Genomic DNA, 57,671 nt, shown 5'->3' with positions numbered 1-57,671 from the left:
GGCCAGAGCGAAAGCCGCGCGCTGCGCATCCTCAACTGCGACATCGACTACCTGCGTCCGGCGCGGACGGTAGACACCTACGCCACGGCGGAGATCGTTCGCCGCACCCGGCGCACCGTGCTGGCCAAGGTTGTTTGCTGGCAGTCCGAGGATCGCGTGCCGGTGGCGACCGGCCGCGTACAGATTCTTCTCGATACCTCCGTCGCCAGTGTGCCCCCCTCTGCGGCGGAGACCTCCGCATGATCGCGAGTGCCAACGCAGTGACTGGGGATAGCGCTCCACCAGCTGTTCGCATGGGGGTTGAACCCGCTCCGATCATTGCGCTGGATGGCCAGGAGATCACCGTCTGGCGCTGGCCGCATCGGCGCGGTCGGCCCACGCTGCACTGGGCGCACGCCACCGGCTTCCACGGTCGCACCTATCGCCCTTTGCTCGATACGCTGGCCGAAGACTTCAACGTGCTGGCCTGGGACATGCGCGGCCACGGTGCCAGCGCGGCGGCGGGCACGCTGGATCGCTTCCGCGGCTGGCGGACTTACTACGATGATCTCTGCGCCCTGGTCGAGAGTCAGGAAGGGCCGATCTGGCTGGCCGGCCATTCGATCGGCGCCACCACCAGCATCATGGCGGCTGCCCGCCTGCCAGCGCGCGTGCGAGGCCTGGTGCTGGCCGAGCCGGTGATCCTCGACCGCGTGCAGGCTTTGCAGCTGCGCGCCGCCAAGCTGCTGCGGCAATCGCACCGCTTCGGTCTGGCTGCGGGGGCGGCACGCCGCCGCCCGCATTTCGCTTCGCGTGCCGAGGCCGTCGAGAAATACCGCGGCAGAGGCGGCTTCCGCAGTTGGCCGGCACTGTGGCTGGACGCCTATGTCGAACACGGCTTCGTCGATGACGAGATGGGTGTTCGCCTGGCCTGCGCACCGGCCTGGGAGAGCGCGACCTTTACGCATACCGAGCACAACGCCTGGCCGGGCATCCGCAAATTGCGATGCCCGATTATTGCGCTGGGGGCATCTGACGCCTCGACCTTTGCACCGGCAGCGCGGCTGCGCCTGAAGGCTCTGTTGCCCGCAGCCGAAGTCATCACCGTGACCAACACGACGCACTTTCTGCCGATGGAGTATCCGCAGGTGGTGGCGGAGGCCCTCAGACGCATGTTGTTGCAACCGGTTGGGACGGTCACCCCGATCGCAGGTCGTCCGCAATGAGAAAGCACGCCGTTCATTCGTCGCGCCTCAAGCTGTCGCCGCCTTGGTCATCTCCGCAGGCCTCATCGGCTCGCAGCTTGTGGGCGAGGGCTGCGCACTGCGTATTTGCGGTGTGGCTTGCACTTGTCTGCGGAACCTTCTCAGGCTGTAAGCGCAGTGATGAACCCGTCGCCGAGCCTGCGCCATGGGTGTTGAGCGTGGCGCTGGAGCCCGTATCGGGAACAGCAGTGGTCGTGTCCGGCACAGTGCGTGCCCGTTTCGAGACGCTCCTGTCCTTTGAGGTCGGTGGGCGCATCGCGACGCGTCTCGCCGAAACCGGGGACCAGGTCGTGGCTGGCCAGCCGCTTTTCCGGTTGGATCCGAAGGACTTCGAGCAGTCGGTGCGCGCTGCCGAAGCGGATCTTGCCGCCGCGCAGGCCGCAAGAAGTCTGCGCGGTGCTGACCTGGCCCGCGCAGAAACCCTGTCGGCGCAAGGCACGATCAGTCGTCAGGCCCTTCAACGCGAGCAGATGGCGGACGAGCAGGCGCGCGCCCAGGAGCAGGCCGCGACCGCTCGTCTTCAGCAGGCGCGCAATGCGCTCGGCTACTCGCGCATCTCCGCCCGGCAAGACGGGGTGCTGATCGAGGTCAGCGGCGAGCCAGGCCAGGTGGTCGCCGCCGGAGAACCCGTTGGTCGCCTGGCCAGTGGTGCCCTGCGCGAGGTCGAAGTCTTTCTGCCCGAACGGCTGCGCCCGCCCGCGACCGGCCTGCTGCAACTGGACGACCACTCGACCCTCAAGCTGACCCTGCGCGAGGCGGCAGGTGCCGCCGATGCCATCAGCCGCACCTGGCGCGCGCGCTATCAGCTTCCGCAGGACGCCGCGCAATTTCCGCTGGGCACCTTAGTGCGTGCACGCTTCGACGTTACGCAACCGCAGCAGGCACAGAAGGTGGACCCAGGAGCCACGGCAGAGGTCTATCGCGTGCCCCTCTCCGCCCTCGACGAGCGCGGCGAAGGTCCTCGCATCTGGCGTCTGACCAATGCCGGTGTGGAGCCCGTTCCCATACAGGTGCTTGCGCTCGAAGGAGACACCGCGCGTGTGCAGACCTCACTACCACCGGAAGCACGCATCGTGGCCGTCGGTGGGAATCTGCTGCGACCCGGCATGGCGGTGCGCGAGCGGCGGCAATGAGCCTGCCCAACCTATCCGCGCTTTCGGTGCGCGAGGGCGCGGTCACACTTTTCTTCCTGCTGCTGTCTCTCGCCATCGGGGCCTACACCTTCTTCAGCATGGGGCGCGCCGAGGACCCCAGCTTCACGCTCAAGGTGATGGTCGTATCGGCCCTCTGGCCTGGGGCGGATACCGAAACGCTGCGCGATCAGGTCGCGCAACGCCTGGAAAAGCGCATCCAGGAGGTTGACGAAGTCCATCACGTGGACACCACCATCCGACCCGGTCGTGTGGACCTCATGGTCGAGTTTCAGGACTACATCAACAGCGACCGTGCCCGGCAGCTGCGTTACGAGGTGCGGCGCCGGATGGACGAGGAGGCTCGAACGCTACCGCCGGGCGCCATCGGGCCCATCGTCAATGAGGACTTCAGCGATGTCTATTTCTGCCTGTTGTCGCTGACCGCACCCGGCCTGCCGCAGCGGCTGGTGCTGCGTCAGGCTGAAGCCATCCGCGACCGGCTGCAGGCCGTTCCCGGAGTCCACAAGGCCCTGCTGCTGGGGGAACGCCCCGAACGCTACTACGTGGATATCGACAACGACCGCTTGCTCAATCTGGGCATTCCGCCGCAGCAGATTTTCGCGGCGCTCGAAGACCATAACCACCTGTTGCCGGCTGGCCTGATCGAGTCCGGCGGACCGCGAACCTATTTTCGCGTGGATGCCGATCTTTCGGACATCAAGCATCTGCTGGCGCTTCCGATCCGCATCGGCGAGCGCATCCTGCGCCTGGACGAGATTGCCACCATCCATCGCGGCTACGAAGACCCGCCGGGTTACCTCGTTCGCGCGGGCGGTGAAGACGCGGTGCTGATCGGGGCGGTCATGAAATCCGGCTTCAATGGTCTGACGCTCGGCAAGTCGATGGACAAGTTTCTGGACGCGGAACACGCCCGACTACCACTGGGCATCACCCTCACCCGGCTCACCAACCAGGCCGAGTCCATCGACCAATCGGTCAGCCTCTTCCAGCTGAAGTTCTTCATCGCCGTCGGCGTGGTGCTGCTGGTCAGCGCGCTGGCAATCGGCCTGCGCGCTGCCGTGGTCGTGGGTATTGCGGTGCCGGCGACCTTGGGCTTGACGTTCTCCCTGATGCACCTCGCCGGACACGATCTCAACCTCGTGACGCTGGGTGCGCTGATCCTGGCGCTCGGCCTGCTGGTGGATGACGCCATCATCTCCACTGAGATGATGCTGGTGAAGATGGAGGAAGGCCTTGACCGCCTGCATGCAGCGGCCTTTGCCTGGACGAGCACGGCGGCGCCAATGCTGTTTGGGACGCTGGTCACCATCGCCGGCTTCGTGCCCATCGGCTTTGCGGCGTCGAGCACGGGCGAGTATGCCGGAGGCATTTTCTGGGTTCTGGCTTTTGCCCTGCTGCTGTCCTGGATCGTGGCCGTCACCTTCACGCCCTATCTCGGCGCGCGCCTTCTGCCGCCACCGGCAGCAGCTGTCGCGCAGCATGGTGCGGCCGGCTTGTATCAAACCTCCGGATATCGCCGTCTGCGTGGCGTCATCGAATGGTGCGTCCGCCGTCGCCGCGCCGTCGTCGTCGGCACTGTGGGCCTACTGGTAGTGTCGGTGTTGGGCATGATCCTGCTGGTGGAGAAACAGTTTTTTCCACCCTCGGACCGGCCAGAGGTGTTGATCGACATCTACCTGCCGCAAGGTAGTTCCATTGCCGCCACCGATGCCGTGGCGCGCGAGGTCGAGGCACAGCTCGTCAAGATGCCCGGCGTCCGCAGCCACTCCACTTACGTCGGTGCCGGAGCGCCGCGCTTTTTCATCTCGGCGTCCCCGCAGTTGCCCAATGCGGCCTTCGCCCGTGTGCTGGTGATTAGTGAAGGCGTTGCCGCGCGCGAGACCATCATCAGCCGGCTACAAGCGCAGATCGACGACGGAGCGTTTCCTGGCGTGATGGTGCGCGTTTCCCGGCTGCGTTACGGGCCACCGGTTGACTGGCCGGTGACCATGCGTGTGCTTGGCGATGATCCTGTCGAACTGCGCCGCATCGCAGAGAAGGTGCGGGCTGCAATGGCAGCACATCCCAACACGCGCATGACCCATCTGGAGTGGGACGAACGGGTGCCCATCATCCGCCTGCGTGCTGATGCCGAACGCCTGCGCCTGATCGGTCTGACACCGCGCGACGTGGCGGAGCAAATGCAGGGCGAGTTGCACGGCAGCACCGCGACGATCATTCGCGAAGACGTTCGCAGCGTCGAGCTACGTGTGCGCGGCTCGGAGGCCTACCGTCGCGACGGCGGATCGCTGGAACTGAAGACGCGCGATGGGCGAAAGATTCCCATGGCGCAGCTCGGTGACTTCGTGGTGGACTTCGAGGACCCAGTGCTGCGGCGCTACAACCGACATCTCTACATCCCTGTGCATGCCGATATCGAGGGCGCGCAGGTCAACGATGTGACCGCAGACGTATGGCGATCACTGGAGCCGCTGCGGTTGGATTTGCCGGACGGATACAGCATCGAGATCGGCGGCTCGGTCGAACGCTCGAAGACTGCCAACGCTGCCATTCAGAAGCTGCAACCCCTGGTCATCGTGCTGATGATGAGTTTCATCATGCTGCAGATGCGCAGTTTCTCAGGCACCTTCATGGTGCTGGCCACTGCACCGCTCGGTCTGATGGGCGCAGTCGCGGCACTGCTGCTTTCGGGCATGCCCTTCGGCTTCGTGGCCACGCTGGGGATCATCGGCCTGGCGGGCATTCTGATGCGCAATACGCTGATTCTCACTCAGCAGGTGTCCGACAACCTCGCCGACGGGATGAGCACTTACGCGGCGGTCGTCGAGGCCGCTGTTCGACGCGCACGGCCAGTGGTTCTGACCGCCGCCGCTGCCGCATTCGCATTCATTCCCCTGGCCTTCAACAGCTTCTGGGGACCGCTGGCGGTGGTGCTGATCGGCGGCGTCATTGTCGGCACAGCGATCACGCTGCTTTTTGTGCCCGCGCTCTACGCGATGTGGTATCGGCTCCCCATGCAGGATGCGCACAGTGATGTGCAACGAGCTTGAGGAGCTTCGACGACAACGCCTGTGGGAGGGTATCCACAGCATTGTCCATTTCCTCGCTGCGATCAGCCAGGAATCACTGACAAACCAAACTGACGAGGACTCTCCATGCGCCACTTAATCCATGCATTGCTCGGCTTCTTCACCCGAACCGGTGCCAGAGCAAAATTGGCGGTCGTCCGGGTTGCGGCCCTGCTCATCGCGATTCCGCGTCCCACAGTGCTGCTGGGGCCGGAGTCAGCCCTCCAGCTCTGCGATTTCATCGCCCAACTGGGCCTGCGCCGCGTGTTGATCGTCACCGATTCGGTGCTGCATCAGTTGGGGGTCATTGAGCCGATCGTGGCGCGGCTCAGGGAGTTGAAGATCGAGGCACAGACATTCTCCGGGGTCACCCCCGATCCCACGGTTTCGGTCGTCGATTCGGGACTTTCGGTGCTGCGCGCCGCCCAAAGCGATGCGGTGCTGGCGGTGGGTGGTGGCTCGTCCATCGACGCCGCCAAGGTGATAGCTCTTGCTGCCACCAACAACCGTTCGCCGCGAGAACTGATCGGCCTGTTCAAGTCGCGGCGGCCCTCGCTGCCTCTGTTCGTGATCCCCACCACCGCCGGCACGGGCTCGGAAGTCACCATCGGGGCAGTCATTTCCGATGACCACAGCCATCAGAAGGGGATCGTCATTGACCCGCGCGTGGTGCCGCTGGCCACCGCGATTGACCCGGTGCTGATGCGCGGCATGCCCCGCAAGGTGACTGCCGAGACTGGCATCGACGCGCTGACCCATGCGCTGGAATCGTGGATGAGCGAATGGGCCAACGCACAAACCGACTTCTATGCCGGTGCAGCCGTGCGACTAATCTTCACTTTCCTGCCGCGAGCCTGCGCCGACGGCAAGGACATCGAGGCACGGACGGCCCTCGGCATGGCCTCCCACTACGCGGGTATCGCGCTGAACCAGGCCGGGCTCGGCTATGTGCATGCCATTGCCCATCAACTCGGCGCGTTCTACGGACTGCCGCATGGCCGATCCAACGCCATCGTGCTGCCGCATGTGCTGGCGTTCAACCGGGAGGTGTCTCATCGCCGCCTGGCGGAACTGGCGAGGAAAACAGGGCTGGTGGACGACAGTGCGAGTGACCAGCTCGCCACCGACTTCCTGATCGACCGCGTGAAGTTGCTGCTCCGGGAGGTCGGCATCGATGCCCGCGTCCCCGCCATCAATCCGGCACACGTCCCGACGATGGTGAAGGGGGCTTTCGCCGAAGCGCACGGCACCTATGCGGTGCCGCGCTATATGGGGCGAGAGGATGTCATCGCAGTAATCCAGGCTTTGGAAACTACTTGACCTTAGAGAATCCACCAGGTTGTCAGCGAATTCATTGGGGCATCGTGGCTGGCGCGTGCGACGAAATACGATGTTCGTATCGTGATCCATAAAGAAGATTTTGGTCTTTCGCGAGCGAAGCCTCGCCACGACGGGGTCGGCGGATTAGCGAACCTACTACTACTGCGTGAACAGCTTCCGATCCCGCTCCTTGACATGCCCCATGCGGTAGTAGGCCGCGAACCAGGTCTTGCCTTTCAGCTCGCTTGGTGGCTGCGCCAGGTTGATTTTCTGGGGCTGACTCTCGCTTTCCTTCAGCCGCACACGGAAGTGGAAGTGATCGAACAGCCGTAGCGCCTCGATGGCGTAGGCAATCGCCACCTTGCGGTCTTCGATCATCACGATGTGGTCGCCGTTTTCCTTCTCACCGCCAGCGGCGAGGTTTGAGGATCCGGTAAAGACTTTTGGATGCGCGCCGTTGAAGTCGGTGACGACGAACTTGTGATGCACCATGTTGCCTTCGCCCCCCGACCATTCCCGCTTAAATGGTTCTGGCGCGTTGGCGCCGATGTAGGCGAAAGGCAGCAGGCCGCGCGAGCCGTCGGGCTTTTGCACCGTGAGCGATCCGGTGCGCTGGGCCACACCGTAAGAGAACAGCGAGCGGTTGGTGAGGTCTTCGAGCGCGTCCTTCACCGTGCCAGTGAGCTGGGACAGGAACACCACCGCGTAGAGCACCGAGCTTTGCGCGTTCTCGATGGCCTCGGCGACAGGATCGAGTGAGAGCGCGGCGTCCTGATGCGGCGAGAAGCAGAACGAAAAGCGCGAGTCGGGCGCATCGCGGCCCACATGCCAGCTCTGCGATAGCGGGTGTTTGCGGAACTTCTTGGGGTCGTTCCAGTAAACCTGGAACACCTCGGAGAACAGCCGCGCGATGCTTGTGTCCTCGAACACCAGCACATTGTTGGCCTGGATGTAGAGGCCGCGCAGTGAGAAGTTGGTGGAACCGGCAAGCGCGCGGACGGGCTGGCCGTTGCGCTTCACGATCAGCACCTTGTTGTGCTGCTGGCGGCTGAAGTGGGTGCGCCGCACGCTCGCACCAGCGTCGAGCAGACGGCGCACGGATTCACTTTCCGGGCTGTCTTCCTCGCCGTGCTTGCCGTGGTCGTCCACCAGCGCGGTGAGTCGCGGGCCGAGTTTCTCCAGCCATCCCAGCACGGCGGGCTCGCGGCATTCGTAGATCATCGCCTCGACGGTCAGCTCTTCGTCCACGACGCAGGATTCGAGCAAGTTGAAGAGCAGCCGCCGCGCCTCGAAGCCCAGCCATTCGTAGTGCGGCTGGTAGTTGGCGACGGGATGCGACAGCTCAGCCACACCCTTCAGCTCTGGCGGCGGCAGGATGCCTTCTTTGTCCGGCCATTCACGCTGGGCATACGCCTGCGAGGAGGCGAAGGCGCGCGTGAAGCCGACGTTGACGAAGCCGCTGATGGTGACTGGATCGAGCGAGATCGCGCCCATGACACTGGCACCGGACGCTAGGCTGCTGTCTGGCCGCATGTAGCGCGCGGTGACGCGATAACCGTAGTCGCCGCGCTCGATGCGCAAGGGGACGTGTATCCAGCGGAACTTCTGGAACGGGGCGTCCAGCGTCGAGTAGCGATGGTTGGGATGCTCCGGCGCGCCCGCGAAACGCAGGCGGTTGGTGAGCGGATACCACTCGTGCGCACGCGGTGGCTTGAACTCCACGGCGAAGCCCACGAAATCGCGGGTCGCCAGACCCGGCTCCAGATCGAAGGCCAGCAAGGCCATGCCCTCGCCGCGATACAGCTTGAGGGTGAGGCCGTCGCGCTGGAACAGGCGCTCGAAATCCACGACTGGTGCCATCTGTGCTCTCCCGTTGGTTCATACCCCTTGCGGGGCTGGGCTTGCGGTCTGCCGCACTTGCCCTTGCCGCATCCTCGCCGGAGCAGGTGGCAAATCCGTCAACAAAACCGCGCCGCGTCCTGCGGCAGTTTCAGGTTGGCCCGAAAGGGAGTAGTCCGTAGCTTGTGGGTAGTTTCCCCCTGCATGAGGTTTCATGCCAGCCGCCCCGCCTGTTCCGGGGTCAGCAGTCCTCGCACCAGCATGGGCTGCACGGTCGCCGCAAGGCTTCCGGGGTGCTGGCGACACGAAGTTCAGCATCGCCTGCTTCAACCCGGCGTCCAGCCGGTCACACCATCCAGGAACCGCAAGGTTCTTCCACCCGCCGGGGATCGCAAGTCCCTGACGGGCTCTGCGCGCTCCGGTTTTCTTTGTTCTTACCGGAGTCTTTCCATGTCCCAGCACCTCGCTGCACCCGTCAACGACGGCTCCCGCTATTTCGATCTCCACACCACCGGCGTCGGCTATCTCAGCCGCGTCCGCGAGGTGAAGGTGAAGAAAGGCGAACCCTTCCTCTGCGTGGATGTTTCCGCCTTGCGCGGCAGCAGCGATGCAGTGGAATACACCCGCTTCGACTGCCGCGTCAGTGGCGAAGAGGCGATCAGCATCGTCCATCGCCTCAAGGCCGACATCGAAGCCAAGAAGAAGGTGCTGGTCGGTTTCAAGATCGGCGATCTCTACGCGGAGACCTTCACCTACGAGAAGGGCGAGAAGGCAGGCCAGACGGGGATTTCCCTCAAAGCCCACCTGCTGCGCCTCACGTTTGCGAAGGTGGACGGCGTGACGGTCTATCAGCCGCCGCGCGAAGCCGCTGCCGTCCAGCAAGCCGCGTAAGCATCCAGACCTTCACCACCCATGCGGGGACTCGTTCCCCGCAGGGGCAGCGCGTCTCCCGCTTCACCGGAGATGCGCCATGTCCCGTCTGTTCTCGGTTCGGATGTTCGTGATCTACCTACTCACCTCGCAGGCCATCGCGCTGGCAAGCGTGCTGTAGGGCGTTGTGGGGTCTCCAGCCGGTAGGGCTGCGGGGCCTTCACGGAGTGTCGTCCCAACGGTGCTGCGTGAAGGCCCCGTGGCCTCGAACCCGCCCAACCGGAGAACCCGCATGAACATCCTCGACCCTCGCTACTGGCTGCTGTGTTTCCTGGCCTCGCAGGCCATCGCCCTCGCCGTGGTGATGGCCTGATCCCTCATCCCGCGACGCCGCCCCCGGCGGCGTCTTTCCAGAGCAGACAGGGGCCTGCTGCGGAAAGACGGCCTCTCTCGTTTTCACCCTGACCGCGTGGGTTATCGCGGCGTCACCAGGCAGGTTGTTCGGATCGGGCAGCACCTGCCGCGTTCGCCAGAACGTGCGATCCATCGCGCTTCATCTCACCGCCTCGTCAGAGGCGTTCGTCCCACCCGGCGGGTGCCCTCCCGCAAGGGTTGGCGCTGGCCGTGTGTTTGTTTTCACACCACCGGAGTCATCCCATGTTGAAACTCAGCGGCACCCTGGCCATTCGCGCCATCAAAGGCTCACGCGGCGACTTCAATGTCGGCCGCCTTGTCACCGAGATTGGCGAGTTCGCCGTCAAAGACCCCCTCATCGAGGAATACGAGGAAGGTCGCTACGACGGCGAGTTCGGCATCACCGGCATCTTTCCTTCCACCTACTTCACCAATGGCCGCACCGTCGTCGAGATTCGCGCCCGCCTGGGCAGCATCGCGCTCAAGGGCATCGAGCAGTTGACCGATGAGGACACGCTGCCCGCCGTCGAACCCGATCCAATTGAGGAAGCACCCAAGCCCATCGCGGCTGAGGCTGCTCTCGAAATCCCGGAACTGGAGACCATCGTCCACGGCGCTGGCGCAGAAGCGCAGTTCCCGCCCGAAGGCGCACCGATTCCGGTGATGTCCATCGAAGAGGAACAGCGGTTCCGCACCGAGCAGGCGTTCCGCCAGTTGTTCGGCACGCTCTGGCCGCTCGCCGACAAGGTGAAGCTCGACCCCACGGTGGATCGGCAGAACTTCCGCGCCCAACGCGATGCGCTCAAGGAGCTGGGATACAAGTTCCAGCCCCTGGGCCAGCTCTGGGTCAAGGAGTAGCGGTATTTCGCTGCACTGCCGGTGGCTCTCCGCCACCGGCTTTCTTGGAGAGCCTGCTCACGCGGGTTCTGCAAGAAGGCCGGTGGCCTTCTCCAACACACCGGACGCCTGGCACCGGCACCCGACCAGGCCCCTTTGTGCGGGTAACTCCGCGCCCTGAACACATTGGCTCTGCGCCCCGCATCAGAGCCGGGATTGAATGCCGCACTGGATAACCACCGCCGATCCGTGCGTCTCGCTCCCAGGGGTTGTCTGCACTGCGCTCTCTCTCGCCGGTCTTCCGCTCCACGTATCGGAAGCCTGCATCACTCACCAGCGCCTTCTGCCGGGCCATCCGGCAGAGGGCTTTCCCAAGCACTCGACGCGAGACCTTGGGAAAGCTCTTCGGGTTTTCACTCTGGCCACGAGGGTTTCGTGGCAAGCCGCTTTCGCATCGGGAAGCAGCGGCGGGGACTCGCAAGAGTTCTTCGGTGTTCGTTCTACCTCCGGCATTCGCCGGTTTTTCCAACCCGCTGGGGCTTACGAACCCCTGCGGGGTGCGTGCGCTCCGGCTTCATCCAGGAGTTGCACATGCACAACAACGACGGCCCGCAAGGGCCTGACGATGCCAACCCGTTCGGCCCCACCCTCTACGCCTACACCCGCGCGCAAGCCTTGGCCGATGGCGTGCTGGTGGACGTGTCGAACGCTGCTGCCGAAGCTGGTTTCAGGATTCCCGTCGCCATGACGCGCGCCGCCTATGCGGACTGCGTGGAGTGGAACGACGAAGACTCCCGCCGCCAGGTCACGCAGAACGAATCGGGCCGCCTGTGGGATGTGCTGTGGATGGGCTACTGCGCCATCGCCAGCCGTCTGCAGGCACCGGAGACAGGGCGTTCGCAGGAACGCTTCCCGACCTTGCTCTACCAGCTGTATCGCGTGCCGCGCGGGGGACGGGCCACCGTTCCGCGCAAGACCACGCTCAAGCTCCACAGCGGCCCCGGCGACAACGCCGAGCACGTCATCACCATCCTGTTGCCGCACGAAGACTGAAGTTCACCCGCTGCACCCACCCCGCCGGGGCAAGCCCCGCGTGTGGGGCTTGTCTCCGGTTTCTTTCACTCACCGGAGATGTCCATGAAGCTGCGTTTCAACACTTGCACCTGCACCACCGAGTGGTCGTTCTACGAGAACCAGTCCCTCTGTCTCGCGCTCGCCTGTTGTTCGGCGCGGCCTGCGGTGGATGGAAGGTTCATCGCGGTCGCCACCAGCCCCAGCGAGCTGCGCCTCGAAGCCGACGAAATTCTGGTCAAAACCCAGGGTGAACACGTCGGCCTGATCGCGGCCTTGATCGAGGGCCAGGTGGTGCAGCCGTTCTGGACGCCGGTGTATCTCGGTGTTCACGCGGACTGCCATGCGCGTTGCCGTCTCACTGACGCGGCGCGCATCGAAGCCTACAACCTCAACTGAGCTGTTCCACCACCCGTCCGGGGACTCCTTCCCCGCAAGGGTTGGCGTGTCTCCGGGCTTCACCAGGAGAAACGTCATGGGATGGTTATTCACCCGTGGTCAGACCCGCGCTGACCTGATTCACCGCCTCACCAAGCCGGAAGAAAACGACCTGTCCAGCTACCGCACGCTCGCCCACTGCTGCAAGGGCAATGTGCTGTGGGCCGTGCAGGAAGTGACCTTCAAGCAGCACACGCCGCGTTTCGAGAAGGGCGCGCCGCATCGCTTCATTGGCTGCTACCTGCTGGGCTATGACCGCGACTGCCGGGGCTGGGGATACAAGGACATGGAGGAATCCATGCACCCGTATCACTACCACTGCCCGCTGTCTTACCTCGACATGGCCCCCGAAGCCTGTCCGGCCTGGCGCGAGGAAGTGCGCAAGCGTCATGCGCTTTCAAGCCGCCCGATTTCCGTCGGCGATCACTGGTCGCTGCTGGGTTGCACGGTGGATGTGGTGCGCATCGTCAGCGTGCGTCCCCTGCACGGCTGCGACCGCAACGGCAATCGCTACCGCCTCAAGCGTCGTCTGCTCGGTGAGAAGCTGCCGGGTTATCCGCAGCCGACGCCGGTTCAAGCCTCGCTGTCTCTCGCCCCCGAAGCCGCCACGGCCTGAACGGGGTTCATCCGCTGCGGCGCGCCCTGCGCCGCAGCTTCTCTTTCCACGTCACCGCTTCATTACCGGAGTTCATCCATGTCTGCACTCATGTTCCAGCGCCTCGCGCGCAACTTCATCAAGAACGGCTATTTCCCAACCGACGCGGAGACCACCGCGCGCATCCTCAACGCTCTCGCTCCGGCGGCGGCAGGGACGATGCGCGTGCTCGATCCCTGCGCCGGCGAAGGCGTGGCCCTGGCCGAGGTCAAAGCCCGTCTGGGCGGCGACCGCGCTGAAGCCTATGGCGTCGAATACGACCGCGAGCGTGCCTGGCACGCCAAGAGTCTGCTCGACCGCTGCATCCACGGCGACTTTCAGGACTGCCTGGTCGGCAAGCGGCAATTTGGTCTGCTGTGGCTGAACCCGCCCTATGGCGATCTGGTCTCGGACAAGTCTGGCGGGCCTTCCGATGGCAGGGGGCGCAAGCGGCTGGAGAAGCTGTTCTACCAGCGCGCGGTGCCGAGCCTGGCTTACGGCGGCGTGCTGGTGCTCATCATTCCGCACTACACGCTGGATCGGGAGTTCTCCACCTGGATCGCGGGGCAGTTCGACCGCGTGTGCGTTTACAAGGCACCGGAAGAGCAGTTCAAGCAACTGGTGGTCATCGGCATTCGCCGCCGCACGGCAGATTCCGGCCCCAGCAGCCTGATCCGCAGCCAGCTCGAAGCGGCGGGACGCGGCGAAGGGCTGGAGGTGCTGCCGGAGCAGTGGGACACGCTGCCGTATGGCGTGCCTGCGTCCAATGTCGCCGAGGTGAAGTTCGCCTACAGCGTGCTCGATCCGGCACAGTTGGCCGAAGAGCTGCACCGCTGGCCAAGTCTGTGGGATCAGTTCGAGGTGCGTTTCGCGCACATCGCCACCACCCACCGGCGTCCACTGCGGCCCCTGTCACGCTGGCATCTGGCGCTCGCGCTTGCTGCCGGGCAGGTATCCGGCGTGGTGCGTTCTGCTGGTGGCCGCAGCTTCGTGGTCAAGGGCGACACGCACAAGGAGAAGGACGTGAAGACGGAATACGAGGACCTGCCGGACGGCACGTCCTCGGAGATCCGCATCCTCACCGACAAGTTCGTGCCCGTGATCCGGGCGCTGGATTTCACGCCGCAGTCCTCCACCTTCGGGCAGGTCATCACCATTCGCTGAGCTTTCAGCATTGCCGGGTATCCGGCGGCGTCGCGCATCCGCGCGACGCTTCTCTCGAAGTGGTCTGCAAGGCCGCTTGGAGAGAAGCGTCGCATCCACCCAATCGGGCATTGCGGAGCATTGCCCACCGAATGAGTTTCACCCCCGCACGAGGGCTTCGTGCGTAGCTGCGCCAGATCGGGAAGCGCAGCAAGGGCCTCGCGGCCTTCGATCTTCGTTTCAACCCCGCCGGCATCCGCCGGTTTCACCACCCGCCGAGGGCGCAATCGCCCTCACGGGCGGCTGTGCCTTCGGCGTTTTCCTCAACTCAATGGAGAACGTCATGTCTGCACCTCATGCTGTCACTCAGCCGTCCGCTTCACTGATGGAAGTCCGGGAAGCCCCCGGTGTTTACGCCGATGCCCTGCTGCGCGACGAGCGCGGCGGTCTGCTGTTCATCTCGCTCTGGGGGCGCGACACCGCCTTGCAGGAACTGCAGGCGAGGCTCTCGCTGTCCGTGTCGGAGGGCGGAGTCAATCTGCTGCACGTTACGCACGCCAATGAGGAATCGCGGGTCAACCTCGACCGCATCCAGTGCATGGAGAAGCACTCCGGACGGCTCCCCACGCGGAATCTGTTCGGGGATGTCGCCCAGCTCTGGATTTACGACCGTCTCGCCACCGAGCCGGATCGCGCCAACCGCACGGGCCTGTTGTTCCTACGAGGCGATTCGCGGTCGGCAGCGGGCGCGGACGAACGCGGCCGCATCTGGCAACTGGTGCGCGAGGTTTCACATCTACCGCTGCTGCCGCATTGGCAAACGCCAGTGCTGGATGTGCTCGATGCCAGAGGCTGGCTGCGCCGTCTCGACGACGGGCTGGGCGTTCACGCCTGGCGTGTGGAGTTGGGCGATCCGGCCTTCGAGGGCGCGATCTCCCAGCTGATGCACGCCGGGACGCTCTGCTTGGAGCCGGAGGTTTCACCTGCTGTTGCCGAACCCCGCCGCAAGGCGGCCTGAAGTCCATTGCTGCACCCACCGCCTGGCGGGACATGCTCCCGTCAGGGTGCGTGCGCCCGCCGGGTTTTTTTCATTTCTACCCGGAGATTCACATGAGCGAAGACCTTGACGTTGTGGTGCAAGACGCAGTGCCGGTTTCGGCGCTGCCAGTTTTTGAGAAAGCGCCGGAGACGGCGCAAGCGGAGGAGCGCGTGATTGCCTTGCAGCAGTTCGTCGCCGAGTTTGGCGATGGCCTGCTGGAAGCGGTCTCGACGCAGAACCCGCCGATCTACGATGGCAGCCCCGATGCGGCGCGCGATGCGGTGATGGATGCGCTGAAGCGCAAGCCCTTCGCCGCGCAGCGTGCCGTGGTTCAGTCCGTGTGCCGCTTGCTGGTTGAAGCCGATGAACCCGCCGCCGTCATCAATGCGGAGATGGGCACCGGCAAGACCATGATGGCGATCTCGGCGGCGGCGGTGCTTCAGAAGGCCGAAGGCTACGGGCGCGTGTTGGTGATCTCGCCGCCGCACCTGGTTTACAAGTGGCGGCGCGAAATCCAGGAGACCATCCCGGACGCGAAGGTGACGGTGCTCAACGGCCCCGACACCCTGCGCAAGCTGCTCAAGGTGCGTGAAGGCGGGGCCACGGCGCGGGAGTTTTTCGTGCTGGGTCGCGTGCGGATGCGCATGGGGTTTCACTGGCGGGCCGCGTTCAACGTCCGGCGTCTCTCGGTGGAGACCAAGGGCGAAGACGGTGCGGTGGTGGATACGGAGCTGCGCGAGGTGGCGGTCTGCCCTTGCTGCGGTGCCCCGGCACGCGATGCCGATGGCAATCCGCATGAGGCTGTCACCTTCCCGACGGAAAAGCGCCTGAAGTGTGGGGAGTGCGGTTCGCCCCTGTGGTCACTGATGCGCCCGACCGGGCAACCCAAGTCGCGCCGCGAGGTGCTGGTGGATGCACTGTGTGGCCTGCCGACCATCGGCAAGGTCACGGCGGGCAAGCTCGTTGGCCGGTTTGGCGAGGAGCTGCTCAGCGGCATGATCGAGGACAACGTCTATGAGTTCGTCAATCTAATGGACGAGGACGGAGAACTCGTGTTTCACGACAAGCAGGCGCGGCGCATCGAGCGCGCGCTGGCCACGACCGAGTTTGGTTTTGGCCAGGGCGGGTATCAGCCGACGGAGTTCATCAAGCGTTACCTGCCGGACGGTTTCTTCGATCTCCTCGTGGTGGATGAAGGCCACGAGTTCAAGAACGAAGGTTCGGCACAGGGACAGGCGATGGGCGTGCTGGCGGCGAAGTCGCGCAAGGTGCTGCTGCTCACGGGCACCTTGATGGGTGGCTATGCCGACGACCTGTTTCACCTGCTGTGGCGGATCATGCCGCAGCGGATGATCGAGGACGGCTTTCGCTACACGCGCGGCAGCATCGGCGCGGCGGCGATGGGCTTCATGCGCAAGCACGGTGTGCTCAAGGACATCTACAAGCAAACCGAGGGCAAGGCACACCGCACCTCGCGCGCAAAGCAGATGACCGTCCGCACCACCAAGGCACCGGGCTTCGGCCCGAAAGGCATCGCACGGTATGTGCTGCCGTTCACCGCCTTCCTCAAGCTGCGCGACATCGGGGCCGACGTGCTGCCTGCGTATCGGGAGCATTTCACCGAGGTCAAGCCCTCGGAGGAGCAGGCGTTTCACTACGCCCGCATCCGGTCATCGTTGGTGGCCGAGATGCGGCGGGCGCTCGTGAACGGGGATCAGTCCCTGCTCGGCGTGGTGCTCAACGTGTTGCTGGCCTGGCCGGACTGCTGCTTCCGTGAGGAAGTGGTGCGGCACCCGCGCTCACGGGCGCTGATTGCCGAAGCGCCGGTGCTGTTCGGGCCGTTGGAAACCATGCCGAAGGAGCGCGAGCTGTTGCGCATCGTGAAGGCGGAGAAAGCCAGGAACCGCAAGGTGCTGGCCTACACCACCTACACGGGCACACGCGACACGACGGCGCGGTTGAAGGCGATTCTCGAAGCCGAGGGTCTGAAGGTGGCGGTGCTGAAGGCGAGCGTGGACACGTCGCAGCGGGAAGCCTGGATTGCAGATCAGGTAGATCGCGGCGTGGATGTGCTGGTGACGAACCCGGAGCTGGTGAAGACGGGCCTCGACCTGCTCGACTTCCCGACCATCGTGTTCATGCAGACGGGCTACAACGTCTATACCTTGCAGCAAGCGGCGCGCAGGTCTTGGCGCATCGGGCAGAGGCTGCCCGTGGACGTGCATTTTCTCGGCTACGGCGACACCACCCAGATCGGGTGCCTGACGCTCATGGCCAAGAAGATCGCCGTCTCGCAGTCCACCTCCGGCGACATGCCGGACACGGGGTTGGATGTCCTGAATCAGGATGCCGATTCCATCGAGGTGGCGCTGGCGAAGCAGTTGCTGGCGTGAGCGGTTGGGATGGCCCCCGTAAGGGGGCCATCCATCTTTATGCTCCTTGCGGCCAGTCTTCTGGCACAAGTGCAGGCGGCTTTGTCCAGGGCAGCTCGACAAGCGAATCCTGAAACCATTGCTCACGAAGATTGGCGTGCTCGGTCACGATTAACTGAAAGCCCGGTACTTCGCTTTCAGTGAACTTGAGCAGCAGCTCAAACATCCGGCGAACAGCCTTCAGATCGGCATCGGCTTCCTCGGTCTTTTCCACGGAGCCACCCGCATCCTTGTAAATCTGCTCAGAAGGAAAATAGACCTGGGTCGGCTGGTCAATCAGAAGGAATTGTGGAATCGGACAACTATTCTTTGCGGCGAACCAGTGCAGGGCAAGCAGTGCCGACAAGTGATAGGCGAGATGGTTCTCACCGCCACCCGTGCGACTCATGGGCACTTGGCGTTGGGGACGATCAAACAAGATCGTGGTATTCACAAGATCGAATCGCGCGGGCACATCCCGAAACTCGGCCTCGAAACTCTGTATATAGTGCGTCAGCCGCGTGGAGATGATGTTCAATATCGAGTTCAGCCGCTCGTTGCTGTCGTCTGCGCCAATACGGCGTTCCAACTCTTCGACCCGCAACTTCAGGCGACGATGTTCATCGTCAAGCCGCGTCAGTTCCTCATTCGGTATGAGGTTCTCAAGGAACAAGCTGATACGCCCAACAACTCGCGCCGCGGCGGTATTGCGCGAACCCATCTGTGCCAGCACTTCGCTCGCGGCTAGCGCCGCCGCAAGCTCGGCTTCCTTTGCTTTGATGGTATCCGCGATCTGCCGCACCTGACCGTCAAGATCGGCAAGGTAGGCATCGAGCTTGGGTCGCTGACCGACTGCAATACGTAGCTCAGCATCAAGCGACTCAAGCTCCTTCAGCAGGACCTGGGCAACCGGGGTGTCCATAGCCAGATTAGATTCGCTAAACGGCCACTGCCACTCACCAGTAGCTGAGTCTCGCGGCAATGCTTTGATGGAGGCGAGCCGATCCGATTGCTCGCTGGCTTCGGATTCATAACCACCGGCGCGCTTGGCAAACTGCCGGGCCGCATCAATCTTGACCTGCACCTCTCGGCGATCCTTCCGCAGCTGGCCAAGGCTCTCCTCGATCTGCGAGATTCGGCTGCCATCATCGCTGGGTAGCGACTCTGGCTTCCACAGCAGCGCCGACCGCAGCGCCTCGATGACACCGCCGGTATCCGAGCCACCACTCACTGTGCCGATTGCGCCGACGGTTTTGGCCTCGGAGAAAAGGCTGATCGCCTTCTCCTGAGCAGTATCCACCGCAGTCCGGGCCTGCTCCAGCAGTTTGGCGTTGAGCTTCAAATCACGCTGGGCGGTGCGCAGTTTAGATTCGAGTTCGTAGCGATCATGCGACGAGACGCCAAGCAAGATCGGGAGCGTGTCGCGGATAGCCTGAGGCTGGAACTGTTCGTTCTGCCGGTAGAAAAGCTGATCTTTGTTGGCTACCAGACCCTGCTTCTGGAAGAGGTAGTAGAAGGTGTGTTTGATGTTGGCGTCGTAGCTATTCCTGCTGTTGTCCAGTGCTACCTGCGTGCGGTTCTCAGGAATGCCGAGCAGCCGGGACAGCAAGGCAACGATGGCCTCGTCGTCCGAGTTAACGATCAACTCGCCGAAGGCCGGCACTTCGAGTGCAGCACCACGGCGCAACATCGCGGTGCTGCAACTCGCCCCGCCATTAGGCGGCGTGGGCTTCGCTACCATCACCTGCTCATTCTGATACTGGTAGATGACCGCAAACCAGGCCACCTTGTCCCGAATGATGCCTTCCGGAACATTGAACGAAGATCGCCCCATGCAGTATTCGATGATCTCAGACAAAGCGGATTTTCCGGTTGACGACCGCCCGGTGATGACATTTAGGCCATCCACGCGAAACCCTAGATCGCGGCGCTGCCCGTCATGACTGTAGATATGGATGGACTTGATCTTCATGGTCTGATTCCGAACGTCGTGTAAACCGTCACGCGGTCTCCGATGCGGGCAAACTCCTTGCCGACGAAACGCGCTGCACGCTGACAGGACTTAGTTTCGTCCGTCCCCGCGAGGGCCTTCCGCACCTTGTCGGGCACGCTGAGAATTCGGCCATGATCCGAGACGGAGATACAGCCTCGCTCCATCAGCAGACCAAACCCCTCGAAAGTGTAGGGGCGCATAGCTGTCACGCGATCTGGGAATCCCACCTGCACTTGAGGGTTTTTCTCCATGACCTTCAGCAAGTAGCTCCGCGTGCTGGCCGCGATCACCTCGCGGGAATCCTTATGCAGGCAGAGAGGGAGCACGAGCAGAGAAAGCGAGAACGGCATCCCGCGAGAATCTTCTTCCTCGTAGCCTTGCAAGGCGCGGAACAGGACCAGTCCGCAAAAAGCGGGATTGAAAAGATTCCGGATCTCGAATGGCCGCTGATCCCACCGCTTCATGTGACAACCCCAAGCAAGTTGCCCAGGCGATCCAGGAATCGGGGATGCCAGTAAACCCTGGGTTCAGGGACAGCGTTTGCAAGGATATGGAATGACCCACGGGTGACATAAGGCTCGGAGACGCGCGCCCGGATACGCAGAGACTCGTAATTGCCGCTTTCCAGGTCGGCCCATCTATAAAGCTCCTTGCCTGCCCTCAGGAGCACTTCCTCAGCACTGTTTTCGTCCAGCTCCTCGAACACCACATCACGGTATCGGCTCCATTCGTCAACTAGGCGACCCTCGTAGTCCTCGATCTCGCCCGACACCAGAAGGTTCTCGCGTGCCCACTCGGATCGCTGCTCGAACGCCCGGTAGTAGTCTAGGATCGCGCTGCGGATGCGGCTGGAAGAGATACCGATTTGTCGAAGCTGCACCACGAAAGGCCGGGGATCGTTATCGGTATCAACACCCGCTGCTGGCTCCTTGCCACGGAACGTGATGGGGAGATTGTCGAGCTTGTATTCTTCTGCAAGCGCATTGAGCTTGTCAGAGACTTCGTCACCGACAATCCCCTGTGGCCGGTTGCCAGTCAGCAAATGGATTACCGCATCGTTCCACCAGCCCTCCAGGCGCTCGAAAATCGCGGTGCGATGCTCGCGCCGAACGGTTCTCATCCGATCCTTGATGAAAGTCGGTATGTCTTCGACTCGTGGGCGGCCATCCAGAATCCGCACACGAGACAAGAAATCATGCTTTTCCGGAACGGTCAGGGCGTCGAACTCGCGCGCGATGCCTGCGATCAGTGCTGAATTGGACGAGGCAAGAGCAGCATCTGCGTCCTCTACCAGCGAGCTGGTGCCGACCGCATCCGATTGACCAGGCACGAGTCGCTTCAAAAACGAGGTGGCGGCAACCGTGCCCGTCGTGAACAAGAAAAACTTCAAGTTCGACTGGCTACGTCCATCACGCTGATAGCGTGCAAGCCAGATGCGGACTGACTTCCAAAAGTCGGTGGAGAGATCGGTCAGGCGGTCGCCCACAGCTTTGTGCTTCAGCGATGCAAGCGACTTGACCCCGTTCTCGGCCACGAAGTCCAGATCGTCGTCTTTCTCGATATGGACGATGGTCTCTTCGGGCAGCTGAAATAGTTGCAGCAACGCCAGTCTGGCCTGGTAGATATAGCCAAGACCCTGTTCCCCAGCCGAGTATTTGTCCGGTTTATCTTCGACCATATCCCCTCCCTCGATGCGCTTCTGGCGCGGCTGAGGAAACTCGTCATCAAGCCTGCGGCTCAATGCTGGGAAGATGTCGAGTCCTCTACCTGCGGTTCTATGTGCCTTGTCCGGCCACTATCGGCCAGATACTACCAAGCCCCATTCCGACGACTAAACAAGCTCCACCAAACAAACCAGCTGGGAGGCATAGCTGCCGTTCCCCGCCGTCATTCCCTTGTGCAATAGCTCGCGCTGCAAAGCGGGTTCAATGGTGGTGGTGAGAATGGAAAGTCGCTGGTCCGGCGTCATGGCGGGCGACGCAGGCGCAGATCGCAACAGCTTGTCGAACTGGCGCTCTACCGCAGGAATGCGGGTTCCATCTGCCCTCACAGCGATGATTTGCAAGATAGTCCGGCGCTCACCCTTGCCGGTGGAGGTCTCGACCAGCCAAGCCGAAACGAGAGCGTTGCCATCACTGCCCTTGACGCAGATTCCTACGTCTTCGGGTGGCAGGCTGCGCCACCGGCCCAGCTCTTCCTGCACGATGGGGTGGTCGAGGCCGAGCAGGGCGAGATCATCCGTGGCGGTCGCTGCGTCACGGTTCAATGTGAATCGTGCTTTCACGCCGGCGGCCGTAACCAATTCGATGCGTTCGGGATCGAGCTGCACAAACCGTTCGTTACGAATCACAGTCGCCTCACGCATGAACGCGGCGAGCCGATCAAGACTGGAAGACACGTCCGAGAATGGGCGGTAGTCGTCGAGGCTGAACCCCTCTAAATCCTGGAAGAGGTCGAATACCACCTGACGAGCCTCGCGTGAGTTTGATAGCGCCGCTTCAAGCTCAACTTTGGTCCGCTTCAGCTCGGGATCGGACAGCGCCTCCTGATACAGGCGGTCGTAGTTCAGGCGTTCGGAGAGCTGGCCCAGAATCTGGGCGCGGAGGTCTTCCGCCACGTTACCGTGTTCATCCACCTTGCCTACCGTCCTGGCGATCTCGGTGAGCTTCTCATCGAGCAGCAGGTAGATGCGGCCTTCAATGGTGTCGGACAGCACCAGGTTATAGACCTGCGCGGTGTGGTTCTGTCCGTAGCGATGGATTCGACCGATGCGCTGCTCCACATCCATCGGGTTCCACGGCAGGTCGAAGTTGAACAGGATGCGAGCGAACTGAAGGTTGATGCCCTCTCTGCCCGCCGCCGTGCAGACCAAAACGCGCGGGCCATCCTTCTGCCGGAAGCGACGCTCTGCCGCCACCTTCGCGCCATGATCGCCGCCGCGCAGCACCACCACACCCTGACCAGGGAAGGTGTGTTCGATCTCACGCGCGATCAAGTCAACCGTCCCCAGGTAGGTGGCGAAGATGACCACCTTCTCCTGTGCGTTCTGCCGCCAGAGCGTGCCCAGGCCATCCAGCAGCTTCTGAGCTTTGGTTTCCCGCTGCTGAGGGAAGAGACGCAGCAGATCGCCGATGCGCAGGCGCTCCTCTGGCAGGTGCAGGTCAACTGTCGCCGACGCCGCATCCTCTGCGTGCGAAGAAGCGAACTCACTGCCGTAAGGATCGGAGGCAAGCTCCAGCGCCTCTTCATCGAGCTTCTTGACAAGCCGATACTTCAGATCGGCAAGCACACGATCCGCCTCGCTTCGACCGATGGAATCGCGGGGGAAGCCATACTCTTCAAAGACCAGCTCGCGCGCTTCTTCCATCAGGCGCTCGCGGCCCTCGATGTCCAGTTCCTTGTCACGCAGAAAGGATTCATGGAGGGTCAGCATCAACAGCCTGCGCTTCAGCGTGCGTCTCACGGCTGCGAAGCTCGACGCCGCGATCTTCTGGAAGATCGCCATCAGGAAGCCTAGAGCACGGCCCTGATTGCCCTTGCGCTTCGCGAGGTCGAATCCGTCTTCCAGATACTCCCTGAGCTTCTCGTAGAACAGCCGTTCGGCAGCGCCCATTACGAACGATTCGGCGTGAACCCAGCGACGCGCGAATAGCGGTGTCCCGTCAGGCTGACAAGCATCGGCCTTCGTGCGACGGAACATCACGGTGTTCAAGCGATGCCGGTGCTCGACCATCTCCTCCGGGCTGCTGAAAAGCGTTGGATTCAGCAGCTGGGCGAGCATCCAGAACTGAAAGTGATTGCCCTGATGCGGCGTCGCCGAAAGCAACAGCAGATCGCGCGCGTGATCCTTCAGGGCCTCGGCCAGCTTATAATTTTCGGTCTTGCGAACCTTCCCGCCCGTGCGCCAGGCCGTGAGGTGGTGCGCTTCATCAAACACCACCAGATCCCAGCGCGGAGCTTCCAGCAGGCGCTTGATCCGCGCGGGACGCTTCAAGGTATCCACGCTGGCAATCAGGCGGTCGTGCTTGGCGAACGCATTGGTCTTGCGATCCGTGATGTCGCCTTCGGAACCGAACACCTCGAAGTCGAGATTGAATACCTCATTCAGCTCACGGTGCCAGTTGTTCACCAGCCCCGCAGGCACCACCATCAGTGCCCGCTTCAGCTCACCACGACTCGCCAGCTCCCGAAGAATCAGCGCGGTCTCGATGGTCTTACCTAACCCGACCTCATCGGCGATCAGGTATCGGCGAGGGGAAGCGGTAGCAATTCGATGCGTCAAAACCACCTGATGGGGCAGTAGATCAATTTTGGCCGATGTCAGCGCAGACGCACTCTCCATGATCGGCAGCGCATGGGCCTCATACGCGAGCCAGGCGCGGCGAGCACGATCATCGCCACCTTCGAGCGCGCGAACGATACGCTCGGTTCGAGAAAGCTCGCGCCGAACCAGCGTCGCCGGCACCCGGCGCTCGCCGATGCTGAAGAAGGCGCGAAGATAGCCATCGTTGGGCGGATCAAGGACAACACCCTGGCCATACTCAGGGTGGGTGATGCGCTCGCCGGGGATGAATGCGGCGGGACTATCCAGCATGTTTGTCCCCGTCGAGCCTATCGAGCGCGTCCTGAAACCGATCTTCGTTGGGGTCGGTTTCTACGGCTTTCTCAAAGGCAGCGCGTATCTCATGCTTTGGCGCTCTGCTCCATTTCAATACTCGTCCGAGGTCGAACCAAGCCCAGGCGCGACGCGTGCGCGGCGCATCCATCTGCACGACCCGGCGCAGCATCTCCTCTGCTTCTCTGAGCTGCCGGACATAGGCCCCCTTATTCCCAGCTGGGCCGCTGGGATGCACCTTTTCAGCCAGCTTCATCTTCACCTGCGCAAACTCATGCAGGGCTTTTACGTCGGCAGCGACAGCTTCCCCGGCAGCCTTGAAGTAGCTATGTGCCTTCTCCAAGCGGCCTGCGCGCTTTTCCTGAATCGCTGCGTCAAAGGCTTCCTCAACGGCATCCAGCATCGGCAAGCGATCCAGCCAAGCGGTTGCATCCTTCTGGCGGTTGTTGTCGAGGTAGGCGGCGGCGATCTGCGTGATGATCGCGGCGAGGTTCGCGGTCGGGTTGGCCTTCTTGACTGTGCCATACACCTCTTCGGCGGCGTGGGTATCTCCGCGTGCCAGTTGCTCCTTCACCAGTTCGATGGCGATGGCGACGGCACTGGGGTGACGGGCGTGGGCTTCCAGCAGGCGTCGCATTGCACCGCTGGCATCGCCTACCGCGCGCAGGTTGGCCATGTCCTGAATCGCCAGAATGGCCTGATATTCGGGATGAGCGGGCAGCGTCACCCGGAAGTAGCTGCGATCCGCATCAAAATCGAAGCGCGGCGGCTCCGAGCCGTTCTGCGTCATGGCGCGGCGCACCTTCGGGATTCCGGTTCCGCGTCCTTCCGCTAGTCGCAGCTCCTTCAGTAGCTCGCCGACTCGCCGATTCCTGGCGGGCACCGGAGGAATCGGGGCCTTGCCGTCCAGATGTGCCTGCTCGATACCGGGCACGGGGCCGGGGTAACTGATGATCTCCAGGCGATCCGAATACAGATACACCTTGATCGGCTCACTCACGCCGTCGTAGGAGCGGTGATACACCGCGTTCACCAATGCTTCGCGCAGTGCGAGCGAAGGGAAGCTGACCCAGTGCGCCGCCTTGGATGTTCTAGGCAGTTTCTGGATCAGCCGCGCTGACAGACCTTCGAGGTAGGCAAGACACTCCCGCAGCTGCTCGTGAATCGGGCGCTTATCGAACGCTTTTTCTTCGAGCATGTTGCCAGCCGCATCATCGGCAAACTGCACCACTTCGATTCGCGCACCGGGGAACCACTGCTCCGGGTTCTGGCTGAAGAACAGCAGGCCGACATTACGTGGGGCATCGTGTCCGTTGACTGGCTCGGCGATGCGCAGGCTGCGATACAGGCTGCGTGTGTCTTGTTCTTCTATCAAGCCGCTACCCACATCGTGCAAGAACTCCCGCACCTTGGTCTCGCGGATGTCCAGCACACTGGCCTGCAAGGCGCGACGGTCGTCGAACGGCACGCGCGCCGTGAGCTGCATGAGCTGGGTCTTCAACTCGGCTTTGCTGTCGGCATCCACGCTGCTGGATTCGAGACGGATGTAATACTTTCGTTGCGCCCCTTTCTCAGAATGTTCTGGGGCCTGGTGCGGACGAACCTGGCTGCCCGGTGCCCAGATCACAAGCAGGTGTTTGCCGTCCACCACCTCCGGCGAGAAGGCCGGCTGATACACCGGGTCAATGGTGTTGCAACGCCCGCGAATCCACCGCTGGGCTTCTTCCAGTTCGGCAGGGGTCAGCCCTTTGGGCGGCAGCACCGCAGCGCCATCGGCTTCGGCCACGCCGATCACGATGTAGCCGCCGTTGAGGTTCTGAAAATCGTTGGCGTAGGCGCAGATGGTGCGGATCACCTGTGCGCCGGTGAACTCCTCATTCCACGAGGCTTTGAACTCCACGCGCGAAGACTCCACCCCCCGGAAATACAGCAGGTCTTGAAGATTGATCGGAAGGATTGAAGCCATGCCGTGACTCTAGGTAATGCGCAAATGGAAAAGCCCTGCCGCCTTCGCGGCCTGGGCCAGGAGGATTTCCTGGGGATACTCGCGGGCCTCACCCCAGAGGATGCGACCGAAGTCCAGGGTGCTGTCGCCGTGCGGCGCACCGCAGCGCCAGAGCACGGCATCGCTGGCGGCCTGCACCTTGATGCGGCCATGCCCGCCGGGCAGCCAGAAGATCAGCGCCGCGTCACCCTCGTAGTAAGCCTGGAACGACAGGATCGCGTCCTTTAGGTCGTCGCCCAGCCAGCTTTCGGCATCGTGCGGCTTGAGCAAATCAAGCGCGCCTTCCAGCCCCGCCACCACCAGCGTGTTGCCGTTGTTGCTGGGCAGATCGTCCGTCCACTTGCCCACGGCGCGCAGCAGCTGGCGCAGGCTCCACACCTCACCGGCAGCACACACCTGGTTGCGCGCGTGCTCGTCCCACAGCCAGCTCACGCCGCGCCGCTGCCACACCGTGTCGAGTGTCTGTTTCATGGCTCCCCGTAAATCTCATCGTCCTCGAAGAGGGTTCCCTGCAAGGGCTTGGTCTGCTGCGATGCGGCCCAGGTGTTGTAGATCGAGACCGCCCGCGACGCAGCGTTGCGCAGCGGCTGATCCGGCCCGTTGTTGCGCAGCCATTCCAGCAAGGGGCGCAGCGCCACATGCGGGCGGAAGTTTTCGTTCTTCAGCGTGTCGGCAGCATTGATACCGCTACCGTCGTAGCAGGCACCGATCAGCACCAGTGCCTGGTCAAGATCGCTGGTGAGCTTGCGGCGGTGCCTGCCCACCCAGTCCCGCGCGAAGCCCAGCGGCTCGGTGCGGATGAAGGTCTTGTTCTGCTCGTTGCACCAGCCGCGCTGCACGAACTCGTCGGGCGTGGTGATGGAACCCCGCAGGAACTTCTGCAACTGATCGCGCTTCACGCTGCTGGAGGTGCTGAAGGTGCGCAGGAACAGGCGCGTCAGCGGCTCGGCGTTGACCGGCGGCGGCTCCTTACCCTTGTCGGCATCTTCATCAATGAGCTGGTTGATGCCGATGAGCGCGTCCTTCACCTTGATGGCGCGGCCCTCATCCACAAACACCTTGCCGTAGTGCCGTGAGAAGTATTCCAGCGCCTTACCGCGCCGGATCACCTGGATGTCCGCTGCGGGCAGGCCCTGCTTGGCGTGGTTCTCCAGCATGGACTTCAGCTGGTTCACGTCGTTCATCACCTCGCGGCGCATCCGGCCCCAGCTCACCGGCTTGGGTTCCTCGGTGCGCTTACGGCAGACGTGGATGATGTCGTATTCGATGGTCTTGGAGCCGAACTCGCCATCGCCCTTGGTCTCGTCGGAGCGGATGGGATAGGTCGCCTCCAGATAGAACCCGGCATCGAACAGCGATTCCAGCACCGCCACCCAGGGGTCGTCCTCGCTGTGATGGAAGGTGAAGGCCAGGATGCCGCTGGGCTTGAGCATCCGGTGTGCTTCGCGCCAGCACTGCGTCAGCAGCCGCTGGTAGAAGCCATCGGGATCGTCCGGCTCGCGGGCCTTGTTGGCCACGGCTTCCAGCGACTTCGGCGTGTAGTCGGCGGCGAAGTAGTCCGGATATTTGTCCTTGAGCGCGAGGCGCAGCCAGACGTAGAAGAAGTCTGAAAGCTCGGAGTAGTGCAGCAGGCCGCCGAAGGGTGGATCGGTGATGACGAGATCGAGGCTGCTTGTTCCGATCTGACTCAGTTCTGTGGACGAGCCGCGATAGACCGTCGCGGCGGAAACGGGGTCGCCGGGCAGCACCTTCTCGCTCTTGCCGGTAACTTGTCTTGCAAGCTCAGGTGCCTGTGCTTTTAGTTGCTCTACGCTCACTGCCTCCCAGGGACTAAGCGCCCAGTCGCGCCCTTCAACCAATGTCGGGACTGTAGATGTCCACGGGCCGTAGCCCATTGGCGAGAACACGCCGACTTCAATGACGGTGGATTTCGGGTGGTAGTTGTTATTCGACATGGCGGGGACGAAGTGATCCTTCGTCACATGCCAGAAGGCGAACATGCTTTGGTTGCGCAGGTAGTTCTGGAACCCACCTAGAACATATTCGCGGGTGGCCGAGTCGAACGTGCCAGTGGTAACTATCGCTTTTAGCAACTGCGTAAGAACTAGCAGCTGTCGCGGATTGAACATCGTCCACCAGTGCGTGAACCCGTGATTCGGCACACCGCCTTGCAGGTGGTGGGTCATGAATCCATAGGGCAGCTCTGAGCGCGGCCAGTAGTCGGCCAGGTCGGCATCCTTGCGAGCGGCCCATTCCTGAGCAGCGGCGTCGTATTGCCGGGCGAGCTGCGCGTCGAACGCGGCGAAGTAGCGGCCGCTGTAGGGCCGGTTGTCGCCATCGCGACGCGGCGAATAAGCCTGCACCGCGTAACCCGCCATCGCGCCGGTCTTGCCGCTGGCCTTCACGGTGTCCAGAACATCCTGCACGGTGCCACAGGCCCCGCAGGCGTAGTGCGACTTCTTGGGCACCGTGCCCAGGTCCGGCTTGAGGGTGATCTTCGTATCCGGGCAGGTCACGGTCTCTGGTAGCGTGCCGCGCACCTCCAGCAGCTTGATCTGGGCGGCGCGCGCCGCGTTCCAGCGCGCCGACGACGCGGCATCGTCCTGCGCCGAGCCGCCGTAGGGCTGTCCGCTGTCATCCTGCTTGGCGCTGCCCGCCAGCCATTGCGGATGCACCAGCAGGCTTAGCTCCACCTTCTTGTTCTTGCCCTTGTCGAGGCGAACCATCTCGGCGTGCTGACAATGCGGGCAGACCACGCCCCGGTGCCGGTCGAGCACCGAGAACGCCGGTTCGGTGGGGGCCACCACCAGCGACACGTCCGGGGCCATGCGGGCATTGTCTTCTTCCACATGGAAGGCTTCACCGCATTTCTTGCAGCGGTGCTCCCAGTGCTTCACCGTCAGCGTCTTCACCGCCATCACGGGGCTGGACATGATGGGCGTGCGGTGGCCGCAGCCCGTTACCTGACAGGGGCCGTGCTTGGCCCAGAAGGTGTAGATGATCTCCGGGCCTTCGTAGCGATAGTCCTTGCGCTGGTCGCGCGGGATGGTCAGCGGGTCGAAGCTCGCGGGCATCACCTTGTTGCTGGGCAGGTGCGTCCATTGGCCCTTTTCGCCGTTGGGGCCGTCGCAGGAGTAGAACGGCATGATCTGCGGCTTCACCTCCGCCTCGATCTCGGCAAGCAGTCGCTTCACCTCATCCAGGTTGACGTTGGCCAGCTCCTGCTTGACCACAAACCAGGCGACGGGATTGAGGTCGTTACCGACCATCTGCATCCCCAGGCGCGAGCCTTCCACCAGCGTGGTGCCGCCGCCCATGAAGATGTCGGCGACCTTCAGGTTCTTGAACGCGCCCTTCTTCTGATGGTTGGCGTAGTAGTTGTCCCAGACCAGCTTGGCGGCGTGCGAGGGATCGTCCGGGGCCTTGGTGGCCGCCGCGATGAGCATGGAGCGGAACACGCTGGAACGCCGCCGCGCCCACCATTTGGACATCTGATAAATCGGCTTGCCCGCATTACCCTCGATGATCGCCACCTGGTTGACCGGCAGGATCGGGAAGTCCACCTCCAGACAGGTCTTGGGGCGGTTGGGGTCGTTGAAGTCCACCGTCGGCAGCGCCACGGGCTTGCCTGCACCAACGGCGCGGGCGACTTCCTGGGCGAGTAGTTCTTTTTTTGTTGGCATGGGGCGGCTTATGGGGTTTCGCGGGACTGGCGTCGCATGTTCTCGACAGCGGCTACCAGATCTACCCCGGCTTTGGGCGTGGCCCAGCGCGTCCAGAACGGAATGGTCGCGCTGCGCGGCTCGTGCTTGGGCTTGCTCATCTTGATTCGTGTCGGCAACAGGGTGGCGTCGCCCACGACCACCGCCTCACCCACATCCAGCGTGGGCAGCACCTCCATCAAGCCTTCGAGGCTTTCGGGCAGCAGCTGCTTCACCACGGCCTGATCGGTCTTGTTGGCCAGACGCAGGCTGATGATGTTGCTGCACTGGCTGAGGATGGTGGTGCTCACATCCGAGGGCCGCTGGCTGACCACCATCAAGCCGACGCCATACTTACGACCTTCCTTGGCGATGCGCTCGAAGTTTTCGAGCGCCCGCTTTTCCAGCGGGCCGGTGGAAGCGGCGCTGCTAGGCAGGTAGAGATGCGCCTCGTCGCAGACCAGCACGATGGGATGGCGCGCATCGCCATCCGCGCCCGGCGAACTCCAGAACTGGATTTGATAGACGAGTCGCGCGACCAGGCCAACCACGACGGGCAAGATGTCTGACGGCACCTCGGAGAAATCAACGATCTTGATGCCGGGGTTGATGCCGTCCTGTTTGACGCCAGTGCCGAGCAGCTTCTCGGCGAGTTGGTGCAGCGCCTCGTAGGTCTCGTATTCCGCTGGGGCCTGATACATGAAGGCGTAGCGGCGATCTTTCGTCTTGACGCTGATCCTGTTCAAAAACCTGGTGAGTTTCCCGAACAGCGGTCCCTGCTTTTCTCCTTTGCTTCCCTGCACCATTTCCCGGTCTTTCTCGGCAATCGCCTCAATAAGGTCTGCCAACCGATACGGCACTGGGGTATCCACAGTGAATCCGTCGAGTAGATCGGGCTTCCCCAGTCCCTGGATAGATTTCTTCTTCAGCTCCACCACCTGCTTCATTAGCTCGCTGGCTTGATTGGGGGCGCTTTCCTCCGACCGATCCACGAAGAGTGATTGCATCTCGTCGTAGTTCAGCAGCCAGAACGGGAGGAATACAGCGCCGTCTCTCTTCGCCTTCAGGTCGCCGATGCCCGCAATGCGGTAGTGGCTGGCGAACTTCATGCTCGAATACTCGCCGTGGAGATCGAACACAATGATGTTGGCATGTGGCAGCAGAGCCGACTGTTCGAGAATCGAGGCGACCGTATAAGACTTGCCAGAGCCTGTGCTGCCGAGCAGCGCGGCATGGCGCTGGAACAGCTTGTCGCCGTCTATGTAGGCGCTGGCCTTGCCATCCAGGGTGTAAGTGCCCACCTTGAGTGGCGAGACGGCTTCCGCTTTCGACGACCGGCTGAGAATGCCCATGAAGTCCTCAAGCGACTTCTCCTCGATGGGATACACCGGGCGGTTGATTTCGGGCAGTGAGAACACCGCGCGGGTAAAGGTGTTCTCCTTGAGGCCGTCGCGGGCGCGGTAGGTGCCGACCAGGCTGACAGCGATACCGTTCTCTTCCTGCGGGATGGCGTTCAAGTCTGTCGGCGGCGCTTCGCCTGCCGGAATCGCCGGCAGTTCCACCGGGTGACGCCAGACGCGCTCGATGATGCCGATCAGCCATTCGTCCCCGAATGATTGGATAGCCACCAGGCGCCCAACGCGGGCCTTCTGCAACCGCTGGCTGTCGGTGACGCGGATGGAGATACGTGCGGTCTCGACGCTACGCACCTCGCCGATGGAATGGGCTTCTTCAAACGAGAAAATGCTCATGAGGCGGAAGGCTCCAGAAATGTCTTGAGGAAGTCGTCCAGCTGCCAGAGCGGGAGATTGGATGGGTAGGTGCGACCATTCCAGCGACAGATGCAGCCGTCGCCGTCCTTGAAGAACGCGATCACATGCGGATTGGCGGCGAGCACTGCATTGATGTTGTCCGTGGTGTCGCGGGTGACGATGACCATCGGCATGTGCTTGGCGACGCGCTCCTTGAGCACGGTTTGCAGGTGCTCATCGTTGAAGCCGAAGCCGATACAAAACATGGCCGGAGCGGTCGCGATCAGGCGATTCATCTCGGTGCGCATTGCGTCGAAAACCGAGCTGACCAGTGCGTCTTGATACTTCGACGGCCCAGGCACAACGACGGCCCGACTGGCGTTGCTTACATCGTTCAGTGATTCGACGACGCCAGCAGGCGTCTTGAGCCAGGTAATGGAGCCATGCGGCTTGTGCAACCGGACGGTCTTGCAGGGACGGTGCTCAATTGTCTGTGCGCCGCGAGCCGGAGCTGCGGTATGGCGGCTGTATTGCGTTGCGAACACCAAGTTGGTCCTGGGGCGACGAAGCCTGAATCCGCAGAACCCGGTATCGAGCGGTAGCTCGGCGAGATCGCAGAACAGTTCCAAGAGCGTGTCGTAGTTGGTGGTGATGACTGAGATGCTTTCTGCGTTCTGCGGCGCTCCGCCGAACAACATGCCCAGTAGGCGCACCGGGGCGAGCTGATGCGGTGCCGCTTGAGCGAGGATGTGCTGCTCCGCCTTACTGGTCTCGCGAATGAGCAGCTCTGCGGTGCATTCACGAAGAGCGGCGATGATTTCCTCGCGGCCAGCACTGCCCATTGGAATGGTGTTGAGGCCCGCTTCCAGGTTTTTCTTTACCGCTGCGAGGCAGCCCGACCATAGGGCCTTCGCTTCGTCTGACTGGAGCCTTGGTTCGACATGCTCAACGAGGTGATCGCCCAAGGCTCCCATGTGCGGCAAGCCGAACCCACACGAAAACCCAGACCCTGCCAGCACTACGGGCGTCGTGCGGAAGATGCTTTGGATCTCGGTGTAGAGAGCTTCAGGCAGTGCCTGGGAAGGGTCTGTCATTGGCTACCCTTGGGCTTCCAATTCGACCCACGGGGAGAGCACTTCCAGCAAGGTCAGGCCCCCATGCGTCAGCGTCGGGTAACCGCCCTGGCTCTTCCATTTCCAGCGCCCCAGGGCAAGCAGGTGCTGCCCATGTGTGTTGCTGACGGGGAGCACCACCGGCGGCACGAAGGGGCCGACATCGGTGCTATTGGCCACATTGCGCTTGCTTGCGAAGCTGCGCTTCAGAAAGCCGCCCAGCTCGCCCTCGGCATCCGGGAAATAGCCGGTCGCGGCGTAGCCGTGATCGGAGGTGATGACCAGCCTGCGGCCCTTGGCCAGACGCGAGACGAATTGCCAGAACGCGTCGCTGGTCAGTTGGTGCGATACGTCCTTGGTCAGCGTGTCGAGTCCCTGGCCTGCGCCGGAACCATCGTGCAGCTTGCTATCCGGCCAGTGATGCCAGAACACCCAGTTCGGGCTGCTGTCCACGAGAGCCCCGCAGTCCGCCCAGGGAAGCTCGACGCTCTCCGTGCGGGCGGGCTGGAGCCGATGACCATAGCCACCGCCATTATTCTGAAGCTGGCTTCTGCTGGAGAAACCCAGAGCCTGCGCAAACTCGTTTGTCTCTCCGGGCAGCTCGGATGCGGTGGCTGCGACCTCGCCGATTTTGAAGCCGCGCTGCACGGCACCCTGAACGAGCCACGGAACCTCACGAAGCGAGAGGCCATCGAGAATCAACACGGCCTTGCCGCCGCCCGCAATCTGGTGCGGCACAGACCACCAGCGTTCGAGGCGTGCGGAGGTGCGTTCTACGGTGCCCTCGAAATCACGCCACAGCTCCCAGTTGCTCGACGACAGGAACAGGTCCAACGCGCCGACCTCTCGATCCCGCTTGGTGACTTCACCGACGGGGTTGGCTGTCGCAAACGGCGGGGTGGTGATCGCCAGGGTCTGCTGGATGATCGCCGACCAGGCGACCGCAGGTTCGCCCTTGGTGATTGCGCGGACGGCTTTGGCGTCGAGGCTCATCATTAACCTTCCTTCTCCAGCTGAATCTCGAACGTCATGCCGTCGGGCAATTTCTTGAGCAGTTCTTTCAGCTGTGCGCCGGTTGCGGCGGAGACCTTCAACGAAACGTCAGTGACGGGCGTTGCTGGCCCGATGCCCCAGCCTTCGAGCTTGCCGATGAGATTGAGCGGCGATGTCGGTGGGTTGGTGTAGGAGACGCGAGGCTTTGCAGACGGCATTCCGGTGCCGCCGCCAAAGATGCCGCCAGGCGCCAGGGTGCCTGTCGCAGTGGAACCTGTCTCGGTCGGCGGAGTGGGGGGAGTATTGCTGCCCCCGAACAGGCCGGGGGCACTACCGGGTGTAACGACCGGGACAACGCCGCTGCTCCCTCCTGTGCTCGGCACCGCCGAAGGCTCAAGAAGGTTGATCTCGTCCAACTGACGCCCGGTAAACGAGAGCTTGGGCCGCAGACGCCGCCATGCCGCTTCTTCTTCCTCACCAGGGTATGCCTGCAAGAACTCCATGCCGCGCAGGTTGATGGCGATTTTGCCCTGTGCGCAAAGGCGCAACACTCTCTCCTTCATCGGGGTTTCGCCAAGCCAGGGAATGCAGTCGAACCCCGGCGGACGCGGCTCCTGAAGCATCTTGAGCAGCGCGCCCAGAGACTTTCCTTCGTGGGCAACCTCCAGCACGAAAGCGTTGAAATCCTCCGGGATGAACACGTCGCGCCCGATGATTTCCTCGATGACTTCCGGGATCTGCGAGCCTTGCTTGTTGAGTGTCTCAACGCTTAGCGCGCACTCGTTAGCATTGTTCGCGTCCCAGCGCAGCAGAACCGCGAAGCGGTCATAACGCTTCTTGAGGATGTCGCGCAGCTCCCCCTGATACTTGTGATGCAGCTTCTTGTATTCGGGCGATTGGCTGCTCCATTCATGGGCTCGCATCGCTGCTCTTGCCAGGACCAGGACATCTCGATCCAGGTAGATGTTGGTAGAGCCGGATCGGGGCAATAGGAAGCGGATGGTGTTGCGCCGCTTTTGCAGGTGCTGTCTGAGCCAGCCGCCGAGCCGCTGATCCAGCCCGTCTGGTTCTTCGGGCAACACGAGGATCGGCAGTCGCTCATCCCAGTGTTCGGGTCTCTCCGATTCCTCAAGCGGAGCCCAAGGGTCGGCAAGCCAAGACTTGGGTAGCGCAATCACCCGAAACGCTTTGGCGACTTCCTCGGTGCCGCCAATGACGTAACGGATTTCCTTTGCCAGATACGCAGCATCCACGCCTGCCGGAAACAGCTTGTCGTTTCGGGCACAGGCCATCAGCTTCGCTTGGGGGTTCTCTTCTTCCCTGAAAACGAGGCGAGGGCCATCCTGGTGGATGTTGAAGCTGTTCTCGACGATGGTTGCCAGTTCTACCTGAAAGGCGTTGTCGTCAACGCCCTTGGCATGGGTGATGTCGGCGTGCAGCGTGGCCGGTTCAGCGCCCGCAAGATTGCCGACGGCAATCGAGCGCAGCCAGAGCGCGCCGACCAGCTCTTCGAGATGAGGCGCTATCGCAGCGTGGTTGGGAACGGCATCCACTACTGAGATGATGTTCTGCTGTGCCTTTGCACGAAGGGATCGGTGGTGCTCGTTGGAGACGGAATCCAGCAAGGCACCGATGCCGGCCGCGTCGTCATCGAGTCGAAAATCGGCAGCAGTGAGGATCGGGCTTTTCTCACCACGGCTTTTGTAGAGGTTTGCCAGGATGCGGATCATGTCGCGCGTCTCCTGAGCATCGGTGGCGATGAGCACTTGCTCCTCAAGCAGTCTCAGCAGGTGCGGCGCAAACGGCCAGGACTCCACGAACTCCCGTTGCTTCCGGTCATGCTCCTGAACTGGAATCTCTAAAAGACGCAGGTATTCGTTGACGTGCGTCGAGATCAACGAGTCAACACTGCCGTTGGAAATCTGCTGGCGATTTTCAAACAGGCGATGCAGCAGCATTCGACGACGATCCTGCTGAATCCTTTCAGCGTTACCGCCTGCCTTGAAGTCAATCGCAATCGGGTTCACGCGATGCACCTGCTGGTAAGCATCGCTGCTTCCATTGCGCACGGAGATGACGAGAACCAGAAGATCAGGGCGTTCTTTGGCAATCTCCGAAAGTATCTGGATGAAGTTGAATGCCCAGTTCTTCCAGGGATACTGCTTTGTGTTGGTCAGGCCATCGAACCAGGTCTGGAACTCGTCCAGCAGCAGCATCGTCGGCTTGTTTTCCAGCAGCTCGATGATGAGCTTGTCGGAGGGCACGTCGGTCTTCGACGCACCTGTGCCCTCCCACTTGCCACGGATGTAGGGGCCATGAGGGTGTCGCTCGAACAGCATGTCCCACAGGAACTTGTATCGCTGACGATGAAGACTCTCGCCCAGCACGAGCATGTCGCCACGCAGCGCGATCTTTCCGATTTGCGGGTCGCCCAGGACTGCCGACCAGGATTTCAGCCAAGCCCCCGTTGCGCCGGGATCATTCACGGCGTGAAACAACGCGGCCATGAGGTGCGACTTACCCAGTCCACGCTCACCGATCACAACCACCGGGCGTCCTTGATCCGGGCCGACCGCTTCGATGCCCTTCAAGAGGTCGTGCGTGGGGTAAGTAATTTCCAGAAAGCTCGATGCCCCGATCTGGGTAGCACCGGAGTTCGTATCGTTGGAGAGTTCAATCGCCGTGCCCTTCAGGCGTTTGCCGCGAAACTCCTCTCGTAAAGTAAGGCCCAGCATTCAGTTGCTCCCCGTTTTCTTGTCCGTCGTGCCCAGCGCCCCGGGACGGTTGGTGTCATTACCCATCAGCTCCGCATCATCGGCGGACTGCTGCTTGATCCATGACTCGATAGCCGCCTGTGAGAATCTCCAGGTTCCACCTACCTTGAATGCCGGGACCTTCTTGGCCGCCGCCAGCCGGTAGATGGTTCGCTGCGTAACCTTCAGGTAAGCGGCCACCTCACCGATGGTGAGGATGTCGCCTTTTGCTGTTCGATCAGGCATTTCCGGAGCAATCTTGGGTAAAGGAGGCCAGCTTAGTGCAGGATTTTCAAGATCGCTACCTGTTGGCTTCCAGATGCCGGCCATGACCTCTCAAGTGGGGGCGGCAGTCTGCCGGTATTGTTCCTGCAAGGCCCCACGCAGCTCGCTCGCCGCTTCGCGCGCTGCGCGCTCGGAGTCCCGCAGGGCAGCAAGTTCCGCCCGTAATGCCTCAAAACTTGAGCTGAGACCTGCGCTGCTGGCTTCAGCCCGCTCCGCCCTGGCGGTCGCCGCCAGAACCTGGCCTTGGGCGCTCTCGACGCGGGCTGCGGCGGCGTTCAGCAGCTCGGCATCGCGCTGCTGACGGTCTTGGGCTGCCGCGAGGCTCGCGTCCATGCGGGCGATGGTTCGGTGCAAGCCCTCGGCTTCCTGGCGTAGAGAGGCTTCGGCGGTTCGTGCAGAGGTTCGCGCCATGTCCAGTTCGCTGCGCGCTCCACGCAGTTCCTCCGCAAGGCGCTGAATCTCGATGTGCTGCTGTTCGCCACGCGCTTCGACGCGCTCGGCACGGGACTGCGCCTCCTGCCGGTCACGGCGTGCCTGCTCCAGCTCCTCGACGTTGGCGTCCAGCTCCCGTTCCAGGCGCTCGATCTCCAGCGCGGCACTCGCCTTGGTGGCCTGCGCCGCTTCGATCTGGCGACGGGCTTCGGCTTCGATGGCTTCCACCGTGGTCTTGGTTTGCTGCTGCACAGCTCGATAGACGGCGGACACGGCCTTGTGGCCGATCTCGATCAGGTCGGGAGGGATGTCCGCCGCCTTCGCGTCGCCACCGCCACGGCCCTGCATAACCTCCGTGAGCACGCGATTGATGGTGGTGTAGCTGCCCCCGCCGAGCTTGGCGCGGACGCGCTCCAATGTGGGTTCCAGGCTTTCGGCGACGAGCTGCTCGACGGCGGTGGCCACGGCTTCAGGCGTGGCGATGATCTTTTTGGGCATGAGGGCTTCCGTAGTGTTGTATCGGTAATACGGGTCATACGTTCTACGTTTGATCCGTAGCCCTTCTTCTCATAGCGGCAGGGTTAGGCCCAGCGAAAACCACCACCCGGCTCGCGGCGCTTTCGGCTTGTGGGAGGGATGCGACCGGCGGAGCCTGTGAGGGGCAGCACCAAGACCGCTCGACACGCTCCGGGTCTGCCGGCCCCGGCGAGGTCATCCGACTTCGCCGGGGCCGTTTTGATGGGCGCCGCGCCTGGAAACCGGCACGCGCGGCGTCCCGGTTTTCTCTACCGAATGGTCTGCCCGGATCACGAGACTGCGCCCCTGATGAACAGGGAGCTTGCAGCCGGATGTCTGCCCACCATGCCCGCACCGACGCCGTGGCCCGCGAGGGTCGCGCTGGCCTTGCTACTGGCTTTGCCGGTGGCGGCTCGCCCGTCGCCCGCCATCGCGCCTTGCTTCGAGCAGGCGGCACAGCACTACGGTCTGGCTTCCGAGCTGTTGCGGGCAATTGCCCAAGCCGAGAGCCGTCTCGATCCACTCGCGGTGAATACCGCCAACCGCGACGGCAGTTGGGACATCGGCCTGATGCAGATCAACTCGCGCTGGCTGCCACAGCTGGACGCGGCAGGCATCGCGCCCGAATCGCTCTACGACGCCTGCACCTCGATCTGGGTCGGGGCTTGGGTGCTGGCGGGCAACGTCGCGCGCTACGGCTACGGCTGGCAGGCAGTCGGCGCCTACAACGTGGGCACCGCCGAATCGCCATCGGCCAGGGCGCGGCGTGAACGCTATGCGGATCGTGTTCACCGCGAGCTGCGCCGCATTGGCGGCCTGCGCGCAGACACCCATGCTCCCTGAGTATCGGCCCCTGCCGCCCGTGCGCGTGGTGCAGGTGCTCTCCGACGCCGAGCTGGCCGAGACGCGCTCGGTCTGGACACGATGCGGCGACTGCCCGGTCGTGACGGTGAAGACGCGGATCGAGGCCGCGCCGCCGCCTGCAACGGCACCGATGGCCGTCGCAAAGCCGCCATCTGCCCCGCCGCGACTCGACCCGCTGCCGCGCACCGAGCTGCGCTTCGGCTTCAAGTCGGTGTTGCTCGACCCGGCGATGACGCAGGCGATTCAGCAGTGGGCCACGAGCTGGGGTGCCTGGCCGCGTGCGGCGCTGCGCATCACCGCCTACGCCGAGAACACCCGTGCCTCGCTGCGGCTCTGCGACGAGCGCGCCCAGGCCGTGCAGATTGCCTTGCAGCACGCGGGGATTCCCTTCACCCAGTTCCAGCGCCTGGTCGTGGTCGCGCCCAATCCGGCGCGGCGCGTGGCCGTGGAGGTCATCGCCTGGCCCTCGGACAACGAATCCCCTGTCGCCGACGCGCGCGCACCGGCAGGGCTGGCTGTCGAGCGCGTGCCTTCCCTTCCGCCTTCCTTCCCTGACCTTGGAGACTCACCATGAAGCTGTCGCACCTCTGGACTTTCACCTGCAAGGCCGCGCGCCGCGCCGAACTCTGGCTGGTCTCGCTGATGTTCATGCCGGTGGCGAGCTTCGCTGCCACCACCGGCGCGGAGTTCGAGCCGGCCTACCAGTTCATCTACGACGCGGCCACCGGCTATCTCGGTCGCGGCATTGCCATCATCGGCGGGCTGATTGGTCTCGGCATCGGCGCGGGGTCCGGCTCGGCGCTGCCCGCGATCATCGGCGTGATCCTCGCCATCTTCGGCGCGCTGGGGCCGACGATCATTGACAACGTGTTCGGCTCGGCCATCGTCTGAGCCCAAGCCGTGGACGGTCGCTTTGTCATCCCGCGCACGCTCGACGATCCGCCGCTGTTCTTCATGTGGAACTTCGACGAGGCGGTCATCGTGATCGTGATGGCGATCCTGTTCGGCATCCTCGGCCAGCTGGTGCCCGGCGCGTTTGCCGGGTATCTGCTGGCGCGGGCCTATGCCCGCCTCAAGGCGCAGGGTGGACGCGGCCTGCTGCTCAAGGCGCTCTACTGGATGACGCCGAGCGATTGGTGGCTGCGCTCGCGCGCGCCCTCGCATGTGCGCGAATACATCGGGGGCTAGGCATGGAACGCCGCCGCTATGTGTCCGCCCTGGCCGAGACCGTCCACCGCCGCAACCTCTGGATGGCGACGGCTCTGGCGATGGTGCTCGCCAATCTGCTGCTCTCCTGCAAGGTGCTCACCACCAGCACGCAGGAAAAGACCATCGTCACGCCGCCGGTTTTGGAGAAGGCGTTCTGGGTGCAGGGCGCGAAGGTCGCGCCCGAATACCTGGAGATGATGGCAACCTTCTTCGCCGGGCTCGCGCTGTCCTATACCAAGGACAACATCGAAGGCCAAGTCGCGCTGTTCCTGCGCTACACCGACCCCGAAGCGCACGGCGAGCTGGCAACGCGGCTCAATGCCGAGGCCGAGAAGATCAAGCGCAACAACCTCTCCTCCGTGTTCTATCCGGTGGAGGTGCGCGTGCGCGAGAAGAGCCAGCAGATCGCCATCACCGGCGACCTGGTGACGATGGTCGGCGAGCAAGTCACCGGACGGCGGCGCGCGGTGTTTTCGCTGCGTCTGACCTACCGCAATGGGCGGCTGTTCGTCGCCGAGTTCAACGAGGCTTCCGATGAAGCGCATCCTTTCGCTGCTCCTGCTCAGCCTGGTTAGCCTCGCGCACGCCGCGCAGGAGGTCGCCGTGCGCGACGGGGCCACCGTGGCCGTTACCGTCTCGCAGCGCGAGCTGACGCGGCTGGCACTGACCAGCGGCGGCAAGCTGGCGCGGGTCTGGGGCGTGGACGGCCACTTCACGGTGCAGGCTGATGACGAGACCGGCGAAGCCTTCATCCGCCCGGTCGAGGGCACGCCCGCCGGTCAGGCGTTCAGCCTGTTCGTGCGCGACGCAGAGGGCGCGACCTACACCCTGACCGCGACGGTTGCCGATCTGCCCGCGCAGACGGTGTTGCTCAAGCCGCAAGGACCGCGTGCGGTGCAGCGTCCGGTGCAGGGCGCGGCCATGCCGCATGTGGCACGGATGAAGGCCCAGCTGCGCGCGATGCTGCGCGGTGATGCCGAGTCGGCAGAGGGCTGCACGCTCGAAGCCGTTAACCGCGCCGTGCCGATCTGGCGCGAGACCTATGTGGAGATCGTGCGCCGCTGGCGTTGTGAGGACTTCCTCGGCGAGGAGCTGCTGCTGCGGAACGTATCCACCGCCGAACTGCGGCTCGACGAGAACGAGTTCCAGGGCCTGTATGCCGACGTGCGTGCGGTGGCGATTCCCAGCCTCGTGCTGGCCCCGCAGGACGCCACGCCGGTGCTCCTGCTGCGGGATGCGAAGCCGTGAGCAACAGCCTGCCCAGCCTCGAAGGCGCTGCACCGATCAAGCGCAAGCAGATGGTGCTGGCGATTGCAGCGGTCGCGGCACTGGTGGGCATCGTCGTGTTCGGGCTGTGGTTGACCGACCCGAAGCGCAAGGTCACGGAGGCCAGCAAGGCCGACCCTAAGCAGGATGTGGTGCGCAGCTACCGCACACCCGGTGCCAACCTCGACCCGAATGAGGTCTGGATCGAACGCTCGGAGACCCGCCTGCACGCGCTCGACGAGCGCAACAAGGAGCTGGAACGCGAACTGAAGGCGATGCGCGACCAGATGCAGCGCGGCGCGAGCGCACCGCCACCGTTGCCGGGCCGCGCTGCGGTGGGGGCATCCGTGTTCGAGAACGTGCCGCGCGAGGCGGAGCCTGGGGCGACGGCTCCGGCAGCCATTCCGCCTGCCAACGAACCCACGATGAGGCGACCGCCGCTGCCGCCTCCGCCCGGTGCGCGCAGCACTCCCGCACTGACCGCGCCTCCCGCCAACTTCGGCGCGACACGCACGACCGGCAACGCAGCGCCGCCACCGGCCATCCTGAGCGTGCGAATCGGCGCGGCAGAAGCCCCAGCGAAGGCCAGCGACAGCAAGGCCGTGCCGCCGCTACAAACCATCCACAACACCCTGCCGACCGGCTCCTTCGCCCGTGCGGTGCTGCTCTCCGGTGTGGACGCGCCCACGGGTGGCCTGGCCCGCACCAATCCGCATCCGGTGCTGCTGCGGGTGATGGATCTGGCGCGGCTGCCCAATCGCTACCGCAGCCGCATCCAGGAATGCTTTGTCACCGCTGCCGCCTATGGCGATCTCTCCGCCGAGCGCGCCTATATGCGCCTGGAAAAGCTGTCCTGCGTGCTGAAGGCCGGTGAGGTGATGGACTTGCCGGTGAAGGGCTACGTCACTGGCGAGGACGGGAAGAATGGCTTTCGCGGCCATGTTGTCAGCAAGCAGGGTCAGCTGATTGCCCGCGCCCTGTTCGCGGGCATCGCCAGCGGTCTGGGGAGTTCCATCGCGCAGTCCTATGCGCAGGTCTCCACCAGCCCGCTGGGCAGCGTGCAGTCGGTGAACCCCTCTGACATCGCGCAAGTGGGCCTGGCCACCGGCGTCTCCAACGCGCTCGAAAAAGTCGCCGACTTCTACATCGAGCGCGCCAATGAGCTGTATCCCATCATCGAAGTGGACTCCGCCCGCATTGGCGAAATCGTCCTCACCGATGCCGTCGCGCTCGGCGATGCCTTCGAGCGCCAAAGCCGCGCGCGTGCGCGCACCCCGGAGGCCGGATGAAGTCCCTGCTGCTGTCCATCGTCGCCCTGCTGGCGCTCTCTGCCTGTGCAAGCGCACCGCGCTACGCCTGCGGTGTTCCCAATAAGACCGGCGACTGCCGCACGGTCAGCAAGGTCTTCGACGATTCGCTGGCGACGGCGGCGACACCCGCCATCGCAGCCGAGCCAGCGCCGACGCTGTCACCTACGGCGCTGGCCGCGCCCCTCTCCGGCGAGGCACTGCTGAGCCGTCCGCGCGTGGTGCGGGTGCTGGTGCTGCCCTGGGAGGACGAAGACGGCGACCTGCACGCGGGCGGTTATCTCTATCTGCGACTGGATCGAGGCGCATGGACGCTCAAGCCCTGAAACCTTCAGCCTTCGCCCGCCTCAAGTCGCGGCTGGGCAGCGAGGCGCGGCGTTGGTTTGCCGAAGAGCCGCCCGGCGAGCTGTATGCCGCAGGACAGTTGCCGCCGACCTTGAACGAGACCGCGCGCATCGCCTCCGCGCGGGCACTCTCCAGCCTCTTGCCCTATGAGTCCTACGACCCCGACAGCCAGCTGTGGTGGAACCAGGACAGCGTGGCGTTTCTGCTCGAAGCAACACCCGCCGTGGGGCTGGATCGCAGCGCACTCAACACGCTCTCCGGCCTGCTGACGCAGGGCCTGAAGGAAAACACGGTGGTGCAGATCGCGCTCTACGGCGATCCGAATGTGCAGCCCCTGCTGAGCCACTGGCAGCAAACCCGCAAGGGTCGTGCAGGCGAACGCTCGGAAATCTTCGAGACGCTCGCCGCCAAGCGCGCGGACTACCTCACGAGCGGCAATTGGTCATCGCTGCTGACCGACCAGCCCTTTGTGCTCAAGGACTGGCGCTTGTTCATCAGCGTCGCTCGTCCCATTTCTGCCAGCGGCATGGATGAGGCCGATCTCGAATGGCTGCAACGGACGCGGGAAGCCTTCAAGGGTTTGCTGGCGAGCGCCAAGCTCAGCGCCTGGGAGCTGGCCCCCGATGCCTTCGTGCGGCTGATGGATACGCTGCTCAATCCGCAGCCGGGAGCGCGCTATCCGCTGTGCTGGGATCGCTTGCGGCCTCTCTCACAACAGGTCGCCGACCCGGAAAGCCTGCTGCTGGTGGGCCGTGATTCGGCCTCGCTGGTGAAGGGCGATTTCAGCGTCAGCCTGCTGCCCTGGTCGGCCCGCAACTACCCGCAGGAATGGCCGGGCTGGATGATGGGCGAGCTGATCGGCGCGCTCTCCAACAACACGCTGCGCCTGCCATGCCCGGTGCTCTACAGCCAGACCATAGTGGTCGGCGATCCGGTCGCGGCTGCGGGTTCCGCCAAGCTCAAAAGTGCCCGTGCGACGCAGATGACCGATACGCCGATGGGCAAGTTCGTGCCCGCCTGGCGCGAGCGGAAGAAGGACTGGGATTTTGTCATCCGATCTCTGGAAGAAGGCCACAAGCTGCTGCAAGGCCATTTCCAGATCGTGTTGTTTGCGCCGCTGGGACAGGAGGAATATTGCGAGCAGCGGATGCGCGCCGTGTTCGAGTCGCGCGGCTGGCAGCTGGCAAAGGATCGCTTCTCGGTGCTGCATTCCGTGCTCGCGGCGCTGCCCATGCACACCGGCCCGGCCTTCATCGCGGAACTGAAGAGGCTGCGCTTTTTCCGCTCCATGCTGACCTGGAGCTGCATCAACACCGCGCCGGTGATTGCGGAGTGGAAAGGCACCGGCAGCCCGCTGCTGCTCCTGCTGGGCCGTCGCGGCCAGGTGCAGTTTGTTGATCCCTTCGACAACACCAAGGGCAACTTCAACATTGCCTGCGCGGCCACGTCCGGCGCAGGCAAGAGCTTCTTCACACAGGAACTCGCCACCAGCGTCATGGGCACCGGCGGGCGCGTGTCGGTGATTGACGCGGGTGAGAGCTACCGCAACCTCTGCGGCCTGCTGCGCGGCAGCTATCTCAAGTTCAGCCGCAAGTCCGGCCTCAACATCAACCCGTTCTCGCGCGTGAACGCGGACGAGCTGAGCGAGGAGCTGCCCATGCTCAAGCAGCTGCTCTCGCAGATGGCCTCGCCGGTCACGCCTCTCGATAGCACGCAGCTTTCGTATCTCGAACAGGCCATCGTCGCGGTGTGGCGCAAGCACGGCGCGGACTCGACCATCACCGCCGTCGCGGCTGAGCTTTCGGCGGGCTATGAGCCGATGCAGCGCGATCTCGGCGTCATGCTCTATCCCTACACCCGTGAAGGCGGCTACGGCGTGTTCTTCGAGGGCCGCGCCAACATTGATCTGTCCAATCCCTTCGTGGTGCTGGAGCTGGACGATCTGGTCAACACGCCCGATCTGCAAAGTGTGGTGCTGCTGACCCTGATGCTGCGCATCACCGAGGAGATGTATCTGCACGACCGCAAGCTGCGAAAGCTGGCGATCATTGATGAAGCCTGGCAGCTCATGGGTCAGGGTCAGGCAGGCAAGTTCATCGAGCGCGGCTACCGCACCGCCCGCAAATACGGCGGTGCGTTTATGACGGTGACGCAAGGCATCGGTGACTACTACAAATCGCCGATCAGCCAGGCGGCACTAGAGAACGCCGACTTCCTGTTCCTGCTGCGGCAGAAGCCGGAATCGCTCGCGCAGGTTCGGCAGAAGGGCCTGTTGCAGATGGACGACAGCCTGGAAGAACTGCTGCGCGGCGTGGATACCGTGCAGGGCAAGTATTCCGAGATCGCCGTCAAAGGCCCGGCGGGCGTTTCGATTGGCCGTCTCGTCGTTGACCCCTTCGCCGAGAAGCTCTACTCGACGAAGGCCGAGGAATTCCAGTTCATCCGCGACGCCGAGCAGGCCGGCAAGAGCCTGGTCTGGGCGGTGGAAGAGCTGGTGCGGCGGAGTGCGCAGCGATGAGGCCGCTGTTGCTCGCGCTCTGTTCCAGTCTCGCCGGTGGCGCGGTCGCGGCGACCGGCGTGGTGATGCTGCAACGCTGGATGGCTCCCGCGCCCGTGCTGGTGACGGTGCGCCTGGAGGAGCTGCTCGCCGCCCAGGTGCAGAGCCTGTCGGCCTCTCTCGGCGACCCCGCCCAGCAGGCCCTTGCAGCCGAACACTACGCCCGCGCGCTGGATGCCGAACTGGATCGCACGGCGCAGGAATACGGCGCGGTGGTGTTCGCCGGTGGCGCGGTCATTCGCGGCGCGACCGATCTCACCGGCACGGTGCGGGCCAGGCTCGATGCGCGCCTCGCCGCAGGAGCGCCGCCATGAGCCATGTCCTGCACAGCACGGCGCTTCCGGGACAAGACCATGCCCGTCAGCGCCAGGAGCAACTGGTCAAGAACCGGCGATTCATCCTCGCCCTGGTGGCCTGGGCCACTACCTTCAGCCTGATGATTGTCGCCGCCAAGCCCTGGCTGCGGCTGGCCTACAACAGTTCCGACAGCCTGCCGGGCGTGCTGTATCTGATCGCGGTCGGCCAGACGCCTACACGCGGCCAGCTCATCGCCTTCTATCCGCCACGCAACCGCTTCTACCGCGAGGGCATGTTCTTCGTGAAGCAGGTGCGCGGGGTCGCTGGCGATGTGGTGACGCGCCGCGAGCGCGATTTCTTCCTCAACGGCCAGCCACTCGCGCAGGCCAAAGCACAGTCCCTCAAGGGCCTGCCGCTGCAACCCGGCCCCGAAGGCGTTCTGCCTGACGGTTTCTATTGGGTGTGGACACCGCACCCGGATTCCTTTGATTCGAGGTATGCCGATGTGGGCTGGATTCCGCCTGATCGTGTGCTGGGTCGTGCTTACCGCCTGCTTTGAGGCGCAGGCCGAAGACCTCGGCCAGGTGGGCCGCGCCTGGCCCGTGGCCGAGCGCGACCTGTCAGAGGTCATCATCGGTCGGCTGCGCGAGAAGGAGGCCAGCGGCGAGCTGGCGCGCCTGCACGAGGGGATGCGGGCAAGGACGCGCGCCACCGTGCGCCAGCCGCCCACCCTGGGGCTGCCGCGCGTGAAGATACCGCGCAGCTATCTGTTCGATCCCAGCGTCACCGTGCCTTACGACCTGGCCGACCACGGCGGCAAGGTGTTCTACCGCGCTGGGCAGCGGGTGAATCCACTCGCGCATCGAAGCCTCACCCGCCGCATCGTGTTTCTCGATGGCAGCGATGCAGCGCAGATGGACTGGCTGCGCCGTGAGATGTCGCTGCCCGGAGCGATGAAGCTGGTGCTGACTGGCGGTTCGCCGGAAGCGGTGCGCGAGGCTGTGCAGCAGCCTGTCTGGTTCGACCAAGACGGTTCGCTCGTGCAGACCTTCGGCATCACCGCCGTCCCGGCCATCGTCGCGCAGGAAGGCCAGCAACTGCGCGTCCGCGAGGTGCGGCCATGAAAGCCTGGATACGCGCCCTTGCCGCAACTGCGCTGCTGGTCACGCTGGCCTCGTCCGCGCAGGAGGCCACCGATACCTACAGCGAAGACAGCCTGCACGGCCCTTGTCCAGGCCGCTTCCCGAATCCGATCTCTGACGTTTGCTGGAAGTGCGTGTTCCCCATTTCCATCGGCCCCATCAGCATCTCTCTTGGGCAGGACGATAGCGGCGACAAGCCGCCTCTGATCTGCACCTGTCCGGCACCACCGCCGGTGTTCATCCGCTATGGCGTCGGTATCAGCTACTGGGAACCGGCGCGCATCGCCGAAGTGGTGCGCACGCCCTGGTGCTCGCCCACGCTCAACGGCAGCGTGCTCGGCGATCAGGGAGCGCCACGCGGCACCCATGCCGGTCACGGCGATGACGAGCGGCACGCCTTCTACCACGTCCATTGGTTCACCTATCCCTTGCTGTCGTGGATCGGCGCGTCCATCACCTCGTCCATCTGCGCGGTGGAAGACACCTTCGATCTTGCCTACGTCACCGAGCTTGATCCGCTGTGGGACGACGACGAACTTGGCTTTCTCATCAACCCGGAAGCGGTGCTGTTCGCCAACCCCATCGCGCAGGCGGCCTGCATCGCCGACACCGTGGCGGCGACGGGTGGCTTCGGCATTGACGCACTGTTCTGGTGCTCCGGCTCGCAAGGCTCCGTGTATCCGATCACCGGCAACTCGGCGCATCACGTCGGTGGCGTGGACAGCAGCCTGCTGCTCACGCACCGCATGGCCTTCAAGCTGCACCGGCAGGGCATCGCGCAGGACACCTCCACATCGGGCGCGATGTGCGGTTCGCAGATCCAGCCCATCCTGCGCAAGGGGCAGTACAAGACGCAGATGCTGTTTCCGGTGCGGCAGAACGACCGCTGCGTGCCGTTTGGCCGTCCCAGCGCGTTCTGGGCGGCAGGACGCGAGTTTCCCTACGAGGGTGAGGACTTCACCCATCTGGTTTGGAGGAAGCGCCTGTGCTGCGCGTTCTGACCCTCTGCCTGAGTTTCGGACTGCCCGCGCTGGCGCTGGCCAACCCACCCACGGCCCGCGAGGAAACTGCCGCCACGCGGCAGGCTCGCGAGGCGATCCGCGCCGCTGAGCGCCAGGCTACTCAACTGCCGGAGGCGCTGCGCGCCGAGCGCGAGGCCTTGGAGCGCATCCCCCGTGACGCCGAGCACCCACGCCTCGATCTCCCAGGCCATGACACGCTGGGGCCAGTGCTGGGCGTGGAAACAACGCGCCTCTGGTCCCTGAGCGAAGACAGTGCGCCGCCGCCACTGCTCCTGCTGGTCTCCTTCAGCCTGCCGGAGGCCAGTCTGCGCGCACTCGCCGAGGACGCCGCGAGGCTCAAGGCCCCGCTGGTATTGCGCGGACTGGTTAATGACTCGATGGAGGACACCGCCCAGCGCGTCGCCGCGTTCAGCAAACAGACCGGTATCGGCTTTGCCATAGACCCGACGCTGTTCAGCCGCTTTGGGGCAGATCGGGTGCCGACGCTGATCCTGCCGCTGGAATCCCTGCGCGCCTGCACCGAACAGGATTGTCCAGCCCCTGCGCATGTGCGCGTTACTGGCGAAGCCAGCCTGGCCTATCTGCTGGAGCAGGTCGAACGCCGCGCCGCGCTGCCGCAAGCGCGCGAGCGGGCCAAAGCCCTGCGCCTGAAGCTGGGGACGCCCTAATGCGCTGGCCGACTCGTAAGGAGCTGGCGGGACTGGCCTGGGGCTTGGGCGCAGTGACGTTTAGCGTCGGGCTGCCGGTGTGGCTGGCCTACGCCCAGACCGACGCCTATCAAGAGGGCCGGCAGGCCGGTGCCGAAGGCAATACGGCGGCCATCAATGCCGCGCGGCAGGCTCCGGAGTCGTATCCCGGCTATCAGGGGGGCGACCCGCCGGAGCGGGGCTACTACCACTCCGGCGTGGCCATCGAAGACCAGGCGCGTGAGGAAATGCCCCGGCACGAGGTGGGCCGCGACGTGAACGACGCGGCCTATAACCGGCCCCGCTACCGGCTGGAAGCCGATGAGCCGGAGTTCGCGCGCGAGCGGCAGGCGCAGGCCAGCGGCGGCGCGCTGACGCAGAACTACAGCGGCTGTCAGAGCCTGAGCCACGGCGACAACCGCGAGAACTATTCCACTGCCTTCTGCCATGCGGATGCGGTCAATCCCTTGCCGACCTGCCAGCGAACCCGCGTCCCCGATTGCCTGGCGGACGCGGAGTGCGAGCTGGCGATGGATGTGCAGTCCATCCAGTCCGACATGGCCTGGAACTACCAGTATCCGACGCTGACGCTGGGCACCATCGCCGACAACTACTGGGGCGGTTCCTGCGCGGTCTATGACCGCACGACGCGCTTCAGCATTGACGACGTGGCGATGGTCAAGGAGTTCCGTCTGTTCGAGGTGGGCTTCGACGACTGGCAACTGATCGAGGTCAACGGCCATCTGGTTGCTGTCGGCCCCTACGGCGGCGACCGTCTGGAAGTGGAAGGTCGCCGCGTGCGCTACAGCGCCAGCAATACCGGCGCTTGCGAGCTGAGCCGCAGCTGGCGCTATGGCGTCAACGTGGACATCCGGCCCTACCTGCAAAACGGCAGCAACAACATCCGCATGAAGGTCATCGTCGCGGGCAATGGCGAGGGCTATATGCGCTTCTCAGTGAAGCGGTTCTGCGACTGTCCGGATCGCGGCACCGATACCTACGACACCACCTGCGAACGCCCCATTGCCGCGCCACCGCAGTGCCGTGTTCACGGCACCGGCTGCCTGGAAGGCCCGGAGCGCCGCACCATCAACGGCGCGCCGGTCTATCGCGCCTGCTGGCGCTACGAGGACACCTACCTCTGCTCTGGCGAGGAGCAACGCGAGGAACCCGCCTGCCGCGAGCTGCGCGACCGCCAGTGCGAGCAGACCAATTCCACTTGCGTGGAATACGACGCCAACAACCGCTGCCGCCGCTTCCGGCAGGACTTCCGTTGCCCGGAGGGTGGTGGCGGTGATGACGGCACGACCGTCTGCGGCGAAGACCTGTATTGCCCCGGCGGCGACTGCACCGCTGCGGATCGCCAGACCACCGACACGCCAGTGCAGGACATGGCGCAGGCCGCGAGCTGGCTCGCCGCCGCGCAGAACGCCTCCGACGACTTCGATCCCGACAACTTCACGATGTTCAAGGGCGCACCGATGCGCTGTGCCAAGACCGATTTCGGCTTCTCCGATTGCTGCAAGGACTCGGGCTGGGGCAATGACATTGGCTTCCATCAGTGCAGCCAGGAAGAGGAGCAACTCGGCTTTGCGAAGGAAGCCGGACGCACCCACTACGTCGGCAGCCATACCAGCGGCGGGCCGATTGACGAGCGCGACTACAAGACCTACTGCGTCTTCAGTAGCAAGCTCAGCCGTATCATCCAGCAGCAGGGCCGTGGCCAGCTCGGCATGGGCTGGGGCAGCTCGCGCAACCCGGAGTGCCGCGCCCTGAGCACGGAGGAAGTCGGGCGACTCGACTGGTCGGTGATGGACTTGAGCGAGTTCTATGCCGACGCCGAAGCAGCGGCAGAGGCCGCTGGCCGCAACATCGAGTCGAACCAGGCGCTGGAAAGCCGGATGCGGGAACGCATTGAGCGGATGAACCAGTCCGGCTCGCCCAGCAACAACGGGGGCGGCGGTGGCTAGGCCGCAGGACGCCGAACACAGCTGGGGGGCGCTGCTATTGCCCTGGCTCTATGCCTACCTCGTCGGGCTGACGCTGTGCCTCGCCCTCATCTGGCCGGAGCGCGCCTGCGCCCAGCGCGATCCGCAGGCCGAAGCGCAACGCAGGCCCGGCGGTGCGATTCAGCGCGCCATCCCGGTGCCTCCTGCCATGCGCGAGGGCTTGTCCAGTGAACAGGGCAAGCCAGCGCCGCCTCCGGCCTATTTCCGCGAGCGCGAAGATGGCTGGTTCTGGTATCGAGACCCGGCTAAGCCATCACCGCCGGTTCCTCTGCCGGCGGCACCGACGCCGCCGCCATTCCGCGACACCGATCCCGATGTGGATGCCAACGACCCTCTGAAGCGCATCGCGCGCCAGCGGGAGCGGCTGGAACGCATCCAGGCGCTGGCGATTCTGGAACCGACGCGCCAGAACGTCGCTGCCTATCTGGAACAACATCAAGCCCTGATGGAGCAGTCGGAACGCTTCGCCGACACCTGGCAGCAGGTGGTCTGGACAACCCCGGCACTCGATAACAGCTTGCGCGCACCCACCGGCAGCGCCGCCTATGTGCGCGCCGACGCCGATGCCGAGGGGCTGGACCAGCGCCTCACCGAGGCCGCGCAGCACTACGGTCTGATGTTCTTCTTTCGGGGCAGTTGCCCTTACTGCCATCAATTCGCGCCAGTGCTGAAAGCCTTTTCCGAACGCTACGGCTTCAGCGTAGTGGCCGTCACGCTCGACGGCGGCACGCTGCCGGAGTTCCCGCAGCCCAAGACCAATGACGCGGCAGCGACGGCTTTGAAGGTGGAGAGCGTGCCCGCCGTCTATCTCATCGAGCCGCGCCAGCGCACGGTGGCGCCCGCGAGCTTTGGCTTCATCGGCTACTCGGAACTCGCACAGCGCGTGGACACGGCGCTCCAACAGATTCGCAGCACCCCGGAAACCCAGGGCCTGGCCCTGAATGGAGCACCGCCATGAAGCGCCTCGCCCTGTCCCTGATCGCCGCCAGCCTGCTGGCCTCGCAGCCCGTGGCAGCGGGCGTCGGTGGCGATCTCGAAGCCTTCTTCAACGATATGAACTATGTGAACGTGACGCGCCCCGGCGTTTACGAGGGTCAGCAGGCGGGTTACTTCACTGGCGGCGGTCTCTATGCCCGCACGCCGGTGCGCGACTTCCAGCTCGTGGGAGTGCAGATGCCGCGCTTCCGCGCCGGCTGCGGCGGCATTGATGTCTATACCGGCGGCTTCAGCTTCATCAACGCCGAGCAGTTCGTGCAGTTCCTGCGCACGGTCGGCCAGAACGCGAAGGGGCTGGCCTTCATGCTCGCCATGAAAGTGGTCAGCCCGCAGATCGAGCAGACCATTGCCTGGCTGCAAGAGAAGGCGCAGATGATTAACCAGTTCACGATGGACTCCTGTCAGGCGGCGGGTGCGGCCATCGGCGGCGCGCTCGAACTCATGGGGCAGGAAGAACAGGCGTGCATCACACGACGTGTGTCCAAGCTCGGCGAGGACTATGGCGCGGCGAAGGTGAAGTGTCGCAACAACCCCAACGACAAGCCGTCCCTCAATCCAGACGAGGACGACATCAACTTCCACGAGGGAAACATCGCCTGGCAGGCGATGATAAAGAACAGCTTCTTCCGCAGCGACCTCGAAGTGGCTCAACTGGTGATGAACATCACCGGCACCGTGGTGACGACCCGCGATGGCGGTTCCGATCCGCAGACCACCACTCGCGTCATCCCATCGCAGCTGGTCGCGCAGGGCGGCAGCGATCCGCTGATCGCCGCCTTGCTGAATGGCGGCACAGTGCAGATCTACCGCTGCGAGGACGCCGAGGTGGATACCACCAAGTGCGTGCTCTTCGGTGGTAGCAAGAGCGACCTCAACATCCCAGCCAGTCAGGCGCTCGATGGCAAGGTTCGTCTGCTGCTACGTAGCCTGGCCGAGAAAATCGCGACCGAGAGCGCGCCGCCCACCGAGGAGGAGCGCGGCCTGATCCAGGCCACCAGCCTGCCGGTTTACAAGTTTCTGACGGTCTCCACGGCCTATTTCGCGGGCAATGTGGAATCGGAGATCGCCACCTTCTCTGAGCTGATTGCGAAGGACATCGTTCACGCCTACCTGCTCGACCTGCTGAAGAAAATTGCCGATGGCGCGGGCGGCTTAGAGGAGACCAAGGGCAAGGCGGTGACGCAGTTCCAGGCCGACATCCGCGAAGCGCGGCAGCAGCTCGCGCAAAGCCAGCAGAAGATCGGCGAGGACTACGACCGCGCGCTCAACTTCGTGGTCAAGGCCCGCGACTACGAACGCGCCCTGGTTGGGCGGCTTTCGCCCACGGTGCTGCAATCGGCGATGTGGTCGGCGGCACGCTGAGCGGCAGCAATGGACTTCGAGGTCTTCACCTACGGCGGCGGGGAGTTCCTGCGCGTCACCTTCAACGCCGTGGCAGCGATGCTCGACAACGGCGACTACCTCACCGCGCTCAAGGCGGCTGCGACGGCGGGTCTGCTGGCGGTGCTGGTGCAGGCCGCGTTCAAGGGATCGGCCATCAATCTGCCCTGGCTGCTGGGCTTCATCATGGCGTTCTACGTCCTCATCCTGCCGCGCGCCAACGTCATCGTCACCGACCGGATTGATCCCACGCAGTCGGCGGTCGTCTCCAACGTGCCGATGGGCCTGGCCGCGACCGCCGGGCTGTCCAGCCTATTCGGGGACTGGCTCACGCGCGGCTTTGAGCTGCTGTTCGCGCTTCCCGACGAGATGGGCTACTCCGGCAACGGCCTGCTGTTCGGCTCGCGCCTGGTGGAGGCGAGCACGCACTTCGAGATCACCGACGTGCGCACGCAGGAGAACCTGGCCGAGTTCTGGCAGCAGTGTGTGTTCTACGACATCCTGCTGGGGCGCTACACCTGGGAAGACCTCTACTGGCACAGCGGCTATGACTCGCTCTGGCTGTTCGTGCAGGACCGCACCTCTACCGTCCGCGCCTTTCCCTATTTGCCCGCAAGCGGAAGCCGCACGACGCTGATCTGCAAGGAGGCGATGGACGCCACCAGCGGCCCGCTGGCGCTGGACGTGCAGGAGTCGCTCGACAAGGCGCAACGCTTCTACGGCCCGCAGCTGGTGCGTGCGGACTCGGTGGACAGCGCCGTCACCCGCTTCGCGGCCGCGATGCCCGTGAGCTACCAGTTCCTCACTGGGCTCTCGCTGTCCGCCGAGCAGATCATCCGCGAGAACGCGCTGGCCAACTCGATGAAGCGCGGCGTCTCCGCCTGGGCGGCGAAGGTGGACGCACCCGCCGCCGCGCAGGACTTCGCGCTGGCCCGCGCGGAGGCCGAGCGGCGCACCGCCTATGGCGCGTTGGGCGAGCTGGCGGCGCGGATGCTGCCGCTGATCCGCAACATCATGGAAGCCTTCATCTACGCCGTGTTTCCCATCGTGGCACTGCTGCTGATGCTGCCGGTCGCGCACAAGGTCGCGGCGTCCTATCTCAAGATGATTCTCTGGGTGCAGCTCTGGGCACCGCTCTACGCGGTGCTGCACGGGGCCATTACGGTCTATACCCGCTGGCCTGCCGAGGCGAGCCTGCACTATGTGACGCCTACGGGCACGACGGAGACGGTGCTGTCGCTCGCCAACTACACCGGACTGGCGCAGGTGATGAGCGATCACGCGATTCTGGCCGGGTATCTGACGCTCTCGATCCCGATGATTGCGTATCTGCTGGTGAGCTTCAGCGGTTCCGTGGCTGCGGGGATTGGCGGGCGCATCCTGCAAAGCTACGAAGGCCCGGTGAGCCAGGGCGCGAGCGAGGCGAGCACGGGGAATCTTTCGCTGGGCAACACCAGCTTCGGCAATGCAGGCTGGTGGGCGCAAAACACCGCGCCCAGAACCACCACCGGCGGGGTGGAGATGCAAGGTGCGGACGGCATCCGGCGCAGCATCACGCCGACGGGCGAATACACCAGCTTCCCGGAGTCCAAGCTGCCGGTGAATGTCGGCATAGACCAGGCCATGCGCGAATCCTTGAGCGCCCAGCAGGCCGAGTCGGTGAAGGCGGCGCGCAACGATATCGCCGCATTCACCACCGCCACCGCTGCGGCCTACCAGAACCTCACCTCTGTTGCCGAGCAGATCAACAACAGCCAGGGCTTCGCTCAGCAGTTCGACTCCGGGCTTTCGGCGAGTGCCTCGAAGCAGACGGACGAGGTGCAGAAGCTGACTCAGCAGTTTGCTAAGGAGAATGGTCTGCGCGAGGAGCAGGCCGCGCAGGTGCTGGGACTGGCCACTCTGTCCGTGGCGCAGCCGGGTCTGCTGAAACTGGTCAATCCTGTGGATTTGAGCGGACAGGTCGGCATTCGCGGCACCAGCCAGGCCACCGACAGCGAGGTCTTCAAGCGCGCACAGCAGTTCGTGCAGGACACTGGCTACAGCCAGCAATATGGCGAAGCTCAGGACGCCACCAACAGGATGTCATCGAGTTTCCGGGGCGAAGCCAGCCAGTCCGGGCTAGATCAGGTGCAAGCTAGCTTTCAGGCCAGCGAAGACCTGCGGCGCACGGCCCAGGCCAGCCTCGAACGCGCTGAAACATTCACCACGGCGCGCGAGCGAGTGGACTCCTCTGGTGTCTCTCTCACCACCGACCTCAACAACCCATTCCGGCAATACCTCGCCGAAGTCGTCGCCGGTGGCGACACGATGTCCGCCGACCGTGTGCTGCAACGTGCGCAGATGGGCAGCGATGCCGACCGCGAAACCGTGCTGCGCGCGGCGCGCGACTTCGCCAGGGACGAGGCGGGTGAAATCGCTGGCATCAAGTCAGCACCGGAGTCTGGCGACCTCGCGGCGCGAGGGCGCAACCAGATCGAGACGCTGGATCAGCGCGGCCGGGGCGAGATCGTGGCTCAGGATCAGTCCTACCGCCGGGATGTGCAGACCGCGCGCGAGATCAGTGTTGCGCAGGAGAAAGCGGAAGTGCTGGATCAGACCACTGGCACTGCCGCAAGCGTGGAGGATCGCCGGGCGGCACTCGGCGCACAGGCGCAGAGTGGCGACAGCAAGACGCGCGTCGGTGGCGAGCCGCTACGGGAACGTGTCGAGGCCGAAGCCGATTCGCCCAATCAGGGCTTGCTGGGCACCGCCCTCGATGGCGCGGGCAAAGTGGTGCCCTACGTGGACAAGTTCAGCGACATCCCCGACAAACTGCTTGGGCCAGATCGCCGTTAAGGGCGCAAACGGGGATCGAACCAGGCTGAAGCCGGAGCGATTCCAGAGGGGTCGCGCATGTCCTTGTCGAGCCGCTCGCGGACTCTGCGCAATTCTTCCGCGCGTTCGCTCGGCAATCCGCGTGCGTCGCTGCGTTTGCGCAGCGCCCAGATCGCCAGACCCGCCGCAGGAACCGCGAGCCAGGCACCGCCCACACCCCAGCAAAAGGCCACCAGCAGCAGCGCCAGTGCGGTGTCGCAGACAGTGAGGAGGCTGAGCTTCATAGGCCGAATCCTCCGCCTCTTGCCGCAAGCCTGCAAGGGGCAAAGGCACATGCCGTAAGGGGCTGCTTCAGTCCATGACTTGCGAACGGTAGGGGCTCAGCGAAGGGGAATGGCCCTACCCTAAATGGCCATCCCGCGCGCGTGATGAAAAGGGCGGTAGAAACCCACCGCGCGCGACGGATGGTTTCCAGTCGCGGTGGCTTTCCGAGGGTCCGAGAATCGTCGGAGGAGGCGTGACGGATGGCCATCATCGAGAAACTGGACGGCTTGGGCTTGCGCTCGCTGGCACCGCCACTGCTTTGGCTGATCGAGCGCACGGGTGGCATGGCGAGGGCGTTCGATAACGCCGACGAACACGCCGAGCGCCTGCTGCTCCAGCACATCGAACGGTGCTCAAGCCTGACTCAGGACGATGCGCGCGTCTTGCTGATGCAGGTCTGCGTTGGGCTTCCCGCGTTCCGCTACCGGGTGGGTTCGGCAAGCGGCCCTGAGGTGTGGCACCCGCTGAAGGAATCCCTGGAGCAGTTTGAGGCCCGCCAGGGCGGCGTGCTGTTCTGGCTCGATGTCGAACTCCATCCGCCGATTCCTGAAACCCTGGAATGGTTGCGCTCATGGGGCTTCTGAGCCGCTGGCTGGGCGCGGCCCCGCCAACAATGCCAAGTGAATCTGGGCACCCGTCGCCGTTGCGGCGGCATTCGGTTCAACCCGGAATCCGGTTGATCGAAGCGCACGACGCGGTGATCGCTGCGATCCGGCAACAAGTCGGCGTGCCGCAGGCGCACTGGGCGGCGCTGTATCAGCCGTTGCTGAGCAGCTACGCAGCCTTCGTGCAGTCGCTTCCAGCCTCGGAGGCGCACCACCACAGCGAACCGGGCGGGATGCTCGCGCACGGGCTGCAAGCCGTGCTGCACGCCTTGACCTTACGGCGAGGCATCCTGCTGCCTTCCGGCGCGAGCGCCGAGGAGCTGGCCGAGAAGCAGGATGTATGGACGTATGCAACGGCGACCGCCGCCCTGCTGCACGACATCGGCAAGCCGCTCTGCGATCAGCAGGTGCTGCTGTTCGATGTATCGGACAAGGCCCTGGGCCAGTGGGATGCGCTGGCCGGGGCGATGACCGCCCCTGCGGCAAGCTATTCGGCGAGCTTTCGGCGCGGACGGCGCTATCGGCTTCATGCACGGTTGCCGCTGATGCTGGCCCATCACATCGTGCCTGCCGCAGGCCTGCGATGGCTGGCGGCGGATCTCGATGTTTTCGAGTCCTGGCTGGCCACGCTGGCGGGTGGTGATGAGGCGCTGGCGGGCGATCTGGGCAAGCTGGTGCGTTCGGCGGATGGTCTGTCCGTCGCGGCCGATCTCACGGGCACCATGCCACAGCGCCAGAACGCGAGCGGTGCTAAACCGCTGGCGGAACGCATGGCTACTGGCCTGCGTTATCTCGTGGATCAGGGACGCTTGCCGCTCAATAAACCCGGTGCGGGCGGCTGGGTGGCCGACGACGCACTCTGGCTGGTGAGCAAGCGGGCGCTGGATGCGCTGCGCGAGCATCTGCTGAGTGAGGGACAAGGCGGCGTGCCCAGCCGCAATGACCGGCTGATGGACGAGCTGCAAAGCCACGGTATCGTCACGCGCAACGGGGAGCGCGCGATCTGGAATGCCACCATCGAGCAGGGAAGCTGGTCGGTAAGCCTGACACTGCTGCGCGTGCCGCTCTCGCGCCTCTGGCCCGATACCGAGGCCCGGCCCGCCGCGTTTGAAGGCCGTGTGATCCCGGAGTCGGGCGCTGCCACAGACGCCGAAGGTGTTGTCTCGGGCGAAGCATCCGAGAGGCTTGCGACGGCGGAATCTGCCGCAGT

At 63.9% G+C, this 57,671-nt stretch carries 48 protein-coding genes (2 of these 48 running past the window's edge); 33 read left to right on the top strand and 15 right to left on the bottom strand.

What is annotated here, in order from left to right; genetic code table 11:
* The 5 genes from AC3WT6_RS07415 to AC3WT6_RS07395 form a co-directional block, all read left to right on the top strand.
* Positions 1 to 243, top strand: the final stretch of a protein-coding gene (locus AC3WT6_RS07415) for a PaaI family thioesterase (RefSeq protein WP_492652945.1). The gene continues 720 nt to the left of window position 1, outside the view; 243 of the gene's 963 nt are visible here — the last part of the coding sequence; the start codon falls outside the window, past its left edge; its stop codon occupies positions 241 to 243.
* Positions 244 to 293: 50 nt separating this feature from the next.
* Complete coding sequence (locus AC3WT6_RS07410) at positions 294 to 1,205, top strand: alpha/beta fold hydrolase (protein ID WP_492652944.1); 912 nt, start codon at positions 294 to 296, stop codon at positions 1,203 to 1,205.
* Between the two features lie 233 nt (positions 1,206 to 1,438).
* A complete protein-coding gene (locus AC3WT6_RS07405; protein ID WP_492652943.1) occupies positions 1,439 to 2,377 on the top strand; it encodes an efflux RND transporter periplasmic adaptor subunit in 939 nt (312 codons plus the stop codon).
* Positions 2,374 to 5,448: an efflux RND transporter permease subunit gene (locus tag AC3WT6_RS07400; RefSeq protein WP_492652942.1), complete on the top strand. Its 3,075-nt coding sequence runs from the start codon at positions 2,374 to 2,376 to the stop codon at positions 5,446 to 5,448. The genes AC3WT6_RS07405 and AC3WT6_RS07400 overlap by 4 nt, the downstream gene beginning before the upstream one ends.
* A gap of 105 nt (positions 5,449 to 5,553) precedes the next feature.
* Positions 5,554 to 6,786: an iron-containing alcohol dehydrogenase gene (locus AC3WT6_RS07395; protein ID WP_492652941.1), complete on the top strand. Its 1,233-nt coding sequence runs from the start codon at positions 5,554 to 5,556 to the stop codon at positions 6,784 to 6,786.
* A 159-nt stretch (positions 6,787 to 6,945) separates the two neighbouring features.
* Here AC3WT6_RS07395 and AC3WT6_RS07390 read toward each other — a convergent pair whose 3' ends face one another.
* Positions 6,946 to 8,646, bottom strand: a complete 1,701-nt coding sequence (locus AC3WT6_RS07390) for a phospholipase D-like domain-containing protein (RefSeq protein ID WP_492652940.1) — start codon at positions 8,644 to 8,646, stop codon at positions 6,946 to 6,948.
* 429 nt (positions 8,647 to 9,075) lie between these two features.
* Between AC3WT6_RS07390 and AC3WT6_RS07385 the strand changes: the two genes are divergently transcribed.
* The 8 genes from AC3WT6_RS07385 (at position 9,076) to AC3WT6_RS07350 (ending at position 17,464) form a co-directional block, all read left to right on the top strand.
* Positions 9,076 to 9,516: an STY4534 family ICE replication protein gene (locus AC3WT6_RS07385; protein ID WP_492652939.1), complete on the top strand. Its 441-nt coding sequence runs from the start codon at positions 9,076 to 9,078 to the stop codon at positions 9,514 to 9,516.
* A 636-nt stretch (positions 9,517 to 10,152) separates the two neighbouring features.
* Positions 10,153 to 10,767 (top strand): DUF3275 family protein, encoded by a 615-nt coding sequence (locus tag AC3WT6_RS07380; protein ID WP_492652938.1) that lies wholly within the window; start codon positions 10,153 to 10,155, stop codon positions 10,765 to 10,767.
* 570 nt (positions 10,768 to 11,337) lie between these two features.
* On the top strand, positions 11,338 to 11,799 hold the full coding sequence (locus AC3WT6_RS07375) for a DUF6573 family protein (protein ID WP_492652937.1): 462 nt from the start codon (positions 11,338 to 11,340) through the stop codon (positions 11,797 to 11,799).
* Positions 11,800 to 11,883: 84 nt separating this feature from the next.
* On the top strand, positions 11,884 to 12,216 hold the full coding sequence (locus AC3WT6_RS07370) for a hypothetical protein (RefSeq protein WP_492652936.1): 333 nt from the start codon (positions 11,884 to 11,886) through the stop codon (positions 12,214 to 12,216).
* Between the two features lie 76 nt (positions 12,217 to 12,292).
* A complete protein-coding gene (locus AC3WT6_RS07365) occupies positions 12,293 to 12,871 on the top strand; it encodes a hypothetical protein (protein ID WP_492652935.1) in 579 nt (192 codons plus the stop codon).
* Positions 12,872 to 12,880: 9 nt separating this feature from the next.
* Entirely contained in the window at positions 12,881 to 14,053 is a 1,173-nt protein-coding gene (locus AC3WT6_RS07360; RefSeq protein WP_492653814.1) for a DUF6094 domain-containing protein, read from the top strand.
* A gap of 322 nt (positions 14,054 to 14,375) precedes the next feature.
* Positions 14,376 to 15,050: a hypothetical protein gene (locus AC3WT6_RS07355; protein ID WP_492652934.1), complete on the top strand. Its 675-nt coding sequence runs from the start codon at positions 14,376 to 14,378 to the stop codon at positions 15,048 to 15,050.
* A 92-nt stretch (positions 15,051 to 15,142) separates the two neighbouring features.
* Complete coding sequence (locus tag AC3WT6_RS07350; RefSeq protein WP_492652933.1) at positions 15,143 to 17,464, top strand: SNF2-related protein; 2,322 nt, start codon at positions 15,143 to 15,145, stop codon at positions 17,462 to 17,464.
* A gap of 37 nt (positions 17,465 to 17,501) precedes the next feature.
* On the opposite strand, the gene AC3WT6_RS07345 is transcribed toward AC3WT6_RS07350, so the two are convergent.
* The 13 genes from AC3WT6_RS07345 to AC3WT6_RS07285 form a co-directional block, all read right to left on the bottom strand.
* The gene (locus tag AC3WT6_RS07345) at positions 17,502 to 19,454 is read right to left on the bottom strand and encodes a DUF3732 domain-containing protein (RefSeq protein ID WP_492652932.1); all 1,953 of its coding nucleotides are present in this window, start codon (positions 19,452 to 19,454) and stop codon (positions 17,502 to 17,504) included.
* Positions 19,451 to 19,939 (bottom strand): three component ABC system middle component, encoded by a 489-nt coding sequence (locus tag AC3WT6_RS07340; RefSeq protein ID WP_492652931.1) that lies wholly within the window; start codon positions 19,937 to 19,939, stop codon positions 19,451 to 19,453. Before AC3WT6_RS07340 ends, AC3WT6_RS07345 begins: the two co-directional genes overlap by 4 nt.
* A complete protein-coding gene (locus AC3WT6_RS07335) occupies positions 19,936 to 21,153 on the bottom strand; it encodes an ABC-three component system protein (RefSeq protein WP_492653813.1) in 1,218 nt (405 codons plus the stop codon). The genes AC3WT6_RS07340 and AC3WT6_RS07335 overlap by 4 nt, the downstream gene beginning before the upstream one ends.
* 153 nt (positions 21,154 to 21,306) lie before the next feature.
* Positions 21,307 to 24,069: a DEAD/DEAH box helicase gene (locus tag AC3WT6_RS07330; protein ID WP_492652930.1), complete on the bottom strand. Its 2,763-nt coding sequence runs from the start codon at positions 24,067 to 24,069 to the stop codon at positions 21,307 to 21,309.
* Positions 24,059 to 26,056, bottom strand: a complete 1,998-nt coding sequence (locus tag AC3WT6_RS07325; protein ID WP_492652929.1) for an ATP-binding protein — start codon at positions 26,054 to 26,056, stop codon at positions 24,059 to 24,061. The genes AC3WT6_RS07330 and AC3WT6_RS07325 overlap by 11 nt, the downstream gene beginning before the upstream one ends.
* A 9-nt stretch (positions 26,057 to 26,065) precedes the next feature.
* Positions 26,066 to 26,566, bottom strand: a complete 501-nt coding sequence (locus AC3WT6_RS07320; protein ID WP_492652928.1) for a hypothetical protein — start codon at positions 26,564 to 26,566, stop codon at positions 26,066 to 26,068.
* On the bottom strand, positions 26,563 to 29,778 hold the full coding sequence (locus AC3WT6_RS07315; protein WP_492652927.1) for a DUF1156 domain-containing protein: 3,216 nt from the start codon (positions 29,776 to 29,778) through the stop codon (positions 26,563 to 26,565). The genes AC3WT6_RS07320 and AC3WT6_RS07315 overlap by 4 nt, the downstream gene beginning before the upstream one ends.
* Positions 29,779 to 29,786: 8 nt before the next feature.
* Complete coding sequence (locus AC3WT6_RS07310) at positions 29,787 to 31,547, bottom strand: ATP-binding protein (protein ID WP_492652926.1); 1,761 nt, start codon at positions 31,545 to 31,547, stop codon at positions 29,787 to 29,789.
* Positions 31,544 to 32,641 (bottom strand): SIR2 family protein, encoded by a 1,098-nt coding sequence (locus tag AC3WT6_RS07305; protein ID WP_492652925.1) that lies wholly within the window; start codon positions 32,639 to 32,641, stop codon positions 31,544 to 31,546. Before AC3WT6_RS07305 ends, AC3WT6_RS07310 begins: the two co-directional genes overlap by 4 nt.
* A 3-nt stretch (positions 32,642 to 32,644) precedes the next feature.
* A complete protein-coding gene (locus AC3WT6_RS07300; RefSeq protein ID WP_492652924.1) occupies positions 32,645 to 33,652 on the bottom strand; it encodes a hypothetical protein in 1,008 nt (335 codons plus the stop codon).
* Positions 33,653 to 33,654: 2 nt separating this feature from the next.
* Positions 33,655 to 36,387 carry a DUF499 domain-containing protein gene (locus tag AC3WT6_RS07295; protein ID WP_492652923.1) on the bottom strand — a complete coding sequence of 911 codons (2,733 nt, stop codon included), beginning with the start codon at positions 36,385 to 36,387 and terminating at the stop codon, positions 33,655 to 33,657.
* A complete protein-coding gene (locus AC3WT6_RS07290) occupies positions 36,388 to 36,651 on the bottom strand; it encodes a helix-turn-helix domain-containing protein (protein WP_492653812.1) in 264 nt (87 codons plus the stop codon).
* A 90-nt stretch (positions 36,652 to 36,741) separates the two neighbouring features.
* Entirely contained in the window at positions 36,742 to 37,620 is an 879-nt protein-coding gene (locus AC3WT6_RS07285) for a DNA-binding protein (protein WP_492652922.1), read from the bottom strand.
* 363 nt (positions 37,621 to 37,983) lie between these two features.
* Here AC3WT6_RS07285 and AC3WT6_RS07280 point away from each other — a divergent pair, with 363 nt between their 5' ends.
* From AC3WT6_RS07280 to AC3WT6_RS07195, 18 genes are read left to right on the top strand one after another with little or no spacing between them, the layout of a single operon-like run.
* A complete protein-coding gene (locus AC3WT6_RS07280) occupies positions 37,984 to 38,481 on the top strand; it encodes a lytic transglycosylase domain-containing protein (RefSeq protein ID WP_492652921.1) in 498 nt (165 codons plus the stop codon).
* A complete protein-coding gene (locus tag AC3WT6_RS07275) occupies positions 38,471 to 39,076 on the top strand; it encodes an OmpA family protein (RefSeq protein ID WP_492652920.1) in 606 nt (201 codons plus the stop codon). Before AC3WT6_RS07280 ends, AC3WT6_RS07275 begins: the two co-directional genes overlap by 11 nt.
* The gene (locus tag AC3WT6_RS07270) at positions 39,073 to 39,393 is read left to right on the top strand and encodes a conjugal transfer protein TraB (RefSeq protein ID WP_492652919.1); all 321 of its coding nucleotides are present in this window, start codon (positions 39,073 to 39,075) and stop codon (positions 39,391 to 39,393) included. The genes AC3WT6_RS07275 and AC3WT6_RS07270 overlap by 4 nt, the downstream gene beginning before the upstream one ends.
* 9 nt (positions 39,394 to 39,402) lie before the next feature.
* Positions 39,403 to 39,690, top strand: coding sequence for a type IV conjugative transfer system protein TraL (gene traL / locus AC3WT6_RS07265; protein WP_492652918.1), 288 nt, complete (start codon positions 39,403 to 39,405; stop codon positions 39,688 to 39,690).
* Between the two features lie 2 nt (positions 39,691 to 39,692).
* On the top strand, positions 39,693 to 40,286 hold the full coding sequence (gene traE, locus AC3WT6_RS07260; protein ID WP_492652917.1) for a type IV conjugative transfer system protein TraE: 594 nt from the start codon (positions 39,693 to 39,695) through the stop codon (positions 40,284 to 40,286).
* The gene (locus AC3WT6_RS07255; protein ID WP_492652916.1) at positions 40,246 to 40,959 is read left to right on the top strand and encodes a TraK domain-containing protein; all 714 of its coding nucleotides are present in this window, start codon (positions 40,246 to 40,248) and stop codon (positions 40,957 to 40,959) included. Before traE ends, AC3WT6_RS07255 begins: the two co-directional genes overlap by 41 nt.
* Entirely contained in the window at positions 40,956 to 42,266 is a 1,311-nt protein-coding gene (locus tag AC3WT6_RS07250) for a TraB/TrbI/VirB10 family type IV secretion system protein (RefSeq protein ID WP_492652915.1), read from the top strand. Before AC3WT6_RS07255 ends, AC3WT6_RS07250 begins: the two co-directional genes overlap by 4 nt.
* Positions 42,263 to 42,610: a TraV family lipoprotein gene (locus AC3WT6_RS07245; protein WP_492652914.1), complete on the top strand. Its 348-nt coding sequence runs from the start codon at positions 42,263 to 42,265 to the stop codon at positions 42,608 to 42,610. The genes AC3WT6_RS07250 and AC3WT6_RS07245 overlap by 4 nt, the downstream gene beginning before the upstream one ends.
* The gene (gene traC / locus AC3WT6_RS07240; protein ID WP_492652913.1) at positions 42,592 to 45,147 is read left to right on the top strand and encodes a type IV secretion system protein TraC; all 2,556 of its coding nucleotides are present in this window, start codon (positions 42,592 to 42,594) and stop codon (positions 45,145 to 45,147) included. Before AC3WT6_RS07245 ends, traC begins: the two co-directional genes overlap by 19 nt.
* On the top strand, positions 45,144 to 45,500 hold the full coding sequence (locus tag AC3WT6_RS07235) for a TrbI F-type domain-containing protein (protein ID WP_492652912.1): 357 nt from the start codon (positions 45,144 to 45,146) through the stop codon (positions 45,498 to 45,500). The genes traC and AC3WT6_RS07235 overlap by 4 nt, the downstream gene beginning before the upstream one ends.
* Positions 45,497 to 46,042, top strand: a complete 546-nt coding sequence (locus AC3WT6_RS07230; RefSeq protein ID WP_492652911.1) for a S26 family signal peptidase — start codon at positions 45,497 to 45,499, stop codon at positions 46,040 to 46,042. The genes AC3WT6_RS07235 and AC3WT6_RS07230 overlap by 4 nt, the downstream gene beginning before the upstream one ends.
* The gene (gene traW, locus AC3WT6_RS07225; protein ID WP_492652910.1) at positions 46,011 to 46,607 is read left to right on the top strand and encodes a type-F conjugative transfer system protein TraW; all 597 of its coding nucleotides are present in this window, start codon (positions 46,011 to 46,013) and stop codon (positions 46,605 to 46,607) included. Before AC3WT6_RS07230 ends, traW begins: the two co-directional genes overlap by 32 nt.
* Positions 46,604 to 47,626: a conjugal transfer pilus assembly protein TraU gene (gene traU, locus AC3WT6_RS07220; RefSeq protein WP_492652909.1), complete on the top strand. Its 1,023-nt coding sequence runs from the start codon at positions 46,604 to 46,606 to the stop codon at positions 47,624 to 47,626. Before traW ends, traU begins: the two co-directional genes overlap by 4 nt.
* Positions 47,611 to 48,315: a type-F conjugative transfer system pilin assembly protein TrbC gene (trbC, locus tag AC3WT6_RS07215; RefSeq protein ID WP_492652908.1), complete on the top strand. Its 705-nt coding sequence runs from the start codon at positions 47,611 to 47,613 to the stop codon at positions 48,313 to 48,315. Before traU ends, trbC begins: the two co-directional genes overlap by 16 nt.
* The gene (locus AC3WT6_RS07210; RefSeq protein WP_492652907.1) at positions 48,315 to 50,303 is read left to right on the top strand and encodes a conjugal transfer protein TraN; all 1,989 of its coding nucleotides are present in this window, start codon (positions 48,315 to 48,317) and stop codon (positions 50,301 to 50,303) included. The genes trbC and AC3WT6_RS07210 overlap by 1 nt, the downstream gene beginning before the upstream one ends.
* 37 nt (positions 50,304 to 50,340) lie before the next feature.
* A complete protein-coding gene (locus AC3WT6_RS07205) occupies positions 50,341 to 51,300 on the top strand; it encodes a conjugal transfer protein TraF (RefSeq protein WP_492652906.1) in 960 nt (319 codons plus the stop codon).
* The gene (locus AC3WT6_RS07200; RefSeq protein WP_492652905.1) at positions 51,297 to 52,700 is read left to right on the top strand and encodes a conjugal transfer protein TraH; all 1,404 of its coding nucleotides are present in this window, start codon (positions 51,297 to 51,299) and stop codon (positions 52,698 to 52,700) included. Before AC3WT6_RS07205 ends, AC3WT6_RS07200 begins: the two co-directional genes overlap by 4 nt.
* A gap of 9 nt (positions 52,701 to 52,709) precedes the next feature.
* Positions 52,710 to 55,553, top strand: a complete 2,844-nt coding sequence (locus AC3WT6_RS07195) for a conjugal transfer protein TraG N-terminal domain-containing protein (protein ID WP_492652904.1) — start codon at positions 52,710 to 52,712, stop codon at positions 55,551 to 55,553.
* Here the strand turns inward: AC3WT6_RS07195 and AC3WT6_RS07190 are convergent.
* Positions 55,550 to 55,816 (bottom strand): hypothetical protein, encoded by a 267-nt coding sequence (locus AC3WT6_RS07190; protein ID WP_492652903.1) that lies wholly within the window; start codon positions 55,814 to 55,816, stop codon positions 55,550 to 55,552. The two genes, AC3WT6_RS07195 and AC3WT6_RS07190, sit on opposite strands and share 4 nt — an antisense overlap.
* Before the next feature lie 240 nt (positions 55,817 to 56,056).
* Here AC3WT6_RS07190 and AC3WT6_RS07185 point away from each other — a divergent pair, with 240 nt between their 5' ends.
* A complete protein-coding gene (locus AC3WT6_RS07185; protein WP_492652902.1) occupies positions 56,057 to 56,440 on the top strand; it encodes a hypothetical protein in 384 nt (127 codons plus the stop codon).
* 92 nt (positions 56,441 to 56,532) lie between these two features.
* Positions 56,533 to 57,671 carry the 5' portion of a MobH family relaxase gene (mobH, locus tag AC3WT6_RS07180; protein WP_492652901.1) on the top strand. The gene runs 517 nt beyond the window's last position, so only the first 1,139 of its 1,656 coding nucleotides appear in the window; its start codon is at positions 56,533 to 56,535; the stop codon falls past the right edge of the window.

Source organism: Stagnimonas sp. FW305-C-60, assembly GCF_058782965.1.
This window is presented reverse-complemented; position numbering and strand designations above follow the sequence as displayed.

Excerpts from the sequence above, each read along its gene's own strand:
- traE (WP_492652917.1), top strand. The coding sequence starts at position 39,693 with ATGGAACGCCGCCGCTATGTGTCCGCCCTGGCCGAGACCGTCCACCGC.
- AC3WT6_RS07275 (WP_492652920.1), top strand. The coding sequence starts at position 38,471 with ATGCTCCCTGAGTATCGGCCCCTGCCGCCCGTGCGCGTGGTGCAGGTG.
- AC3WT6_RS07400 (WP_492652942.1), top strand. The coding sequence starts at position 2,374 with ATGAGCCTGCCCAACCTATCCGCGCTTTCGGTGCGCGAGGGCGCGGTC.
- AC3WT6_RS07355 (WP_492652934.1), top strand. The coding sequence starts at position 14,376 with ATGTCTGCACCTCATGCTGTCACTCAGCCGTCCGCTTCACTGATGGAA.
- AC3WT6_RS07190 (WP_492652903.1), bottom strand. The coding sequence starts at position 55,816 with ATGAAGCTCAGCCTCCTCACTGTCTGCGACACCGCACTGGCGCTGCTG.
- AC3WT6_RS07340 (WP_492652931.1), bottom strand. The coding sequence starts at position 19,939 with ATGAAGCGGTGGGATCAGCGGCCATTCGAGATCCGGAATCTTTTCAAT.
- AC3WT6_RS07230 (WP_492652911.1), top strand. The coding sequence starts at position 45,497 with ATGAGCCATGTCCTGCACAGCACGGCGCTTCCGGGACAAGACCATGCC.
- AC3WT6_RS07300 (WP_492652924.1), bottom strand. The coding sequence starts at position 33,652 with ATGAGCCTCGACGCCAAAGCCGTCCGCGCAATCACCAAGGGCGAACCT.
- AC3WT6_RS07295 (WP_492652923.1), bottom strand. The coding sequence starts at position 36,387 with ATGCTGGGCCTTACTTTACGAGAGGAGTTTCGCGGCAAACGCCTGAAG.
- AC3WT6_RS07390 (WP_492652940.1), bottom strand. The coding sequence starts at position 8,646 with ATGGCACCAGTCGTGGATTTCGAGCGCCTGTTCCAGCGCGACGGCCTC.
- AC3WT6_RS07395 (WP_492652941.1), top strand. The coding sequence starts at position 5,554 with ATGCGCCACTTAATCCATGCATTGCTCGGCTTCTTCACCCGAACCGGT.
- AC3WT6_RS07245 (WP_492652914.1), top strand. The coding sequence starts at position 42,263 with ATGAAGTCCCTGCTGCTGTCCATCGTCGCCCTGCTGGCGCTCTCTGCC.
- AC3WT6_RS07200 (WP_492652905.1), top strand. The coding sequence starts at position 51,297 with ATGAAGCGCCTCGCCCTGTCCCTGATCGCCGCCAGCCTGCTGGCCTCG.
- AC3WT6_RS07375 (WP_492652937.1), top strand. The coding sequence starts at position 11,338 with ATGCACAACAACGACGGCCCGCAAGGGCCTGACGATGCCAACCCGTTC.
- traC (WP_492652913.1), top strand. The coding sequence starts at position 42,592 with ATGGACGCTCAAGCCCTGAAACCTTCAGCCTTCGCCCGCCTCAAGTCG.
- AC3WT6_RS07280 (WP_492652921.1), top strand. The coding sequence starts at position 37,984 with ATGCCCGCACCGACGCCGTGGCCCGCGAGGGTCGCGCTGGCCTTGCTA.
- traU (WP_492652909.1), top strand. The coding sequence starts at position 46,604 with ATGAAAGCCTGGATACGCGCCCTTGCCGCAACTGCGCTGCTGGTCACG.
- AC3WT6_RS07325 (WP_492652929.1), bottom strand. The coding sequence starts at position 26,056 with ATGGCTTCAATCCTTCCGATCAATCTTCAAGACCTGCTGTATTTCCGG.
- AC3WT6_RS07235 (WP_492652912.1), top strand. The coding sequence starts at position 45,144 with ATGAGGCCGCTGTTGCTCGCGCTCTGTTCCAGTCTCGCCGGTGGCGCG.
- AC3WT6_RS07185 (WP_492652902.1), top strand. The coding sequence starts at position 56,057 with ATGGCCATCATCGAGAAACTGGACGGCTTGGGCTTGCGCTCGCTGGCA.
- AC3WT6_RS07195 (WP_492652904.1), top strand. The coding sequence starts at position 52,710 with ATGGACTTCGAGGTCTTCACCTACGGCGGCGGGGAGTTCCTGCGCGTC.
- AC3WT6_RS07310 (WP_492652926.1), bottom strand. The coding sequence starts at position 31,547 with ATGAGCATTTTCTCGTTTGAAGAAGCCCATTCCATCGGCGAGGTGCGT.
- AC3WT6_RS07385 (WP_492652939.1), top strand. The coding sequence starts at position 9,076 with ATGTCCCAGCACCTCGCTGCACCCGTCAACGACGGCTCCCGCTATTTC.
- AC3WT6_RS07365 (WP_492652935.1), top strand. The coding sequence starts at position 12,293 with ATGGGATGGTTATTCACCCGTGGTCAGACCCGCGCTGACCTGATTCAC.
- AC3WT6_RS07255 (WP_492652916.1), top strand. The coding sequence starts at position 40,246 with ATGAAGCGCATCCTTTCGCTGCTCCTGCTCAGCCTGGTTAGCCTCGCG.
- AC3WT6_RS07290 (WP_492653812.1), bottom strand. The coding sequence starts at position 36,651 with ATGCCTGATCGAACAGCAAAAGGCGACATCCTCACCATCGGTGAGGTG.
- AC3WT6_RS07335 (WP_492653813.1), bottom strand. The coding sequence starts at position 21,153 with ATGGTCGAAGATAAACCGGACAAATACTCGGCTGGGGAACAGGGTCTT.
- AC3WT6_RS07410 (WP_492652944.1), top strand. The coding sequence starts at position 294 with ATGGGGGTTGAACCCGCTCCGATCATTGCGCTGGATGGCCAGGAGATC.
- AC3WT6_RS07370 (WP_492652936.1), top strand. The coding sequence starts at position 11,884 with ATGAAGCTGCGTTTCAACACTTGCACCTGCACCACCGAGTGGTCGTTC.
- AC3WT6_RS07210 (WP_492652907.1), top strand. The coding sequence starts at position 48,315 with ATGCGCTGGCCGACTCGTAAGGAGCTGGCGGGACTGGCCTGGGGCTTG.
- AC3WT6_RS07330 (WP_492652930.1), bottom strand. The coding sequence starts at position 24,069 with ATGCTGGATAGTCCCGCCGCATTCATCCCCGGCGAGCGCATCACCCAC.
- AC3WT6_RS07320 (WP_492652928.1), bottom strand. The coding sequence starts at position 26,566 with ATGAAACAGACACTCGACACGGTGTGGCAGCGGCGCGGCGTGAGCTGG.
- AC3WT6_RS07380 (WP_492652938.1), top strand. The coding sequence starts at position 10,153 with ATGTTGAAACTCAGCGGCACCCTGGCCATTCGCGCCATCAAAGGCTCA.
- AC3WT6_RS07345 (WP_492652932.1), bottom strand. The coding sequence starts at position 19,454 with ATGAAGATCAAGTCCATCCATATCTACAGTCATGACGGGCAGCGCCGC.
- AC3WT6_RS07315 (WP_492652927.1), bottom strand. The coding sequence starts at position 29,778 with ATGCCAACAAAAAAAGAACTACTCGCCCAGGAAGTCGCCCGCGCCGTT.
- AC3WT6_RS07305 (WP_492652925.1), bottom strand. The coding sequence starts at position 32,641 with ATGACAGACCCTTCCCAGGCACTGCCTGAAGCTCTCTACACCGAGATC.
- AC3WT6_RS07350 (WP_492652933.1), top strand. The coding sequence starts at position 15,143 with ATGAGCGAAGACCTTGACGTTGTGGTGCAAGACGCAGTGCCGGTTTCG.
- AC3WT6_RS07270 (WP_492652919.1), top strand. The coding sequence starts at position 39,073 with ATGAAGCTGTCGCACCTCTGGACTTTCACCTGCAAGGCCGCGCGCCGC.
- AC3WT6_RS07285 (WP_492652922.1), bottom strand. The coding sequence starts at position 37,620 with ATGCCCAAAAAGATCATCGCCACGCCTGAAGCCGTGGCCACCGCCGTC.